The sequence below is a fragment of the Klenkia brasiliensis genome, assembly GCF_900100695.1.
Classification (GTDB): Bacteria; Actinomycetota; Actinomycetes; order Mycobacteriales; family Geodermatophilaceae; genus Klenkia; species Klenkia brasiliensis.
Genome location: NZ_FNCF01000004.1, coordinates 110867 through 168050, shown reverse-complemented (window position 1 = coordinate 168050; position 57184 = coordinate 110867). Strand labels below are relative to the sequence as shown.

General features: G+C 75.3%; 52 protein-coding genes, 1 tRNA gene and 1 pseudogene (1 of these 54 only partly in view). 12 read left to right on the top strand and 42 right to left on the bottom strand.

What is annotated here, in order from left to right; all coding sequences use genetic code 11:
* Window positions 1-324, bottom strand: partial view of a molecular chaperone DnaJ gene (dnaJ, locus tag BLT39_RS12630; RefSeq protein ID WP_091063553.1) — the start only. It extends 813 nt beyond the left edge of the window; only the first 324 of its 1137 coding nucleotides appear in the window; it begins with the start codon at window positions 322-324; its stop codon lies beyond the left edge, outside the window.
* A gap of 10 nt (window positions 325-334) precedes the next feature.
* The gene (hrcA, locus tag BLT39_RS12625; protein WP_091063550.1) at window positions 335-1381 is read right to left on the bottom strand and encodes a heat-inducible transcriptional repressor HrcA; all 1047 of its coding nucleotides are present in this window, start codon (window positions 1379-1381) and stop codon (window positions 335-337) included.
* 129 nt (window positions 1382-1510) lie between these two features.
* Between hrcA and BLT39_RS12620 the strand changes: the two genes are divergently transcribed.
* Window positions 1511-1867, top strand: coding sequence for a type II toxin-antitoxin system VapB family antitoxin (locus BLT39_RS12620; RefSeq protein ID WP_479723795.1), 357 nt, complete (start codon window positions 1511-1513; stop codon window positions 1865-1867).
* 19 nt (window positions 1868-1886) lie between these two features.
* On the opposite strand, the gene BLT39_RS12615 is transcribed toward BLT39_RS12620, so the two are convergent.
* Together BLT39_RS12615 and BLT39_RS12610 are read right to left on the bottom strand one after the other, a co-directional pair.
* The gene (locus BLT39_RS12615; protein WP_091063547.1) at window positions 1887-2492 is read right to left on the bottom strand and encodes a response regulator transcription factor; all 606 of its coding nucleotides are present in this window, start codon (window positions 2490-2492) and stop codon (window positions 1887-1889) included.
* A complete protein-coding gene (locus BLT39_RS12610) occupies window positions 2489-3655 on the bottom strand; it encodes a sensor histidine kinase (RefSeq protein WP_091063544.1) in 1167 nt (388 codons plus the stop codon). Before BLT39_RS12610 ends, BLT39_RS12615 begins: the two co-directional genes overlap by 4 nt.
* 96 nt (window positions 3656-3751) lie before the next feature.
* Between BLT39_RS12610 and recQ the strand changes: the two genes are divergently transcribed.
* Both recQ and BLT39_RS12600 read left to right on the top strand, forming a co-directional pair.
* The gene (recQ, locus tag BLT39_RS12605) at window positions 3752-5563 is read left to right on the top strand and encodes a DNA helicase RecQ (RefSeq protein ID WP_091063541.1); all 1812 of its coding nucleotides are present in this window, start codon (window positions 3752-3754) and stop codon (window positions 5561-5563) included.
* A gap of 47 nt (window positions 5564-5610) precedes the next feature.
* A complete protein-coding gene (locus tag BLT39_RS12600) occupies window positions 5611-6276 on the top strand; it encodes a maleylpyruvate isomerase N-terminal domain-containing protein (RefSeq protein WP_091063538.1) in 666 nt (221 codons plus the stop codon).
* Here BLT39_RS12600 and hemW read toward each other — a convergent pair whose 3' ends face one another.
* On the bottom strand, window positions 6277-7509 hold the full coding sequence (hemW, locus tag BLT39_RS12595; RefSeq protein WP_207507925.1) for a radical SAM family heme chaperone HemW: 1233 nt from the start codon (window positions 7507-7509) through the stop codon (window positions 6277-6279).
* Between the two features lie 40 nt (window positions 7510-7549).
* Here hemW and BLT39_RS12590 point away from each other — a divergent pair, with 40 nt between their 5' ends.
* Complete coding sequence (locus BLT39_RS12590; RefSeq protein ID WP_091063535.1) at window positions 7550-8311, top strand: enoyl-CoA hydratase-related protein; 762 nt, start codon at window positions 7550-7552, stop codon at window positions 8309-8311.
* A gap of 38 nt (window positions 8312-8349) precedes the next feature.
* Window positions 8350-8508, top strand: a complete 159-nt coding sequence (locus BLT39_RS22480) for a hypothetical protein (protein WP_165640263.1) — start codon at window positions 8350-8352, stop codon at window positions 8506-8508.
* On the opposite strand, the gene BLT39_RS12585 is transcribed toward BLT39_RS22480, so the two are convergent.
* From BLT39_RS12585 to BLT39_RS12570, 5 genes are all read right to left on the bottom strand, one after another.
* On the bottom strand, window positions 8484-8999 hold the full coding sequence (locus BLT39_RS12585) for a GNAT family N-acetyltransferase (RefSeq protein WP_091063532.1): 516 nt from the start codon (window positions 8997-8999) through the stop codon (window positions 8484-8486). The two genes, BLT39_RS22480 and BLT39_RS12585, sit on opposite strands and share 25 nt — an antisense overlap.
* Window positions 8996-10726, bottom strand: a complete 1731-nt coding sequence (gene selB, locus BLT39_RS12580; protein WP_091063528.1) for a selenocysteine-specific translation elongation factor — start codon at window positions 10724-10726, stop codon at window positions 8996-8998. Before selB ends, BLT39_RS12585 begins: the two co-directional genes overlap by 4 nt.
* A gap of 4 nt (window positions 10727-10730) precedes the next feature.
* On the bottom strand, window positions 10731-11984 hold the full coding sequence (selA, locus tag BLT39_RS12575) for an L-seryl-tRNA(Sec) selenium transferase (protein WP_242658366.1): 1254 nt from the start codon (window positions 11982-11984) through the stop codon (window positions 10731-10733).
* Window positions 11985-12040: 56 nt separating this feature from the next.
* Window positions 12041-12136: transfer RNA gene (locus BLT39_RS22475), tRNA-OTHER, on the bottom strand.
* Window positions 12137-12157: 21 nt separating this feature from the next.
* On the bottom strand, window positions 12158-13225 hold the full coding sequence (locus tag BLT39_RS12570) for a permease (RefSeq protein WP_091064976.1): 1068 nt from the start codon (window positions 13223-13225) through the stop codon (window positions 12158-12160).
* Window positions 13226-13315: 90 nt separating this feature from the next.
* Here BLT39_RS12570 and selD point away from each other — a divergent pair, with 90 nt between their 5' ends.
* Both selD and BLT39_RS12560 read left to right on the top strand, forming a co-directional pair.
* Window positions 13316-14311 (top strand): selenide, water dikinase SelD, encoded by a 996-nt coding sequence (selD, locus tag BLT39_RS12565; RefSeq protein WP_242658365.1) that lies wholly within the window; start codon window positions 13316-13318, stop codon window positions 14309-14311.
* A 34-nt stretch (window positions 14312-14345) separates the two neighbouring features.
* Window positions 14346-15314 carry a zinc-binding dehydrogenase gene (locus BLT39_RS12560; protein ID WP_091063521.1) on the top strand — a complete coding sequence of 323 codons (969 nt, stop codon included), beginning with the start codon at window positions 14346-14348 and terminating at the stop codon, window positions 15312-15314.
* Here the strand turns inward: BLT39_RS12560 and BLT39_RS12555 are convergent.
* The 4 genes from BLT39_RS12555 to lepA form a co-directional block, all read right to left on the bottom strand.
* A complete protein-coding gene (locus BLT39_RS12555) occupies window positions 15304-17031 on the bottom strand; it encodes an MFS transporter (RefSeq protein WP_091063517.1) in 1728 nt (575 codons plus the stop codon). The two genes, BLT39_RS12560 and BLT39_RS12555, sit on opposite strands and share 11 nt — an antisense overlap.
* Window positions 17000-17689, bottom strand: coding sequence for an LppX_LprAFG lipoprotein (locus tag BLT39_RS12550; protein ID WP_165640261.1), 690 nt, complete (start codon window positions 17687-17689; stop codon window positions 17000-17002). The genes BLT39_RS12555 and BLT39_RS12550 overlap by 32 nt, the downstream gene beginning before the upstream one ends.
* 62 nt (window positions 17690-17751) lie before the next feature.
* Window positions 17752-18399, bottom strand: coding sequence for an MOSC domain-containing protein (locus tag BLT39_RS12545; protein WP_091063511.1), 648 nt, complete (start codon window positions 18397-18399; stop codon window positions 17752-17754).
* A complete protein-coding gene (lepA, locus tag BLT39_RS12540; protein ID WP_091063507.1) occupies window positions 18396-20246 on the bottom strand; it encodes a translation elongation factor 4 in 1851 nt (616 codons plus the stop codon). Before lepA ends, BLT39_RS12545 begins: the two co-directional genes overlap by 4 nt.
* A gap of 192 nt (window positions 20247-20438) precedes the next feature.
* Between lepA and rpsT the strand changes: the two genes are divergently transcribed.
* A complete protein-coding gene (gene rpsT, locus BLT39_RS12535) occupies window positions 20439-20699 on the top strand; it encodes a 30S ribosomal protein S20 (RefSeq protein WP_091063504.1) in 261 nt (86 codons plus the stop codon).
* Between the two features lie 73 nt (window positions 20700-20772).
* Here rpsT and holA read toward each other — a convergent pair whose 3' ends face one another.
* The 4 genes and pseudogenes from holA to BLT39_RS12515 all read right to left on the bottom strand — a co-directional run bounded on the left by holA (window position 20773) and on the right by BLT39_RS12515 (window position 25968).
* A complete protein-coding gene (gene holA, locus BLT39_RS23525; protein WP_423221488.1) occupies window positions 20773-21684 on the bottom strand; it encodes a DNA polymerase III subunit delta in 912 nt (303 codons plus the stop codon).
* A 529-nt stretch (window positions 21685-22213) separates the two neighbouring features.
* Window positions 22214-23503, bottom strand: a pseudogene (locus BLT39_RS23520) (ComEC/Rec2 family competence protein); the annotation flags it as partial.
* An 810-nt stretch (window positions 23504-24313) separates the two neighbouring features.
* Window positions 24314-24946 carry a 5,6-dimethylbenzimidazole synthase gene (gene bluB, locus BLT39_RS12520; RefSeq protein ID WP_091063497.1) on the bottom strand — a complete coding sequence of 211 codons (633 nt, stop codon included), beginning with the start codon at window positions 24944-24946 and terminating at the stop codon, window positions 24314-24316.
* A 23-nt stretch (window positions 24947-24969) separates the two neighbouring features.
* Window positions 24970-25968 carry a helix-hairpin-helix domain-containing protein gene (locus tag BLT39_RS12515; RefSeq protein WP_091063494.1) on the bottom strand — a complete coding sequence of 333 codons (999 nt, stop codon included), beginning with the start codon at window positions 25966-25968 and terminating at the stop codon, window positions 24970-24972.
* Window positions 25969-26061: 93 nt separating this feature from the next.
* Here BLT39_RS12515 and BLT39_RS12510 point away from each other — a divergent pair, with 93 nt between their 5' ends.
* Window positions 26062-27645 carry a hypothetical protein gene (locus BLT39_RS12510; protein ID WP_091063491.1) on the top strand — a complete coding sequence of 528 codons (1584 nt, stop codon included), beginning with the start codon at window positions 26062-26064 and terminating at the stop codon, window positions 27643-27645.
* Between the two features lie 10 nt (window positions 27646-27655).
* Here BLT39_RS12510 and BLT39_RS12505 read toward each other — a convergent pair whose 3' ends face one another.
* The 7 genes from BLT39_RS12505 to BLT39_RS12475 form a co-directional block, all read right to left on the bottom strand.
* A complete protein-coding gene (locus BLT39_RS12505; protein WP_091063488.1) occupies window positions 27656-28525 on the bottom strand; it encodes a DegV family protein in 870 nt (289 codons plus the stop codon).
* An 85-nt stretch (window positions 28526-28610) separates the two neighbouring features.
* The gene (locus tag BLT39_RS12500) at window positions 28611-29435 is read right to left on the bottom strand and encodes a histidine phosphatase family protein (RefSeq protein ID WP_091063485.1); all 825 of its coding nucleotides are present in this window, start codon (window positions 29433-29435) and stop codon (window positions 28611-28613) included.
* On the bottom strand, window positions 29432-29869 hold the full coding sequence (gene rsfS, locus BLT39_RS12495) for a ribosome silencing factor (protein ID WP_091063483.1): 438 nt from the start codon (window positions 29867-29869) through the stop codon (window positions 29432-29434). Before rsfS ends, BLT39_RS12500 begins: the two co-directional genes overlap by 4 nt.
* Window positions 29866-30579, bottom strand: a complete 714-nt coding sequence (gene nadD / locus BLT39_RS12490; RefSeq protein WP_242658364.1) for a nicotinate-nucleotide adenylyltransferase — start codon at window positions 30577-30579, stop codon at window positions 29866-29868. The genes rsfS and nadD overlap by 4 nt, the downstream gene beginning before the upstream one ends.
* A gap of 282 nt (window positions 30580-30861) precedes the next feature.
* The gene (locus BLT39_RS12485) at window positions 30862-32253 is read right to left on the bottom strand and encodes a vWA domain-containing protein (protein ID WP_091063476.1); all 1392 of its coding nucleotides are present in this window, start codon (window positions 32251-32253) and stop codon (window positions 30862-30864) included.
* Window positions 32253-33137 (bottom strand): AAA family ATPase, encoded by an 885-nt coding sequence (locus BLT39_RS12480; RefSeq protein ID WP_091063473.1) that lies wholly within the window; start codon window positions 33135-33137, stop codon window positions 32253-32255. Before BLT39_RS12480 ends, BLT39_RS12485 begins: the two co-directional genes overlap by 1 nt.
* A gap of 7 nt (window positions 33138-33144) precedes the next feature.
* A complete protein-coding gene (locus tag BLT39_RS12475; protein ID WP_091063469.1) occupies window positions 33145-34395 on the bottom strand; it encodes a glutamate-5-semialdehyde dehydrogenase in 1251 nt (416 codons plus the stop codon).
* Between the two features lie 86 nt (window positions 34396-34481).
* Here BLT39_RS12475 and BLT39_RS12470 point away from each other — a divergent pair, with 86 nt between their 5' ends.
* Complete coding sequence (locus BLT39_RS12470; RefSeq protein WP_091063465.1) at window positions 34482-35051, top strand: GNAT family N-acetyltransferase; 570 nt, start codon at window positions 34482-34484, stop codon at window positions 35049-35051.
* Here BLT39_RS12470 and BLT39_RS12465 read toward each other — a convergent pair.
* Window positions 35009-35461, bottom strand: coding sequence for an Lrp/AsnC family transcriptional regulator (locus tag BLT39_RS12465; RefSeq protein ID WP_091063462.1), 453 nt, complete (start codon window positions 35459-35461; stop codon window positions 35009-35011). The genes BLT39_RS12470 and BLT39_RS12465 overlap by 43 nt on opposite strands.
* A gap of 93 nt (window positions 35462-35554) precedes the next feature.
* Between BLT39_RS12465 and BLT39_RS12460 the strand changes: the two genes are divergently transcribed.
* On the top strand, window positions 35555-35959 hold the full coding sequence (locus BLT39_RS12460; protein ID WP_091063459.1) for a rhodanese-like domain-containing protein: 405 nt from the start codon (window positions 35555-35557) through the stop codon (window positions 35957-35959).
* Window positions 35960-35962: 3 nt separating this feature from the next.
* Here the strand turns inward: BLT39_RS12460 and def are convergent, their stop codons facing one another.
* From def to folC, 12 genes are all read right to left on the bottom strand, one after another.
* Window positions 35963-36457: a peptide deformylase gene (def, locus tag BLT39_RS12455; RefSeq protein ID WP_091063456.1), complete on the bottom strand. Its 495-nt coding sequence runs from the start codon at window positions 36455-36457 to the stop codon at window positions 35963-35965.
* A 12-nt stretch (window positions 36458-36469) separates the two neighbouring features.
* The gene (proB, locus tag BLT39_RS12450) at window positions 36470-37588 is read right to left on the bottom strand and encodes a glutamate 5-kinase (RefSeq protein ID WP_242658363.1); all 1119 of its coding nucleotides are present in this window, start codon (window positions 37586-37588) and stop codon (window positions 36470-36472) included.
* Window positions 37585-39060 (bottom strand): GTPase ObgE, encoded by a 1476-nt coding sequence (obgE, locus tag BLT39_RS12445; RefSeq protein WP_091063450.1) that lies wholly within the window; start codon window positions 39058-39060, stop codon window positions 37585-37587. Before obgE ends, proB begins: the two co-directional genes overlap by 4 nt.
* Window positions 39061-39155: 95 nt before the next feature.
* Window positions 39156-39431, bottom strand: coding sequence for a 50S ribosomal protein L27 (rpmA, locus tag BLT39_RS12440; RefSeq protein WP_091063448.1), 276 nt, complete (start codon window positions 39429-39431; stop codon window positions 39156-39158).
* Between the two features lie 7 nt (window positions 39432-39438).
* A complete protein-coding gene (gene rplU / locus BLT39_RS12435; RefSeq protein WP_091063447.1) occupies window positions 39439-39759 on the bottom strand; it encodes a 50S ribosomal protein L21 in 321 nt (106 codons plus the stop codon).
* A gap of 239 nt (window positions 39760-39998) precedes the next feature.
* Complete coding sequence (locus BLT39_RS12430) at window positions 39999-43244, bottom strand: Rne/Rng family ribonuclease (RefSeq protein ID WP_091063446.1); 3246 nt, start codon at window positions 43242-43244, stop codon at window positions 39999-40001.
* Window positions 43245-43580: 336 nt separating this feature from the next.
* Window positions 43581-44348: a TIGR03936 family radical SAM-associated protein gene (locus tag BLT39_RS12425; RefSeq protein WP_091063444.1), complete on the bottom strand. Its 768-nt coding sequence runs from the start codon at window positions 44346-44348 to the stop codon at window positions 43581-43583.
* The gene (locus tag BLT39_RS12420) at window positions 44348-46303 is read right to left on the bottom strand and encodes a TIGR03960 family B12-binding radical SAM protein (protein WP_091063441.1); all 1956 of its coding nucleotides are present in this window, start codon (window positions 46301-46303) and stop codon (window positions 44348-44350) included. Before BLT39_RS12420 ends, BLT39_RS12425 begins: the two co-directional genes overlap by 1 nt.
* A 47-nt stretch (window positions 46304-46350) precedes the next feature.
* Window positions 46351-46758, bottom strand: coding sequence for a nucleoside-diphosphate kinase (gene ndk / locus BLT39_RS12415; protein ID WP_091063439.1), 408 nt, complete (start codon window positions 46756-46758; stop codon window positions 46351-46353).
* 11 nt (window positions 46759-46769) lie between these two features.
* On the bottom strand, window positions 46770-47840 hold the full coding sequence (locus tag BLT39_RS12410; protein ID WP_242658362.1) for a DUF3048 domain-containing protein: 1071 nt from the start codon (window positions 47838-47840) through the stop codon (window positions 46770-46772).
* A gap of 7 nt (window positions 47841-47847) precedes the next feature.
* On the bottom strand, window positions 47848-48240 hold the full coding sequence (locus tag BLT39_RS12405; RefSeq protein WP_091063436.1) for a DUF4233 domain-containing protein: 393 nt from the start codon (window positions 48238-48240) through the stop codon (window positions 47848-47850).
* On the bottom strand, window positions 48237-49619 hold the full coding sequence (gene folC / locus BLT39_RS12400; protein ID WP_207507921.1) for a bifunctional tetrahydrofolate synthase/dihydrofolate synthase: 1383 nt from the start codon (window positions 49617-49619) through the stop codon (window positions 48237-48239). The genes BLT39_RS12405 and folC overlap by 4 nt, the downstream gene beginning before the upstream one ends.
* A 42-nt stretch (window positions 49620-49661) precedes the next feature.
* Here folC and valS point away from each other — a divergent pair, with 42 nt between their 5' ends.
* Entirely contained in the window at window positions 49662-52235 is a 2574-nt protein-coding gene (gene valS / locus BLT39_RS12395; RefSeq protein WP_091063434.1) for a valine--tRNA ligase, read from the top strand.
* Between the two features lie 140 nt (window positions 52236-52375).
* On the opposite strand, the gene clpX is transcribed toward valS, so the two are convergent.
* The 4 genes from clpX to tig all read right to left on the bottom strand — a co-directional run bounded on the left by clpX (window position 52376) and on the right by tig (window position 57071).
* Window positions 52376-53650, bottom strand: a complete 1275-nt coding sequence (gene clpX / locus BLT39_RS12390) for an ATP-dependent Clp protease ATP-binding subunit ClpX (RefSeq protein WP_091063431.1) — start codon at window positions 53648-53650, stop codon at window positions 52376-52378.
* Between the two features lie 283 nt (window positions 53651-53933).
* Window positions 53934-54560, bottom strand: coding sequence for an ATP-dependent Clp protease proteolytic subunit (locus tag BLT39_RS12385; RefSeq protein WP_091063428.1), 627 nt, complete (start codon window positions 54558-54560; stop codon window positions 53934-53936).
* A 16-nt stretch (window positions 54561-54576) separates the two neighbouring features.
* Window positions 54577-55209, bottom strand: a complete 633-nt coding sequence (locus BLT39_RS12380; RefSeq protein WP_479723794.1) for an ATP-dependent Clp protease proteolytic subunit — start codon at window positions 55207-55209, stop codon at window positions 54577-54579.
* A gap of 263 nt (window positions 55210-55472) precedes the next feature.
* Window positions 55473-57071: a trigger factor gene (gene tig, locus BLT39_RS12375; protein WP_091063425.1), complete on the bottom strand. Its 1599-nt coding sequence runs from the start codon at window positions 57069-57071 to the stop codon at window positions 55473-55475.
* Window positions 57072-57184: the final 113 nt, after the last annotated feature.

Below are 57184 nucleotides of genomic sequence, written 5' to 3'. Positions count from 1 at the left end.
GCGCGGGCCGCGGGTCGCCGTCCCGCCGCCGAAGAAGGCGTCCATGATGTCGCCGAGGCCGCCGAAGCCCGCCCCGCCGAAGGGGTTGCCGCCGCCCCCGCCGCCGGTCTCGAACGGGTCGCCGCCGAGGTCGACGATGCGGCGCTTGTCCGGGTCGGTGAGCGCCTCGTAGGCCCGGCTGACCTTCTGGAACTCCTCCTTGGCCGCCGGGTCGGGGTTGACGTCGGGGTGCAGGTCGCGGGCCTTGCGGCGGTACGCGCTCTTGATCTCCCGGTCGGTCGCCCCCTGGGCAAGCCCGAGCACGCCGTAGTAGTCCGTTGCCACTTCTCGATCCTCAGCTCTCGGCCAGCAGCTGGCCGACGTAGCGGGCCACGGCTCGTACCGCGGCCATCGTCCCGGGGTAGTCCATCCGGGTGGGTCCGACGACGCCCAGGCCCCCGAGGGCCAGGTCGGCGGTGCCCCCGGCCGACCCGTAGCCCACGGAGACCACCGAGGCGCCGGTGAAGCTCTGGTGCTCGTTCTCCTCGCCGATGCTCACCAGCACCGCACCCGGGGCGACCTCGCCCATCAGGCGCAGCACGACGACCTGCTCCTCGAGGGCCTCCAGGAGCGGGCGGAGGGTGCCCGGGAAGTCCAGGGCGCCGCCGCGGGTGAGGTTGGCGGTGCCGCCGACGAGCAGCCGGTCCTCGCCGGGCTCGACGAGGGTCTCGACCAGGGTGGCGCTGACCGCGGCGACCAGCCCGCGCAGGTGCGCCGGCGCGGTGTCGAGCAGGTCGGCGACCTTGGTGGCCGCGTCGGCGAGCTTGGCGCCGACGAAGGCCGCGTTGAGCAGCGTGCGCAGCTCGGCGACCGGGTCGGAGCCGGCCGGCGCGTCGACGACCGGCGGGACCTCCACCACCCGCTGCTCGACCCGGCCGGTGTCGGTGATCAGCACGACGAGCAGCCGGGTGGTCGCCAGCTGCACGACCTCCAGGTGCCGGACGGCCGACCGGGACAGCGTCGGGTACTGGATCACCGCGACGTTGCGGGTCAGCTGGGCCAGCAGCCGCACGGTGCGGGCCAGCACGTCGTCCAGGTCGAGGGCCCCGTCGAGGAACCGCTCGATGGCCCGCCGCTCGGCGACCGACAGCGGCTTGATCGCCGACAGCCGGTCGACGAAGAAGCGGTAGCCCTTGTCGGTGGGCACCCGGCCGGCGCTGGTGTGCGGCTGGGTGATGTACCCCTCCTCCTCCAGCACGGCCATGTCGTTGCGGATGGTGGCCGGCGACACGCCCAGGTCGTGGCGGGCCGCGAGGGCCTTGGACCCGACCGGGTCGTTGGTGGAGACGTAGTCCTGGACGATCGCCCGCAGGACCTGCAACCGGCGTTCCTCGTGGGCCACCCGCCACCTCCCGTCCGCCTCGTGCTGGGCTCGCTGCTGGCACTCCGAACCGCTGAGTGCCAGCCGCCAGCATACGACCGGACGGGGTCGCCGTCCCGCACCGCGGAGGCCGTTAGGGTGGGGTCGTCCATGTGCTCCGGGGTACCGGGGTGCGGTCTGAGGGGAGCCGGGGCACTGATCTTCAAGGCGGTGCGCGACGGGCGGCCCTACCCCGACCACGGCTTCTCGACCCGCGACTGGGCGATGATCCCGCCCCGCCAGATCCGGCTGGACACCCTGGTCACCACCAAGCGCCAGCTCGAGCTGGACGCCCTGCTGGCCGACGACTCGACCTTCTACGGCGACCTCTTCCCGCACGCGGTGCAGTGGAGGGGCGAGCTGTTCCTGGAGGACGGCCTGCACCGGGCCCTGCGCGCGGCCCTGCAGCAGCGCAACGTCATCCACGTCCGCGTCCTGGACCTCGACTCCCTGATGCCCACCGCCTGACCGGCGCGTGCCCGGCCCGCTAGAGCCAGCCCTTGTCGGCGGCGACCCGGGCGGCCTCCACCCTCGTGCGGGCGCCGGTCTTGCCGATGGCGTTGGACAGGTAGTTGCGCACGGTGCCCTCGGACAGGAACAGCCGGCCGGAGATGTCGGCGACCGTGGCCCCGTCGGCGGCGGCCCGCAGCACGTCGGCCTCCCGCGCCGACAGCGGCGAGGAGCCCAGCGCCAGCGCGGCAGCGGCCAGGTCCCGGTCGATGACCCGCTGCCCCGCCACCACCGACCGGATCGCCGCGGCCAGCTCGGCGACCGGGGAGTCCTTGACCAGGAAGCCCTGCGCGCCGACCTCCATGGCCCGGCGCAGGAAGCCGGGCCGGCCGAACGTGGTGAGGATGACCGCCTTGACCGCGGGCAGCTCGGCGGCCAGCGCCCGGGCGGCCTCGATGCCGTCGCACCCGGGCATCTCGATGTCCATGACCGCGACGTCGGGGGCGTGCTCGCGCGCCGCCGGCAGCACCAGGTCGCCGCGGCCGACCTCGGCCACCACCACCAGGTCCTCCTCGAGCTCCAGCAGCGCCCGCAGCGCCCCGCGCACCAGCTGCTGGTCCTCGGCGAGCAGCACCCGGATCACGGGGCCACCCCGGTCGGGGAGACGGCCGGCACGACGGTCTGGACCAGGGGGACGACGGCCCGCAGCTGCCACCCGCCGCGGGGGCCCGCCCCGCCGGTGAGCTCGCCGTCGACGGCGGCGACCCGCTCGCGCAGCCCGGTGAGCCCGGAGCCCGGGGTGGTGCCCGGCGCGGCAGCGCCGGAGGGGCCGCGGCCGTCGTCGGTGACGGTCAGGGTCACCCAGACGCCGTCGTCGGCCAGCTCCACGGTCACCGCGGAGGCGCCGCTGTGCCGGAGCACGTTGGTGGTGGCCTCCCGGACCACCCAGCCCAGCGCCGCGTCGACGGTGCCGGGCAGCACGGGCACCCGGTCCGGGCCGCGGAGCGCGATGCCGGCGCCGGTGAGCGCGGCCCGGGCCTCGGCGACCGCCTGCGCGCAGCTGACCTGGCGGTAGCCGCTCACGGCCTCCCGGACCTCGGCCAGCGCGCGCCGGGCCGCGGACTCCACGTCGGCCATCTCCGCGGCCGCGCGGGCGCCGTCCACCGGGGCGAGCCGGCGGGCCAGCTCGCTCTTGAGCGCGATGAGCGACAGGGAGTGCCCGAGCAGGTCGTGCAGGTCGCGGGCGAAGCGCATCCGTTCCTCGGCGACGGCGTTGCGGGCCAGCTCGTCGCGGGCTGCGGTGAGCTCGGCGTTGACCGTGAGCAGGTGCCGGGTGCCCTGCAGGGTGGCCGCGGTCATCGGGCAGAGCACCGGCAGGAACAGCGTCGGCCAGTCCCGGTAGCCGATGACCACCGCCGCGCACACCACCGTGCCGGCGAGCACCACCGGCCAGACCAGCCGCGCCGGCAGGGTGGCCGCGGCCGCGGCGGCGACGTAGATCCACAGCCCGGCGTAGCTCGTGCCCAGCACGGTCGAGAGCCCCAGGGCCAGCGCGACGACGAGCACGAAGTCGGCGCGGAACCCACGGGCCCCGCTGAACCTGCTCATCACCGCCAGGTAGGCGACCGTGAAGACCACCAGCAGCGCGCCGATGACCACCCGGGTCGCGGCGGGCCGGGGCGTGGCGACCAGGTCCAGCACGGGGAAGACCTGGAAGACCAGCCAGGGCAGCGCCCAGGCGACGCCGCGCAGGCGGCCGCGGGTCCCGGTCGCGGCGTCGTCCACCACGGCAGTCTGCCCGGTCATGCCGCCAGCCTGGTCGGCACCGGGCCGCGGCGGGAGTGCCGGACGTCGTCCACAGCTGCTGACGGATGTCAGACGGGGCCGACCTACCCTCGGGGTGTGAGTGCGCAGACCCTGGAGGTGCTGAGCCGGGTCTTCGGCTACGACGCCTTCCGCGGCCCGCAGCAGCAGGTCGTGGACCACGTCGTGGCCGGCGGCGACGCGCTGGTGCTCATGCCGACCGGTGGCGGGAAGTCGCTGTGCTACCAGGTCCCGGCGCTGCTGCGCGAGGGCACCGGCGTCGTCGTCTCCCCGCTGATCGCCCTCATGCAGGACCAGGTCGACGCGCTGACCGCCCTCGGCGTGCGGGCCGGGTTCCTCAACTCCAGCCAGGACCCCGACGAGCGGCGCACCGTCGAGCAGGCGTTCCTGGCCGGCGAGCTGGACCTGCTCTACGTGGCGCCGGAGTCCCTGGGCGGCGGGGAGTCACGCACCGCGCGGCTGCTCGAGCGCGGCCGGATCGCGCTGTTCGCCATCGACGAGGCGCACTGCGTGGCGCAGTGGGGCCACGACTTCCGGCCGGACTACCTGGCGCTGTCGGTGCTGCACGAGCGCTGGCCCGACGTCCCCCGCATCGCGCTGACCGCCACCGCCACCCCGGCCACGCACGCCGAGATCAGCACCCGGCTGCAGCTGGACGACGCGCTGCACGTGGTCGCCGGGTTCGACCGGCCCAACATCCAGTACCGGATCGCGCCGAAGGCCGAGCCGCGCAAGCAGCTGCTGGAGCTGCTGCGCACCGAGCACCCCGGGGACGCCGGCATCGTCTACTGCCTGTCCCGGGCCTCGGTCGAGTCCACCGCGGAGTTCCTGGTCGCGAACGGCATCCCGGCCCTGCCCTACCACGCAGGGCTCGATGCCGGGACCCGCGCCCGGCACCAGTCTCGGTTCCTCCGCGAGGACGGGCTGGTGATGGTGGCGACCATCGCGTTCGGGATGGGCATCGACAAGCCCGACGTCCGGTTCGTCGCCCACCTGGACCTGCCCAAGTCGGTCGAGGGCTACTACCAGGAGACCGGCCGGGCCGGCCGCGACGGCCTGCCCTCGACGGCGTGGCTGGCCTACGGGCTGGCCGACGTCGTGCAGCAGCGCAAGATGATCGACGGCTCGGACGGCGACGCCGCGCACCGCCGGCAGCTGACCCGGCAGCTGGACGCGATGCTCGCCCTCTGCGAGACGGTGGAGTGCCGGCGGGTCCGGCTGCTGGCCCACTTCGGGCAGGAGTCGCAGCCCTGCGGCAACTGCGACACCTGCCTGGTGCCGCCGGAGACCTGGGACGCCACCATCCCGGCGCAGATGCTGCTGTCCACCGTGCTGCGGCTGCAGCGCGAGCGCGGCCAGTCCTTCGGTGCCGGGCAGTCGATCGACATCCTGCTCGGCAAGCGGACCGACAAGGTCGCCCAGCACCGGCACGACGAGCTGACCACCTTCGGCATCGGCACCGACCTGACCGAGACGCAGTGGCGCGGCGTCGTCCGGCAGCTGCTGGCCCAGGGCCTGCTGGCCGTGCAGGGCGAGTACGGGACGCTGGCGCTGTCGGAGGCCAGCGGACCGGTGCTGCGCCGGGAGCGCAGCGTGCCGATGCGCCGGGAGCCCGACCGGGTGGCCCGCGGCCGCACCGGCAAGGCGGCCAGGGCCGCCGTGGACCTGCCCGCGCAGGCGGCCCCGGCGTTCGAGCGGCTGCGGGCCTGGCGGGCGGCGACCGCGAAGGAGCAGGGCGTGCCGGCCTACGTCGTCTTCCACGACGCGACGCTGCGCCAGATCGCGACCGAGGAGCCCGCCGACACCGCGGCGCTGGGCAGCATCAGCGGGGTCGGCGCGGCCAAGCTCGAGCGCTACGGCGAGGGCATCCTCGCCGCCCTGCACGCCTGACCCCGGGGGCTTGCCCCGCCGGGGCCCGGGTCCCTACCGTCGGGTCGGTGCCGCTGACCTTCGCCGGGACCCTGGACCGCACCGCGCTGCACCGCGCTGCGCTGTCGATCGCCCCGCTGGTGGGGTCACCGGCCGTGGCCGAGGCGTGGACGCAGCACTCCGTGCTCCCCGGCATGACCGTCGGCGGGGTGGCCCGGCACCTGGTCAGCCAGGTGGAGACCGCGGTGGAGTTCCTGGGCATCCAGCCGCCGCCGCCCCACGCGCCCGTGGTCTCGCTGACCGAGCTCTACCGGCGCACCGACTGGTTCGCCGCCCCGGTCGACGCCCCCGAGAACACCTCGATCGCCGCGGACTTCGACGCCATGGCCGCCGGCGGCCCCACGGAGTCGGTCGCCCTGCTGGCCGCCGCCACCGCCGCACTGCCGGGCGCACTCACCGGCGCCGGGCCGACCACCTACGTGCCGTGGCAGGACTGCGTGCTGGCCACCGACGACTTCCTGGTCGTCCGGGCCATGGAGCTGCTGGTGCACACCGACGACCTCGCCGCCGGCGTGGACCTGCCGGTGCCCGAGCTCGACCCCGACGTCACCGAGCCGGCCCTGGCCCTCCTGGCGTTGCTGTCCGCGCAGCAGCACGGGACGGCGGCCGCGGTGCGGGCGCTCGCCCGGCCCGAGCGGGCGACCGGCCCCGCTGCGGCGTTCACCGTCGGGTGATCAGTCGGTCAGGTCGCGGACGAGGGCGTCGGCGAGCAGGCGGCCGGGGTCGGTGAGGACGGCGCGCCCGGCCGCGTGGGCCTCGGGGTCCAGCAGGCCCCGCGCGACGGCGTCGGCGGCGCGGGCCCGGCCGGCGTCCGACAGCGCGGTGAGGGCCAGCCCGTCGCGCAGCCGCAGGCCGAGCATCACGGTCTCCAGGGCGACGTCCTCGGGCGTCAGCCGCTCCGCCCCGGCGGCCGGGTGCGAGCCCTCGGCGAGCCGGGCGGCGTAGGCGGCCGGGTGCTTGACGTTCCACCAGCGCAGCCCGCCGACGTGGCTGTGCGCGCCCGGGCCGATGCCCCACCAGTGCGCGTTGGCCCAGTACAGCTCGTTGTGCCGGCAGCGGGCCGCGCGGTCGGTGGCCCAGTTGGACACCTCGTACCACTCCAGCCCGGCCCCGCGCAGCACCCGGTCGGCCTGCTCGTACCGGTCGGCGAGGACGTCGTCGTCGGGCATCGGCAGCTCGCCGCGGGCGACCCGGCGGGCCAGCTTCGTGCCCTGCTCGACGATGAGGGCGTAGGCGCTGACGTGGTCGACGGGTGCGTCGAGCACCGCCTGCAGCGACAGGTCCCAGTCGGCGTCGGTCTCCCCCGGGGCGCCGTAGATGAGGTCCAGGTTGACGTGCTCGAACCCGGCGGCGCGGGCCTCGCGGGCGGCCGCGGCGGCCCGGCCGGGGGTGTGCCGCCGGTCGAGGACGGCGAGCACGTGCGGCGCGGCGGACTGCATGCCCAGGCTGATCCGGGTGAAGCCGCCGGCGCGGAGCACGGCGAGGGACTCCGGGGTGACCGACTCCGGGTTGGCCTCGGTGGTGACCTCGACGTCGGGCGCCACCGGGAACAGCTGCCGGGCGCGGTCCAGCACGGCGACCAGGTCGGCCGCCGGCAGCAGGGTCGGGGTGCCGCCGCCGACGAACACCGTGCTGATCTCCGGCGGCTCGGGGCCCAGCACGCGGGCGGCCAGCTCCAGCTCGGCGATCGCGGTGGCGGCGTACTCGCTGCGGTTGGCGCCGGGCCCGAGCTCGTCGGAGGTGTAGGTGTTGAAGTCGCAGTAGCCGCAGCGGGTCGCGCAGAACGGCACGTGCACGTACAGCCCGAACGGCGTGGTGGGGACGGCGGCCCGGGCGGCGTCGTCGAGCATCGACGGGTCGGCCGGCAGGGTCGGGGTGTCGCCGAGGATCGGCAGGGTGGTGGTCATCGCTGCACCCAGTGTCCACGCGCCCGGCAGGATGGGGCGCGTGACCGACTCGGTGCTGCACGTCGAGGTGTCCCGCGGTGTCGCGACCCTGACGCTGGACTCCCCCGCCAACCGCAACGCGCTGTCCCGGGCGATGCGCGCCCAGCTGCGCGAGGCGCTGGCCTCCGCGCTGGCCGACGACGCCGTCCGGGTGGTGGTGCTCGACCACACCGGGCGGGTGTTCTGCTCCGGCATGGACCTGTCGGAGGCCGCCGGGGGCGCCGCGCAGGACCAGGGCGTGCACGAGTTCCCCGACCTGCTCGCCACGCTCTGGCACTCCCCCAAGCCGGTGCTGGCCGCCGTCCGTGGTCCGGCCCGGGCCGGCGGGGTGGGCCTGCTGGCCGCCTGCGACGTCGTCGTGGCGGGTGCCTCGGCCACGTTCGGGTTCGCCGAGGTGCGGATCGGCGTCGTCCCCGCGGTGATCTCGGCGGTCTGCCGGCCGCGGATGCACGCGAACGCGGTGCACCGGCTGATGCTCACCGGCGAGGTGTTCGACGCCGCGACCGCGCGGGACGCCGGGCTGGTCGACCTGGCCGTCGCCGACGACGAGGTGGACGCGACCGTGCAGGCCCAGGTGACCGCGCTCGCCGCCGGCGCCCCCGCGGCGCTCGCCGAGACCAAACGGCTGCTGCGCTCGGGCAGCGAGCTGGACTTCGCGCCGTTGCTGGAGACCTCGGCCCGCTTCTTCGCCTCGGCCGAGGGACAGGAGGGCATCGCCGCGTTCCGGGAGAAGCGGCCGGCGTCCTGGGTGCCGCAGGGCTGACGCTTGCGGGCGGGCGCGCCGGGCGGGACCCTGCGCCCATGAGCGAGCCCGACCGCAGCCGCTTCGCCGCCCTCCCCGAAGGCCCCCGGCCCGAGGAGTGGGTGGAGACCACCGACACCGCCCAGCGCCCGACCGCACCCGAGCGGGACGGCGACGCGGTGGCCCGCGCGGTCTACCTCGGCGGTCCGCTGCCCTGACCCAGGTCCCGGACCAGGTAGCGGACGTCGTCGGCCGCGTGGTGCTCGACGCCGTCGACGTCGGTCCAGTTGTAGTGGTCGGCGTAGGCGAGCCCGACGTCGGCGAAGCCCAGCCGGAGGTACAGCCGGGCCGCGTCCGGGTTGTCCTCGCCGACGCCGATGCCGACCCGGGTGCCGCCCCCGGCGGCGGCGAGGGCGCACGCCGCCTCGACCAGCGCGGTGCCGTGGCCCCGGCCCTGCTCGTCGGGGTGCACCTGCAGGTTGCTGATCTCCGGCATGCTCCCCAGCCGCTCCCGCACGACGGTGTCCCGCGGTTCCCGGCGCAGCATGCCGGTGCCGACGACCCGGCCGCCGACCTCGGCGACCAGCACGGTGCACCGGCCCTCGGCCTGCGCGGCGAGGTGCGAGGCGTAGACCCCGGCCGGCGCGTCCATCGCCCGGGTCAGCGCCGCTGCCTCCTGGGGCGCACCGACCCGGACGACGGCCCTCACCGCAGCCTCCGGGTGGCGTCGCCCAGCCGCACGGTGACGCCGCGCGCGTCCAGCCACTCGGCCAGCGGGACGGCGACCCGGCGCGACGTCCCCCAGGCCTGCCGGGCCTGGCTGAGGGTGAACGGCTGCGGCAACCCGGCCAGCGCCCGGCGGGCCCGTTCCTCCACCCCCGGGGCCAGCACGACGCCCTCCGCCACGCGCACGAGCTGGCCGTCGCGGACCGCGGCCGCGAGCTCGCGCGGGCCCAGCCCGGCGGCGGCCAGCTGCTCGGCGTCGGGCGCGGCGAACGGGTCGGCGGCCAACCGGGCCAGCACCTCGGTGACCGCCCGCTGCACCGGCTCGGGCAGGCCGCCGTCGGCGCTCACCACCCGGCCGTCGCGCAGCGCCAGGGGCGGGCGGACCAGCCCGGCCACCAGGTCGGCGTCGGGCAGGTCCAGCGCGCTGCGCAGCACCGCGGTCGGCGGGCCGGGCTCCAGCGGGCGCAGCTGCCGGTAGCGGGCGACCACGGCGGGCACCCGGGCGGCCAGCTCGTCGGCCAGGCCGGGGGCCAGCAGCCAGCGCCCGACCGTGGTCGCGCCCGCGGGGACCGGCCAGCCCATCGCGGTGAAGTCGGCGAGCGGCACCACCCGGCGGCGGGCCAGGTCGGCGGCCGCTCCCCCGCCGGCGGCGAGGTCGGCTGCGCGGGCCCGGGCGGCACCGCGGCGGCGCAGCTCCGGCGGGTCGACGTCGCGGACGTCGGCGCCGTGCACGGTGCGGCTGCCCGGGTCGCGCAGCAGCAGCCGGTCACCCACCCGCAGCGGGAGCGGGGCGGCCAGCCGCAGCCGGACCGCGGCGCCGTCCAGCGGCCGCACCCGGGCAGCGACCGTGGCCGAGCCGATGTGCACCACCAGCTCGGCGGGCAGCTTGTCCACCGTGCGGGTCAGCACGACGTCGGCCTCGGCGGTCTCCCGGAACGCCCCCGGGGTGAGCAGCGCGTCGCCGCGGGAGAGGTCCTCCACGGCCACCCCGCGCAGGTTCAGCGCCACCCGGGCGGTGGCCCCGGCGCGCTCCACCGGTGCGCCCAGGGACTGCAGGCCGCGGACGACGACGTCCTGGCCGCCGAGGGACAGCCGGTCTCCGGCGGTGACCGTGCCGGCGGCGAGGGTGCCGGTGACGACGGTGCCGGCGCCGCGGATGGTGAAGGCCCGGTCCACCCACAGCCGCACGGGCGCGGCGGGGTCGGGGGCGGGCAGGCCGGCCAGCACCTCGTCCAACGCGGCGGCGACCGCGGGGACGCCGTCCCCGGTGCGCGAGCTCGCCGCCACCCCGGGGATGCCGGCCAGCGAGGTGGCGGCCAGCCGCTCCCGCACGTCGGCGAGCACGGGGGCGGGGTCGGCCAGGTCGGACTTGGTCACCACCAGCAGCCCGTGCGCGACCCCGAGCGCGTCGAGCACCGCGACGTGCTCGGCGGTCTGCGCGGACCAGCCGTCGTCGGCGGCGACCACGATGAGCGCGGCGGGCACGGACCCGACCCCGGCGAGCATGTTGCCGACGAACCGCTCGTGCCCGGGGACGTCGACGACGGCGACCGTGCGGCCGCCGGGCAGCGTCGTCCAGGCGAAGCCGAGGTCGATGGTCAGGCCGCGGCGGCGCTCCTCCTCCCACCGGTCGGGCTGCATGCCGGTGAGCGCGGTGACCAGTGCAGACTTGCCGTGGTCGACGTGCCCGGCGGTGGCGATCACCTGCATGCGGTCACCTGCACGCGCGCACGGCGCCCACCAGCGCCTCGTCGTCGGCCGGGTCGAGGCTGCGCAGGTCCAGCAGCGTGCGCCCCTCGGCCAGGTAGCCGACCACCGGCGGCGTGCCGCGGCGCAGCGGCTCGGCGAGGTCGGCCGGGACCGACACCGCCACGCTGGGCAGCTCGAACTCGGGTGCGCCCCCGCCCCCGACCCGGGCACCGGCGTCGACCACCTGCGCGTCGCCGCCCAGCGCCGCGACCACCGCCTCGGCCCGGGTGCGCAGCTCCGCCACGGTCGCCTCGAGCATCCGGCGCACCGGGGGCACCGGGCCGCGCAGCGTGGCCTCCAGCGCGGCGAGGGTGGTCTTGTCCACCCGCAGCGCGCGGTAGAGCGGGTGCCGGCGCAGCCGCTGCACCAGGTCGGCCCGGCCGAGCACGAGCCCGGCCTGCGGGCCGCCGAGCAGCTTGTCCCCGCTGCACAGCACCAGGTCGGCGCCGGCGGCCAGCGTGGTCTGCAGGTCCGGCTCGTCGGGCAGCGCCGGGTGCGGGCGGAGCAGGCCAGAGCCGACGTCGGCCACTACGGGGACGCCGACCCCGGCCAGCTCGGCCACCTCGACGGAGCGGGTGAAGCCGCGGACCACGAAGTTCGACGGGTGGATCTTGAGCACCGCGCCGGTGCCGGGCCCGACGGCCGCGGTGTAGTCGGCGAGGGCCACCCGGTTCGTCGTCCCCACCTCGCGCAGCCGGGCGCCGGTGGACTCCAGCAGGTCGGGGATGCGGAACCCGTCGCCGATCTCGACCAGCTCCCCGCGGGCCACGACCAGCTCGCCGCCCAGGCAGGTGGCGACCAGGGCGAGCGCGGCCGCGCAGTTGTTCACCACGATCGCCGCCTCCGCGGCCGGGACCGCGGCCAGCAGCGCCTGGATCGCACCCTCGCCGCGCGGCCCGCGGCGGCCGGTGGCGAGGTCGAGCTCGACGTCGGTGGTGCCGCTGGCCGCGACCACCGCCTCGACCGCGGCGGCCGACCAGGGCGCGCGGCCCAGGTTGGTGTGCACCAGCACGCCGGTGGCGTTGAGCACCCGGTGCAGGCTCGCCGCCGACGTCGGCAGCGCGGCGACCACGGTGTCGGCGGCGTCCACGGGTGGCACCTCACCGGCCCGAACACGCTGCTGCACGGCGGTGACGACCGCCTTGACCAGCTCGCGGCCGAGCCGGTCGGCGGCCGCGGCGACGCGGGGGTCGGCGAGCAGCGCGTCGGTGCGGGGCACCTGCCGGCGGGGGTCGGTCGTCGGGTCTCCCAAGGTCTGGGGTGGCGGTGGAGCTGTGGCGGAGGCGGACGGGAATCGAACCCGCCTGACCCGGCTACCGGGTCACGTCGGCTTTAGAGGCCGCGGGGGCCACCAGACACCCTGACGCCTCCACCGACGACCCTACGTGCGGCTCACCCGGTCAGCACGGCCGTCACCCCGGCGCCGGCCAGCGCCACTGCGGCGACCACGGCCGTCGTCCCCGCGAGCAGCCGCCGCGGGAACGCGTGCCGGACCATCAGCAGCGACGGCAGGCTGAGCACCGGCAGCGTGACCAGCAGGACGGCGGCCGCCGGTGCGGCCAGGCCCGCGGCCAGCGCCGCGGCCACAACGGCCACCTCCCCGCCGGTGGGGACCGGCAGGGCGATCCCGGCGACCAGGAGGAGGAGCAGGACGGCGACCGCGGCGGCGCCGGTGCCCGCGTCGGCCGGGAACAGCACGCCGCGGAACACCCCCAGCACGAAGACGACCGCGAGGTACTCGGGCAGCAGCCGCACCGACAGCCCGGCCAGCACCGCGACGAACCGCACCGGCAGCGGGCGGGTGTCGACCGGCACCTGGGGCACCTGGACCGGCGCCGTCCCCCGGCGGCCGGCGAGGAACCCGGCCAGCGCCACGGCACCGACCACCACGGCCAGCCCGGCGCCGAACCGCAGCACCGCCCACGGCCACGGCAGCACCGCCAGGCAGAAGACCAGCACGACGGGGTTGAGCGCCGGGTTGCCCAGCCAGAACGCGAGCACCGCGCCGGTGCCGGCCCGGGCCCGCCGCAGGCCCACCGCCAGCGGCGCGGCGCAGCACGAGCACATCAGCGTCGGCACCGAGGCCAGCCCGCCCCGCAGCCCGCCGCGGGCCGTGCCCGCGTCGGGGCGGCCCAGCACCCGCTGCAGCCAGCTCACCGGCAGCAGCACCTGCACCGCGGCGGCCAGCACCAGCCCGACCACGAGGGCCTTCCAGATGGCCGCCGTGTAGGCGACGGTGAAGTCCCAGCCTGCGGCCAGCGAGACCGGCGGCGCAGCGGCGGCGCCCCCGGTGACGACGGAGGCACCGAGGTCGTGGCTGCCCAGCACGGCGGGGACCTTGCCGGCGTAGGGCCCGTACTTGGCCCACCACAGCCCGCCGACCAGGAGCGCGACGGCGACGCCGCCCAGGACCACCAGGCGGCGGCGGTCGGTGGCGGGCGGCTGCTCGGTGGTGGTCACGGGATCCCCTCGGCGGCGGTCGTCGGCGACCCCCTGCTCGGGCCGGGGCCCATCCTGCTCCGACCCGGGCGGTCCGGTTCACTGGGGCGGGTGACCGCGACCCGGCTGACCCAGTACGCGCACGGCGGCGGGTGCGCCTGCAAGATCCCGCCCGGCGAGCTCGAGGCGGTCGTCGCCGGGCTCACCCACACCGGCCCGCGTGACCCGGCCACCGAGCTGGTCGTCGGCCTGGACGACGGCGACGACGCCGCGGTGGTCCGCCTGCCCGGTGGTCAGGGGCTGGTGCTCACCGCCGACTTCTTCACCCCGGTCGTGGACGACGCGTACACCTTCGGCCGGATCGCCGCGGCCAACGCGCTGTCCGACGTCTACGCGATGGGCGGGCAGCCCGTCGTGGCGGTGAACCTGCTGGGCTGGCCGCGGGACGTGCTGCCCGCCGAGCTCGCCGCCGAGGTGCTGCGCGGCGGCCTGGAGGTGGCGCACGCGGCGGGCTGCCACGTCGGCGGTGGGCACTCCATCGACTCGCCCGAACCCACCTACGGCATGGCGGTCACCGGGCTGGTCGACCTGGACCGGCTGATCCGCAACGACCGCGCCGCCGCCGGCGACGCCATCTCCCTGACCAAGCCGCTGGGCGTGGGCACCCTGAACAACCGGATGAAGGCCACCGGTGAGCCGTCGCCGGAGGCCATCGAGTCCATGACCCGGCTCAACGCCGAGGCCTCGGTCGCCGCGGTCGCCGCCGGGATCCGGGCGGGCACCGACGTCACCGGGTTCGGCCTGCTCGGCCACCTCTACAAGATGGCCCGGGCCAGCGGGGTCACCGCGGTGGTGTCGGCCGCCGACGTCCCCTACCTGGCCGGCGCCCGGCAGTCGGTGGCCGACGGCTACGTCTCCGGCGGCACGCGGCGGAACCTGGACTGGGTGGCGCCGCACACCGACCTGTCCGCGGTCGGCGAGGACGACGCCCTGCTGCTGGCCGACGCGCAGACCTCCGGTGGCCTGCTGCTGGCCGGCGAGGTGCCGGGGTCGCCGGTGGTCGGGGAGTTCGTGCCCGCCGGGGAGCACGCCGTCGTCGTCCGGTGATGCCGGGCACGTGAGGCCCCGTTAACGTGCGGCCATGCTGGCTGCCTTCGTGTCGACCCCGTCCGCCGACGACCCGCTGTCCGTGCTCGAGGTGGGCGAGCGCCCCTCCCCCGAGGCCCGCGACGGGTGGGTGGTCGTCGACGTGAAGGCGGCCTCGCTCAACCACCACGACCTGTTCAGCCTGCGCGGGGTGGGCCTGCCGGCCGAGCGGATGCCGATGATCCTGGGCTGCGACGCCGCGGGCACCGACGCCGACGGCAACGAGGTCATCGTGCACGCGGTCATCACCGGCACCCCGGGGTGGTCGGGCGACGAGACCCTGGACCCCAAGCGCTCCCTGCTGTCCGAGGTGCACCAGGGCACGCTGGCCGAGCAGGTGCTCGTGCCGGCGCGCAACGTGCTGCCCAAGCCGGCCGACCTGACCTTCGCCGAGGCCGCCTGCCTGCCCACCGCCTGGCTGACCGCCTACCGGATGCTGTTCACCAAGGCCGGGTTGCAGCCGGGCCAGACCGTGCTGGTGCAGGGCGCCTCCGGTGGCGTGGCCACCGCGCTGGTCGCGCTGGGGCGCGCCGCCGGCTACCGGATGTGGGTGACCGGCCGGTCGGAGGAGAAGCGGGCCGCCGCCCTGCAGCTCGGCGCGGACCAGGCCTTCGAGAGCGGTGCCCGGCTCCCCGAGCGGGTCGACGCGGTCATGGAGACCGTCGGCAAGGCGACCTGGTCGCACAGCGTGAAGTCGCTCAAGCCCGGCGGCGTCATCGTCACCTCGGGCGCCACCACCGGCTACGACCCCGGCGCCGAGCTGAACCGGGTGTTCTTCACCCAGCTGTCGGTCATCGGCTCGACGATGGGCACCCGCACCGAGCTCGAGCAGCTGGTGCAGCTGTGCGCCACCACCGGGCTGCGCCCGCAGATCGACGTCGAGCTGCCGCTGGCCCAGGCCCGCGAGGGCTTCGAGCGCATGCACGAGGGCCGCACGAACGGGAAGATCGTCTTCACCGTCTGACGTCGACGGCCGCCGTCCGCAGCAGCAGGACGGCGGCCAGCGCGGCCAGCGCGGCGGCGACCGCGGCGCCGGCGAAGACGGTGTGCAGCTGGGTGAGCACCGCGGCGTCCACGGCCCGGTCGTAGGGCGCGCAGTCGGCCGGGGTGTCCGGGCAGGTGACCAGCGGGCTGGGAATCCCCCGGACCACCTCGGTGAACCGGCGCAGCGCGATCGCGGTCAACAGCGACAGCCCGACCAGCATGCCCACCGTGCGGGCCACGACGACCAGCGCGCTGGCGCTGCCGTGCACCCGCGACGGCGTCACCGCCAGCAGCACCGCGTTGACCGGCGCGACGGCCAGGCCGAAGCCGAGACCGGCGGCCAGCAGCGCGGCCGTGGAGGTCCAGCTGTCCAGGGAGGTGGCGTCCCACCGGGTCATCGCCACGAAGGCCAGGGCGGCCAGCCCCATGCCGACCGCGGCGACCCAGCGCGGCGCGGTGCGCCGGCACAGCCAGCCGCCGGCGACCGCACCGACGGGGACGGCGACGAGCAGCTCCACCAGCACCAGGGCCGCACCCAGCTGGTCGGTCTCGGTGGTGGCCCGGGCGAACAGCGGCACGTCGACCAGCGCGGCCACCAGGGCCACGCCGACCAGCAGGTTGACCACCAGCGCGCCCCAGGCACCGACCGGCCGCAGCTCGGTCAGCGGCAGCAGGGGTTCCGCCGTCCGGCGCTCGTGCAGCACGAACGCCCCCGCCGCGACCGCGGCCAGCGGCAGCAGCACGGGGCCGTGCGCGACGACCTGGGTGGCGGGGTCGGCGGCCGCGAAGGCCCAGACCAGGCTGCCCAGCGCCACCACGACTAGGACGGCGCCCAGGACGTCGACCTCCCGGGCCAGCGCCGGCAGCCCGCGCAGCGGCAGCACCGGGTGGGCCGCGGTGAGCGACCGCGCGACCAGCCCGGCCACCGCCACGACGGTGACCAGCACCAGCGGCGTCGTCCACGGCTGGGCAGCCACGACCGGCACCCAGCCCAACCCCAGCGTGACATCGGTGACCAGCGGCTCGGGCTCGGCGAGCTGCAGGGCCAGGGCCGCGGCGGCGACCACCGCGCACGCCACCCCGGCCAGGTCGCGCCCGGGCCGGCGGGGCCCGGACACCCGCAGCGCCACCGCCAGCCCGACGCCCAGGGCGAGGTTGAGCCAGAAGATGGCGCGCCAGTGGGAGACGGCCAGCACCGCGGCCCCGGCCAGCGGCCCGAGCACCGCACCGGCCTCCTGCACCGCGCCGACCACGCCGAGCGGGACGGCCCGGCGGTCCGGCGGCCACCGGTCGGCCACCAGCGCCAGGGTTGCCGGGACCAGCCCTCCGGCGCCGATGCCCTGCAGCCCCCGGCCGAGGACCGCGGGGCCCAGCGAGACGGCGGTGGCGGTCAGCAGCGAGCCCAGCGCGAAGAGCAGGAGGCACCCGACCAGCACCGGGACCCGGCCGCGCAGGTCCGCCAGGCGACCCAGCAGCGGCAGGGTGGCGGTGTAGCCCAGGAGGAAGCCCCCGATGATCGGGGTGGCCTCCTGCAGCTGGTCGAGCCCGACGCCGACCCCGGTGAGGATGTCGGGCAGGGCGAGGACGACGACGTAGGTGTCGGCCGCCGAGACCAGGACCGCCAGCGTCGCCAGGACGACGGCGGCCCGCCCCGGCGCCGCGACCTCAGCCGGTGGGCGGTGCGGTGATGGAGACATCGGCCCCGTAGTCCGACAGCACGATCGTGTAGCTGCCCTCGGCGTCGGCGGAGAAGAACGGCCCGGTCAGCTGCACCTGGCGCAGCTGACCGCTGTCGGAGGCGATCGAGTAGACGGCGTCGACGTCCTGCGCCGGGTCCTCGCTGGTGAGCAGGTCGGCGACCAGCTGGCCGGGCAGCGTGCCGCTGACCTGGCGGACCACCTCGCCGTCGACCCGGGACTCGTCGCCCAGCTGCGGGTCCTGCGTGGCGGTGAGCAGCTGGCTGATGCCCGACTCGGGGTCCAGCAGCGCGCCGGGGTCGCCCACGCCGATGGTGGCCGGGTCGACGACGGAGAAGCCGCTGGTCAGCGGGAGCTGGGCGTAGACCGTGCCGTCGACCGAGACCACCTGAACGTCGACCGAGCTGCCGAGTGCCTGCACCTGCAGGGTGCCGCGGAAGGAGGCCGGCCGGGCGATGTCGCCCTCGCCGCCGAGCAGGGACGAGCCGCCGCCGGTCGCGCCGTCGCTGGTGAGCACGAAGTGCGCGCTGGAGGCGTCGTCCAGCGTGGCCCTGGCCCGGGACAGCAGGTCGTCGGGGGACTCGTCGGAGCTGCCCCCGCCGCAGCCGGCCAGGGTCAGCGCGGTGAGCAGCACCGCCGCCGTCGCTCGCAGTCGCACGTGCCCTCCCCCGTCGGTCCCGGGCGGGACCCGGCCGGACAGTAGCGCGGCGCCCCGACGGTTCAGCCGACGAGCGCGGCGATCCGCCGGGCGAGCACGTCCCGGTCCTTGTGCGGGACGGCGTCCAGCGCGGGCTCGACCTCGGCCAGCCGGGACCTCTGGGTGGTCAGCGCCCGGAAGAGGGTGCCCGCGGTGACGCCGTGGTCGGGTCGGTGCACGACCTCGACGGCGTCGCCGGCGCCGACGTCGCCGGTCCGCAGGACTCGGAGGTAGGCGCCGCTGGCGCCGTGGGCGGTGAACCGCTTGACCAGGTCCGGGACGTCCCAGAAGCGGGCGAAGTTCGCGCACGGGATGCGCGGGGCGGTGACCTCGAGCAGCGCGCTGCCGACCGCCCAGTGCTCGCCCAGCACGGCGCCGGTCAGGTCGAGCCCCGCCGTCCGCAGGTTCTCCCCGAACGACCCGGCCGGCAGGTCGCGGCCGAGCTCGGCCTCCCACCAGGCGGCGTCCTCGGCGGCGTAGGCGTAGACGGCCTGGCCCTCGCCGCCGTGGTGCTTGCGGTTGACCTGCCGGTCGCCGTCCAGCGTCTCCGGGAGGACGGCGACCCGGCCGGTGACCGGTCGCTTGCGGATCCCGGTGGACGCCGGCCGCCTGCCCGGCAGGGGCAGCAGGTCGCTGCCCGAGACGCAGACGGCCTCGACCCGGCCGGTCACTTCTTGGTGGGCTCGGCGTTGGAGAGCGCGGCGACGAACGCCTCCTGGGGTACCTCGACGCGGCCGACCATCTTCATCCGCTTCTTGCCCTCCTTCTGCTTCTCCAGCAGCTTGCGCTTGCGCGAGATGTCACCGCCGTAGCACTTGGCGAGGACGTCCTTGCGGATCGCGCGGACCGTCTCGCGGGCAATCACCCGGGCGCCGACGGCGGCCTGGATGGGCACCTCGAACTGCTGGCGCGGGATCAGCTCGCGCAGCTTGCCGGCCATCATCACGCCGTAGCTGTAGGCCTTGTCCTTGTGCACGATCGAGGAGAAGGCGTCGACGGCCTCGCCCTGGAGCAGGATGTCGACCTTGACCAGGTCGGACTGCTGCTCGCCGGCCTCGGCGTAGTCCAGGCTGGCGTAGCCGCGGGTGCGGGACTTCAGCGCATCGAAGAAGTCGAAGATGATCTCGCCGAGGGGCAGCGTGTAGCGCAGCTCGACCCGGGACTCCGACAGGTAGTCCATGCCCGACAGCGACCCGCGCCGGCTCTGGCACAGCTCCATGATCGTGCCGGTGTAGTCGCTGGGGGCGATGACGGTGGCGTTCACGACCGGCTCGTAGATCGCGTTCATCTTGCCGTGCGGCCAGTCGCTGGGGTTGGTCACGACGTGCTCGCTGCCGTCCTCCATCTCCACCCGGTAGACCACGTTGGGCGCGGTGGAGATTAGGCTCAGGTTGCTCTCGCGCTCCAGCCGCTCCCGGACGATCTCCAGGTGCAGCAGGCCCAGGAAGCCGACCCGGAAGCCGAAGCCCAGCGCGGCCGAGGTCTCGGGCTCGTAGGTCAGCGCCGCGTCGTTGAGCAGCAGCTTGTCCAGCGCCTCGCGCAGCAGCTGGTAGTCGCTGCCGTCGACCGGGTAGAGGCCGGAGTAGACCATCGGCTTGGGGTCGGAGTAGCCGCCGATCGCCTCGGTGGCCGCGGCGTGCTGCAGGGTGACGGTGTCGCCGACCTTGGACTGGCGGACGTCCTTCACCCCGGTGATGAAGTAACCGACCTCGCCGACGCCGAGGCCCTCGACCGGCTTGGGCTCCGGTGAGATGACACCGATCTCCAGCAGCTCGTGGGTGGCGCCGGTGGACATCATCTTGATCCGGTCGCGGCTGTTGATCCGGCCGTCGACGACGCGGACGTAGGTGATGACGCCGCGGTAGATGTCGTAGACCGAGTCGAAGATCATCGCTCGGGCCGGGCCCTCGTCGACGCCGGTGGGGGCCGGGATCCGCTCGACGATGCGGTCGAGCAGCTCCGGCACGCCCTCGCCGGTCTTGCCGCTGACCCGCAGCACGTCGTCGGGGTCGCAGCCGATGATGTGCGCGATCTCCGCGGCGTACTTCTCCGGTTGGGCCGCCGGCAGGTCGATCTTGTTCAGCACCGGGATGATCGTGAGGTCGTTCTCGATCGCCAGGTACAGGTTCGCCAGCGTCTGCGCCTCGATGCCCTGGGCGGCGTCGACCAGCAGCACCGCGCCCTCGCAGGCGGCCAGCGAACGGGACACCTCGTAGGTGAAGTCGACGTGGCCAGGGGTGTCGATCATGTCCAGGACGTGCTCGACGCCGGCGTGCTCGCCCTCCCGCGGGGACCACGGCAGCCGCACGTTCTGCGACTTGATGGTGATGCCGCGTTCGCGCTCGATGTCCATGCGGTCGAGGTACTGGGCGCGCATCTGGCGCGCCTCGATGATCCCGGTGACCTCGAGCATCCGGTCGGCCAACGTCGACTTGCCGTGGTCGATGTGGGCGATGATGCAGAAGTTCCGGATGCGGGCCGGGTCGGTGCGGGCGGGAGCAGTCACAGTGCTGCCCATCGTCCCACGTCGCGGCGACGAGCTGGCGCACCGCCGGGGCCGGGGCGCCCGTCCCCGCGTGGCGCGCACCGCACCGGGCGCCGCTGGGCACGCCCCGGGAGGGCTGGTAACCTGGCGAACCGGTCCGCAGGACGCCTGATGCGCTGTGGACGCTCCAGCAGACTTTCCCCGAGAAGACCCAGAGGCTCACGCGTGGCGAACATCAAGTCCCAGATCAAGCGGATCAAGACCAACGAGAAGGCGCGCCAGCGCAACGTCGCGGTCAAGTCCGCCCTGAAGACGTCGGTCCGTCGGTTCCACACCGCGGCCGAGTCCGGGGACAAGGACGCCGCCACGACCGCCCTGCGCAACGCCACCAAGCTGCTGGACAAGGCCGTCAGCAAGGGCGTCATCCACAAGAACCAGGCCGCCAACCGCAAGTCGGCGCTGGCGAAGCAGGCCTCCTCCCTCTGAGGCCCCCCGCTCCCTCGACGAGCCCCCCTCCCCGGCCACCGGGGACGGGGGCTCGTCGCGTTCCGGGATCGGCTCAGCGCCGGCCGCCCCGGCCGGCACCCGACGTCGCCCGCAGCTCGACGATCCTGCGCACTGCCCGCTCCAGCGCGTAGTCCGCGCTCGCGGCCACGCCCTTGACGTCGGCGTTCAGCTCGGCGACCACGCCGACCGCCTGCTGCAGCGCCGGGATGCTCCACCCCCGGGCCTGCGCCTGGGCCTTCTTGACCTTCCACGGCGGCATCTTCAGCTGGCGGGCGAGGTCGCCGACGTTCGAGGTGCCCACCGACGCCACCCGGGCGGCGGTGCGCACGCCGTCGGCCAGGGCGTCGGCCACCAGGACGTGCGGCACGCCGCGGTCCAGCGCCCAGCGCAGCATCTCCACCGACCCGGCGCTGTCACCCACGAGCACCCGCTCGGCCACGGTGAAGCCGGTGACCTCGGCCTGTCCCCGGTGGAACCGGGCGACGGCGTCGGCGTCGATGGACCCGCCGAAGTCCGACACCAGCTGGCTGGCCGCTGCCGACAGCGCCCTCAGGTCGTTGCCGACGGCGTCGAGCAGCGCACCGGCCGCGTCGGCGGTGATGCGCCCGCCCACCCGACGGACCTCGTTGCGCACGAACCCCATCCGGTCGCCGGCGGAGGTCAGCTTGGCGCAGGTGTCCTCGGCCGCGCCGGCCTTGCGGAAGGCCTGCAGCAGGGCCTCGTTGCGCTTGCCGCCGGCGTGCACCAGCACCAGCGTCAGACCCGGGTCGGGGTCCGTGGCGTAGCTGAGCAGGGAGTCGACCAGGGCACCGGCCGCCTCGTGCACGCCGGTGACGACCACCAGGCGGTGCCCGCCGAACAGGGACGGCGCCAGCACGTCGGCCAGGTCGCCGACCGGCAGGCCGGCGGCGGCGAGCTCGTGCTCCTCGGAGTCGGGGTCGAGCTGGCGGACCGCGGCCCGCACCTCGGCGACGGCCCGGGCGCGCAGCAGCTCCTCCTCGCCGACGACCAGCCGCAGCCGGGACAGCGGGGGCGGCGCGGGGGCGGTCTGCGGCACACCGCCATCGTGTCACGGGGCACCGACGGTCCCGGGCCGCGCGGACGGCCACCGGGAACCCCTCGGCACGGGGTGCGGCGACGGCGCGCTGGACCTCGTCGACCCCGCGCGCGGTCACCCCCCACTCCCCCGCCTCGCCGACCACCGCGAGGTCGCCCTCGACGTCCGTGCGGTGCACCGGCACGCCGTCGGCGGCCAGCAGGTCGAGCAACCGCGCCGCTGGGTGGCCGTAGTCGTTGTCCGCACCGACCGAGACCAGGGCCACCCGCGCACCGACCGCGGCCAGGAAACCCGGGTCGACGTCGCCGCTGCCGTGGTGGGGCACCTTGAGGACGTCGGCCCGCAGGTCCAGCCCGCCGTCGGCGAGCCGGGCCTCCCGGTCGGCACCGAGGTCGCCGGTGAACAGGGTGGTGATGCCGTGCTGGGTGACCCGGGCCAGCACCGACAGCGCGTTGGCGTCGGCACCGGCCCGGGCATCGGCCGCGTCCGGCGCCAGGACCTCCAGCGTCGCGCTCCCGACGGTGCGCACCGCGCCCGCGGGCAGGACGACCAGCTCCGCGCCGGCGGCGGCGACCTCGGCGGCGACCGCCCCGATCCGCTCCTCGGTCGGCGCGAGCACCCCGGTGGCGACCTCCCCGACCTCCCGGCCGGCCAGCGCGCCCGGCAGCCCGGTGACGTGGTCGGCGTCCAGGTGGGACAGCAGCACCAACGGCAGCCGCTCGACCCCGAGGCGGGTCAGGCACCCGTCGACCAGCACGGGGTCCGGGCCGGCGTCCACGAGGACCGCGGCGGCCTCGGCGACGGGCAGGACGAGGGCGTCGCCCTGGCCCACGTCGCAGGCGACCAGCACGGTGCCCGGCACCGGCCAGCCGTCGGCCAGCTGCCGGGCCGGCCACCCGAGCGCGACGACCCCCACGAGGGCGGCGACCGCCAGCGGGCGGGCGCGCGGCCACCGGACCAGCACCGCGGCACCGGCGACCAGCAGCCCGACCAGCAGCAGGGCGCCGGCCGCCCCGCCGGGCCAGCCGAACGCGCCGTCGGGGACCGCCGCGGCCCGGTCGGCGACGAGCACCAGCCAGCGGGTCGGCCACCCGGCGGCCCACACGAGCAGGTCGGCAGGTGCTGCCGCCACCGGTGCGACGAGCACGGCGAGCAGGCCCAGCACGGTGGCCGGCGCCACGGCGGGTGCGGCGAGCAGGTTGGCCGGCAGCGAGACCAGGCTGATCACCCCCGACAGGCCGGCGACCAGCGGGGCGGTGACCAGGCCTGCGGCTGCGCTGACCGCGAGGGCGTCAGCCACCGGGCCCGGCACCCCGCGGCCCCGCCAGGCACGTGACCAGCCGGGCGCGAGCAGCACGATGCCCGCGGTCGCGACCACCGACAGCGCGAAGCCGCCGTCGCCGGCCAGCGCGGGGTCGACGAGCAGCAGCACGCAGACCGACGCCGCCAGGGCCGGCACGGCGACCCGGGCGCGGCCCGACGCCAGCGCCAGCAGGGTCACCACGCCCATCGCACCCGCCCGCAGGACACTGGGGCCGGGTCCGGCCAGCAGCACGAAACCGGCCACGCCCGCCAGGCCGGTCAGGGCCTGCCAGCGCCGGTCCACCGACCGCCGCCGCAGCGGCCACAGCAGCAGCGCCAGCACGATGGCCACGTTCGCGCCCGAGACGGCGGTCAGGTGGCCCAGCCCGGCGCGGCGGAAGTCCGCGGTCACCCCCGGCTGCATCCGACTGGTGTCGCCCACGACCAGGCCGGGCAGCAGGCCGGCCGGGTCGGGCGGCAGCACGCGCGCCGAGGCGTCGGTCAGGCCGGACCTCAGGTCGCCGGCGACCTGCTGGGCGGGGCCCGGTCCGCCGACGACCACCGGCGGTGAGCGGGCGCTGAGCACCGCGACCGCGTCGTCGCCGTCCTGCGGTGGCCGCACCGTCGCCCGCACCGTCGTGGTCGAGCCGGGCAGGACGCCGTCCCAGTCGGCGGCGGTGCCGAACAGGACCACGGTCGCCGGCCGGAGCGCCGGGCCGTCGGCGATCGCGACGACCGTCGCGGGGACGAGCACCCGCGACGGGCCCGGTCCACCGGCCAGCACGTGCGGTTCGCCGTCGACCTGGAGCCGCAGGGTGACCGTGCTGCCCTGCTCGGCCAGGGCCAGCAGCGGCGAGCCGGCCCGCTCCGCCCCGCGGACCGCTGCTGCCGCCGACGCCGCGAGCACCCCGGCCAGCGCCACCAGCACGACCCGGCGGAGGGCACCCCCGTGGCCGGCGCGGGCCACGACGACCGCGAGGACGACCGCGCCGGCCGCGAGCAGCAGGGCGCCGGTCGGCGTCAGGTGCGGCGCCAGCAGCGTCGTCGCCCACACCGCCAGGGCAGGCGGCACCAGCCGCAGGTCGGTCCAGGACCACCTGTCCACCACGCGTCGCCGCTGCACCCGCACGCGGCCGACGCTAGGGACGGTCCGCGCAGCGGGGAGGCCGACCGACCTGGCTGTGGACGCGGGCCCCGGGTGGGGACGACGGCCGGCGCACCGGCCGCGGACCTGCTACGGGCGCGCGCCCCAGCGGTCGGCGTGCACCGCGTCGGACAGCGGACGACGGGTGCGCCAGCCGTGCCGCTCCAGGTCGGGCACCTGCTGCAGCTGGGCGACCGGCCCCACGCACAACCAGGCCACCGGGCGGACGTGGTCGGGGATGCCGAGCAGGTCGCGGAGGAAGGGTTCGCGGTAGAAGGACACCCAGCCCACGCCCCAGCCCTCGGCGGTGGCGGCCAGCCACAGGTTCTCGATGGCCAGGCAGGTCGAGTACAGACCGGTGTCGGCGATGGCGTGCCGGCCGAGCACGGCGGGGGCGCCGCGGTCCTGGTCGTGGGTCACGACCACCCCCAGGCTCGCCTCGCGGATGCCCTCGATCGAGATGCGGGAGAACACCTCCGCGCGCGCGGCGTCCAGGGAGGCGTCGAACACGGCACGTTCGTCGGCGACGTGCGCCCGGAACCGGGCACGCAGCTCCTGGTCGCGGACGACGACGAAGTCCCAGGGCTGGGTCAGCCCGACGCTCGGCGCGGCGTGCGCGGCACCCAGCACCCGCTCGAGGACGGCGGGGTCGACCGGCGCGCCGGTGAACTCCCGGCGCACGTCCCGCCGTCGGTGGATGACGTCGTAGAGGCCAGCGTCCATGCGCCCATCCCACACGGCAGCGGTCAGACGCCGACCAGCGGGGAGATCTCGGCGAACAGGGCCGGCCCGATGCCGCTGACGTCGTCGAGCTCCTGCACGCTGGTGAAGGGGCCGTGCTGGGCGCGGTGGTCGAGGATCCGCTGGGCCAGGACCGGGCCGATCCCGGGCAGCCCGTCCAGGTCGGCCAGCGTCGCGGTGTTCAGGTCGACCGTCCCGCCCTCGGCAGCACCCGCGGTGGCGGTGGGCCCCTGCGCGCCGGGGACGCCGACCGCGATCTGCTGGCCGTCGGTGAGCAGGGCCGCGGCGTTGACCGCCGCCGGGTCGGCGCCCGGCACCAGGCCGCCGGCCGCGGCCAGGGCGTCGGCGACCCGGGACCCGGCCGGCAGGGTGACCAGGCCCGGGGACACGACCAGGCCGATCACGGAGACGACCACCACGTCGGCCGCGGGTGTCCCGGACGCTGCGGTGCCGTCGGGTGCGGTGCCGTCGGGTGGGGAGCCGTCGGGTGCGGAGCCGTCGGGTGCGGAGCCGTCGGGTGCGGCGGCCGGGCTCGGCGAGGCGGTGCTGGCCGCCGGCACCGCGGCACCCTCGGGGTCGACGGGCGCGACGTCGGGGCGACCGGCCCAGCTCCAGAGCGCGACGGCGAGGGCGGCGAGCACGGCGACCAGCCAGAGGGTCCGGGTGCCGTGCGGTCCCGGGTCCAGGCGGGTGCCCGCGCCGGCGGCCCGGTGCCGACCGGTCGCCGCCGGACCGTCCCGCCCGGGGCCGGGTTCGGGCGGTGGGGTCCCGGCAGGCGCCGGCGGCACGGACCAGACGTCCTCGTCGACCCCCTCGTCGTCCGGGTACCGGTCGTCGTCCGGGTACCGGTCGTCGTCCTGGCCCGCGGGGCCGGGGCGGGCGTGCCGGGCGGGCGGGTCGTCGTCGGGCAGCCACCCGGTGCGACCGGCGCCCTCGTCGAGCAGCGCCCGCAGCCGGGCGCGGATGACGTCGGCGTCGTCGGGCCGCCGGGAGGAGAACAGCACGGCGCGGACCGTAGGGCCCCGCGGACCGGCGCGGGCCGTCGCCGGCGCATCTGTGGACAGGCCACCCAGTTGTGGATGGCAGCATGCACCCCCATGTCGTCGGGGGTCAGCCTGGCGCGGTGTCCACGCCCCGCGACCCGTCCCGACGCCGCCCTGCTGGCGGCGCTCGTCGGGCTGCTGGGCGGCGTGCTGGTGGAGCTGGTCCCGGTCGGGGGTGGCGACCTGGTCGCGCAGCGCTGGTGGCAGTCCTGGGCCGCGTCCGGCGGTGGGCAGCCGGTGGACCTGGCCTGGTACGCCGGTTCGCCGGCCGTCTCCTACAGCCTGCTCGCCCCGTGGGTGCTGGCGGCGGCGGGCCCGGCGGTGGCGGGTGTGCTGAGCAGCGGGGCAGGCGCGTGGGCCACCACCCGGCTGCTGGTGCGGGCGGGGGCCACCCGGCCGCGGGTGGTGGCGGTGGCCAGCGCCCTGACGTTCCTGGCCGACCAGATCTCGGGCCGGACGACGTTCGCGATGGGCGCGGCGGTGGGTCTGCTGGCGCTGCTGGTGGCCGGCCGACCGGGGCCGGGGACGGCCGGCCGGTGGGTGGCGGCCGGGCTGCTGGCGGCGGTGGCGGGGGCGCTGAGCCCGGTGGCCGGGGTGTTCGTCGGCCTCGCTGCGGTGGCGTGGTGGGTGGCCGTCGCGCGGAGGTCACGGTGCGGATTGGCGGTCGCGGCGCTGCTGGTGGGGGCGGCCGCGCCCCTGGCGGCGATGCTGCTCCTCGGCGCGGCCGGCGGCCCGATGACGGGCAGCGCGCACCAGATGCTGGCCGCGGCCCTGGCCGGGGCAGTCGTCCTGGCGGTGGCGGGGCCGCGCCTGCCGGTGGTGCGGGCGGGCGCGGCGCTGACGGTGCTCGCGCTGCTGGCGGCCTGGCTGGTGCCCGACCCGATGGGCTCGAACACGACCCGGCTGGTCCTGCTGTTCGCGGTGCCGGTCCTGGTGGCGGTACCCGGCCGGCCGGCCCTGCTGGTGGGGCTGGCGGCGGCGCTGGTGACCTGGCTGCTCCCGCCGCTGGTGCCGCGGGACCTGGTCCCGCGGGACACGACCGCGGTGGAGCGGGCGGCGGCGCCGGTGCTGGCGGAGCTGGCCCACCGGGCCCCGGTGGGCCGGGTCGAGGTGGTCCCGCTGGCCGACCACTCGGACGCCGCGATGGGGAGTCAGGTGCCGCTGGCCCGGGGCTGGACCCGGCAGCTGGACGTCGCCCGGAACCCGCTGTTCTACGACGGCACCCTCGACGCCGGCAGCTACCTGGCCTGGTTGCGCGCGCGTGGCGTCTCCTACGTCGCGCTGGCCGAGCGGCGGCCGGACTGGGCCGGTCGCGCGGAGGCCGCACTCGTCCGCCGCGGCGTCCCCGGGCTGGACCGGGTGTGGTCCGACGGCACCTGGTCGCTCTACGCCGTGGACGGCCCGGGCGTGGTCCTCTCCGGCGAGGCCGAGGTGCGCCGCAGCGACCGGCAGGCGATGGAGGTCGCGGTCGGTGGCGCGGGCGACGTGGTGCTTGCGCTGTTCTGGGACGACCGGCTGACGCTGGTGGGTGACGGCTGCCTGGAGCCCGGCCCCGTCGAGGGCACCGTCCGCGTCCGCGCCGCCGGCGCGGGCCCGCTCACCGTCACCAGCGCCTGGCGACCGTCCGGCCACTGCTGACCCTTCGGGCTCAGCTGGCGACGGTGGCCGGGGTGGCCGTGGGGTCGACGACGACGCCGAGGGCCCCGGGTCCCACGTGGGCGCCGATGGCCGCACCCAGCTCGCTGACGTAGAGGTCCCGCAGGCCGGGCACCCGCTGCCGCAGCTGCTCGGCGAGCGCGTCGGCCCGGGTCTGGGCGGCGAGGTGGTGCACCGCCAGCGACACCGGCTGGTCACCGCAGAGGTCGGCGACGCGCTGCACCAGCTTGGCGACCGCACGCGAGGTGGTGCGCACCTTCTCCAGCGCGACGATCCGGCCGTCGCGCACGTGCAGCACCGGCCGCACGGCCAGGGCGGTGCCCAGCGCCGCGGCCGCCGGGCCGATCCGGCCTCCGCGGCGCAGGTGGTCCAGGGTGTCCAGGACGAACAGGGTGCTGCCGGCGTCCGCAGTCCGCTGCGCGGTGGCCGCCACCTCCGCGGCCCCGGCGCCGGCGGCGGCGGCGCGGGCGGCGGCGAGCACCGCGAAGCCGGTGCCCATGGCCGCGGTGCGGCTGTCGACGACCGACACCAGGTGCTCGCCGACCTGACCGGCGGCGGTGCGCGCGGCGTCCCAGGTGCCCGACAGCTCGCTGGACAGGTGCACCGAGACGACCCGGTCGGCGCCAGCGTCCAGCCGCCGGCGGTAGGCCGCGACGAAGTCACCCGGGGTGGGCCGGGAGGTCGTCACCTGCTGCCCCTTCACCGCGAGCGTGCGGGCGACCTCCGCCGGGCCCACGTCGATGCCCTCGCGACCCGAGCGCCCGGTCAGCACGACGTAGAGCGGGACGACCTCGACGTCGAGCTCGGCGACCAGCGCGTCGGGCAGGTAGGCCGTGGAGTCGGTGACCACGGCGACGGGCATGGGCGCGAGGCTAACCGGCTGCTCCCCCGCCCCCGCAGGGCAGTCGCCCTCGCGGGACCGCGGCCGGCGCCCGCGACCGGGCCGGTCAGGACAGCGCGTCGGCGTCCGTCGGGGCCGGGGGCGCCTCGTCCGGGCTGGCACCGGCAGGGACGGTCCCGGCGACCGCGGCGCCGCCACGGGCCGACCCACCGGCAGCGGAGGCCTCGGCGACACCGGCTGCCTCCGCGACGTCGGGGGCACCGTCGGCCCCGGACCGGCGCGGCACACCCGGTGCCCCGCCGGTGGCCGAGGCGTTGTGCCGCAGCACCCGCCAGCGGCTGCCGGAGTGGACCAGCTCGGTCCAGTGGCAGTTGCCGAGCGGGCCGAAGATGCGCCGGTGCTCCGGGCCCAGGCCCAGCAGCGCCTCGATCAGCCGTCCGCCCGTGCCGCCGTGGGTCACCAGCACCGCCACGGGCGCCGCGGGCAGGTCGGCAAGCGCGGCCAGCGCACGGCGGGCGACGTCGGCGGGGTCCTCCCCGCCCCGGCCGCGCACCGGCCGGCCGTGGGTCCAGTCGGCGTACTGCTCGGGGAGGTCGCGCGCGACGTCCTCGCGGGTCAGGCCCTCCCAGCTGCCCAGACCGTGCTCGCGCAGCCGCGGTTCGACCCGCAGCCGGGCACCCAGGGAGTCCGCGAGCGCCTGCGCGGTGTCCCGCGCGCGCACCAGGTCGCTGGTGACCACGAGGGCCCCCGCCGGGAGCTCGACGGCGAGGGCGTCGGCCGCCTGCCGCGCCTGCGCCCGGCCCGTGCTGTCCAGCGGCGGGTCCAGCTGGCCCTGGAAGCGCCCGCTGGCGTTCCACTCGGTGCGGCCGTGCCGCCACACCAGCACCCGCTCGACGGACGGCGCGACCTGCTCCCCCGTGCCGGCGCTCACCGGTCGGCGTCGGCCTGCGCGGACCCGGCGCCGTCGTCGTCGGCGGGCTGCGCACCCCCGGCTGCCGGGGGCAGCGCGCTGTCGGTGAACGGGATGACCGGGCAGTCCTTCCAGAGTCGCTCGAGGGAGTAGTAGGCCCGCTCCTCGGCGTGCTGGACGTGCACGACGACGTCGACGAAGTCCAGCAGCACCCAGCGGGACTCGGCCACGCCCTCGCGGCGCACCGCCTTGATCCCGTGCTGGCGCAGCCGGTCCTCGACCTCGTCGACGATGGACTGCACCTGGCGCTCGTTGGGGGCCGATGCGAGGACGAAGGCGTCGGTGATGGCCAGCCGGTCGCTGACGTCGACGATCGACACGTCGGTGGCGAGCTTGTCGGCGGCGGCCTGCGCGGCCACCAGCGCGGTCTCGCGGGCCTCGGTCGAGGCGGTCATCGGGGGATCTCCTGGAGCTCGGGGGTGCCGGGGTCGGGGTCGACCGTCGGCGGGGGAACGGGGGCGTCGGCGTGCCGGACGCCGGTGCCGGGCAGCAGCTGCCCGGGCGGGGTGGCCGGGACGCCGTCGCGGTAGAGGCCGCGCTTCTCGATGTACTGCACCACGCCGTCGGGGACGAGGTACCAGACCGGCATCCCGCGCCGGACCCGGTCGCGGCAGTCGGTCGAGCTGATGGCCAGGGCCGGGATCTCGACCAGGCTCACCCGGTCGGCCGGCAGGTCGGCGCTGGCCAGCTGGTACCCGGGCCGGGTGACGCCGACGAAGTGGGCCAGGTCGAACAACCGCTCGGTGTCCCGCCAGCCGACGATCTGGGCCAGCGCGTCGGCGCCGGTGATGAAGAACAGCTGCGCGTCGGGCCGCTGCCGGTGCAGGTCGGTGAGGGTGTCGATGGTGTAGGTGGTGGTGCCGCGGTCGACGTCGACCCGGCTGACCGAGAACCGCGGGTTGGACGCGGTGGCGATGACGGTCATGAGGTAGCGGTCCTCGGCGTGGCTGACCTGCCGGTCGGCCTTCTGCCAGGGCTCGCCGGTGGGCACGAAGACCACCTCGTCGAGCTCGAACAGGCTCGCCACCTCGCTGGCGGCGACGAGGTGGCCGTGGTGCACCGGGTCGAAGGTGCCACCCATCACGCCCAGTCGACTGCCCGCCACCTGAGCAGCGTAGCCCGGTCGGCAGGTGGCCAGCGGGGCGATCGTGCAGGTGGAGGGGCGCGCGTGCGGGCCGACCCGCCCCCGCCTGCTCGGCGTGGGGCCGACCGGCCCGCCCGGCCGGCGCCCCCGTGTCGCCGGCCGGCCGACCGGTTCCCCGGTCGGCGCGCGGAGGCGTCGTGCTGCCTCCGCGCGGACCAACGGGTCCGGAACCTCCGGGTTACGGCCCGGGACGAAGAAAATCTGTGACGCGCGGTGGGATCGTGCCCATCGGGTGCTGCCGGGTCAGAGCGTGGTGACGAACTCCGCGAGCTGGGCCGCGTTGCGCACCTCGACCATCGGGATCACCCGGGCGTACCGGTCGGCCGCGGAGTCCCCGGTCCCCCACAGCCGGGCCGGCTCGGGGTTCAGCCAGTAGGCCGAGCGCGACCGCCGGACCAGGTCGGCCAGCACGGGCAACCCGGGCTGGCGGTAGTTCGTCCGGCCGTCGCCGAGCACCAGCAGCGACGTCTTCGGCCCCACCGCGGTCGCCCACTTCTCGGCGAACACCCCGAAGGCGTTGCCGTAGTCGCTGTGCCCGTCGAAGGTCACCACCTCGGCCTCCCGACCGATCCGCTGCACCGCGTCGGCGACATCCGCGCCGGGGGCGAAGAACCGGGTCACCTCGTCGGTGGAGTCCACGAACGCGAACGCCCGCACGCCGGAGAAGTGCTCGCGCAGCGCCTGGGTGAGCATCAGGGTGAAGTGGCTGAACCCGGCCACCGACCCGCTGATGTCGCACAGCACCACCAGCTCCGGCTTGTGCACCGTGCGCGGCTTGTGGTGGGTGACCACCGGCACCCCGCCGGTGGCCAGCGACGCCCGCACGGTGCGCCGGAAGTCCAGCCGGCCCTCCCGGCCCATCCGGCGCTTGGCCGACAGCCGAGCGGCCAGCCGCCGGGCCAGCGGTGCCACCGACCGGCGCAGCTCGGCGAGGTCGGCGGACTGCGCCCGCAGGAAGTCCACCTGGTCGGCCAGCGGCTTGACCGCCGTCCGGGCGACCCGGTCGCGGCCCCGCTCGGCCGCCGAGCGTCGCCGGACCTCGGCCTCGACCGCGGCGCGGAAGGCGGCCAGCCGCTCGCGGACGGTCTGCCGGGCCACCTGCTCGGCCAGCCCGCCGCGGTCGGCGCCGCCCAGCAGGCCGTCCAGCAGCTGGGAGACCAGCGTGTCCGGGGACAGCGCGCGCAGCACCCGGTAGGAGAAGAAGGACTGGCCGGACGGCGAGGGCTGCCCCTGCCCGAGCTGGTCCACCGCCAGCCGGGCGAAGCGGCGCAGCGCCTCCTCGTCGCCGTCCAGCAGCCGGCGCAGCAGCTCCTCGCGCAGCTGCGCGGCCAGGGCGGCCTGCCGCTGGGCGTCGGTGCTGCCGTCGTCGGGCGCGGGCTCGGTGTCGGCGTCGTCCTCGGGACGGTCCGAGAGCGGCCACCACAGGTCGAACAGCACGTCGTAGGTCTGCCGCTGGGCGGCTCGCTGCAGCAGGACGGCGGCCAGCCCGTGGCGCAGCTGCTCGCGGTCGAGCAGGTCGACGGCGGTGAGCACCTGGGCGGCGTCGACGGCGGCCGAGATGCCCACCGGGATGCCGGCCTCGCGCACCGCCCGCACGAAGCCGTCGAGGTGGGCCGGGAGGCCGCCGTCGGCCATCAGTTGAGCCGCAGCTCGGCGGCGGCCCGCGTCTGGTCGCTGGCGTGCTTGAGCACCACGCCGAGGGTCGCCCGGACCTCGTCGTCGCCGAGGGTGTCCAGGCCGAGGGCGAGCAGGGTCTGCGCCCAGTCCAGCGTCTCGGAGATCGACGGGGACTTCTTCAGCTCCATCGCCCGCAGCGCCCGCACGGTGCGCACCAGCTGCTCGGCCAGCGCCGGCGCGAGCTCGGGCACCCGCGACAGCACGATCTCCCGCTCCCGCTCCGCGCTGGGGTAGTCCAGCGCGAGGTAGAGGCAGCGGCGCTTGAGCGCCTCGGACAGCTCCCGGGTGGCGTTGGAGGTCAGCACCACCATCGGACGGCGGGTGGCCACGATGGTGCCGATCTCGGGGATGGTCACCTGGAAGTCGCTGAGCACCTCCAGCAGCAGGCCCTCGACCTCGACGTCGGCCTTGTCGGTCTCGTCGACGAGCAGGACGGTCGGGTCCTCGCGCCGGATCGCGGTCAGCAGCGGCCGCGACAGCAGGAACTCCTCGCCGAACACGTCGTCGTGCAGGTCGCCCCAGTCGGCGCCGTCGGTGCCCTGCGAGGCCTGGATGCGCAGCAGCTGCTTCTTGTAGTTCCACTCGTACAGCGCCCGGGCCTCGTCCAGGCCCTCGTAGCACTGCAGCCGGATCAGGTCCGAGGACGTGGCGGTGGCCAGCGCCTTCGCCAGCTCGGTCTTGCCGGTGCCGGCCGGGCCCTCCACCAGCAGCGGCTTGCCCAGCCGGTCGGCGAGGAACACCGTGGTCGCGATCTGGGCGTCCGGGAGGTACCCGGCCGCGGCCAGCCGCGCGGACACGTCCGCGACGTCGGCGAACCGGGCTGCCTGCTGCGCGTGCGTCACGGGGCTCCTATCGGGTGTGGCCGGAACCGGTCACGACGTAGGTGGTGGAGGTCAGCTCGGGCAGGCCGAGCGGGCCGCGGGCGTGCAGCTTCTGGGTGGAGATGCCGATCTCGGCGCCGAACCCGAACTCGCCCCCGTCGGTGAACCGGGTGGAGGCGTTGACCAGCACGGCGGCGGCGTCCACGCCCGCGACGAAGGCCGAGATCGCGGTGGCCGAGTCGGCGAGGATCGCCTCGGAGTGCCCGCTCCCCCACGCGGCGATGTGGTCCAGCGCGGCGTCGACGTCGTCGACCACCCGCACGGCCATGTCCATCGACAGGTACTCCGTGGCCCAGTCCTCGTCGGTGGCCGGGACCACGGCGTCGTGCGCGGCCCGGCTGGCGTCGTCACCGTGCAGGGTCACCCCGGCCTCGACCAGCGCGGCCAGCAGCCGCTCGCGCTGCGGGTAGTCGCGGTGCACCAGCAGGGTCTCGGCGGAGTTGCACACGCTGACCCGGTGGGTCTTGGCGTTGAGGACGACGGCCTCGGCGGTCGCCGGGTCGGCGGAGGCGTCGACGTAGACGTGGCAGTTGCCGACGCCGGTCTCGATGACCGGCACCGTGGACTCGCGGACCACCCGCTGGATCAGCTCGGCGCCACCGCGCGGGATGACGACGTCGACCAGGCCACGCGCGTTGAGCAGCTCGCCGACGCTGGCCCGCTCGGCGGGCAGCAGCTGCACGCTGTCGACCGGCAGCCCGGCCTTGGCGGCGGCCTCGGCGAGCACCTGCACCAGGGCGGTGTTGGTCCGGTACGCCGAGGCCGACCCGCGCAGCAGTGCGGCGTTGCCGCTCTTCAGGCACAGCCCGGCGGCGTCGACGGTCACGTTGGGCCGGGCCTCGTAGACGATGCCGACGACGCCGAGCGGGACCCGGACCTGGCGCAGCTGCAGCCCGTTCTCCAGGGTCGACCCGCGGACGACGTCGCCCACCGGGTCGGGCAGGGCGACGAGCTGGCGCAGCGCCTCGGCCACCCCGGCGACGCGGTCGGCGTCCAGCCGCAGCCGGTCGAGCATCGCGTCGGGGGTGCCCCCCGCCCGGGCGGCCTCGACGTCGGCGGCGTTGGCGGCCAGCACGTCGTCGGTGTGCGCGACCAGCGCGTCGGCCATGGCCAGCAGGGCGCCGTCCTTGGTGGCGGTGGGCAGCGTGCGCAGCACCCGGGCGGCGGCGCGGGCGCGACGGGCGGCGTCGCCGATCAGGGGCAGCTCGACCTCGGGCACGCGGCCGAGCTTACGCAACCGTCAGCGTTGACCGTCGGCGGAAACCGGGGTGACCGTCCCCGGTCCGCCGCCTAGCGTCCCCGGGCATGACCGAGGTGCCCGAGCTCCGCGACGGTGACGTGCTGCTGCGGGCGCACACCGAGGCGGACCTGCCCGGCGTCGTCGAGCAGTGCCAGGACCCCAGCATGCAGCGGTTCACCACGATCCCGGTGCCCTACGGCCCGGAGCTCGCCCCGCAGTTCCTCGAACGGGTCCGCGCCGGGTGGACCGGGGGCAGCGCCGCGTCCTGGGCGATCGACGTCGGCGGCAGGTTCGCCGGCACCGTCGACATCGAGCTGGGCGAGGGATGGGGTGGGATCGGCTACGGCCTCCACCCCTGGGCCCGCGGGCGCGGGGTCATGACGACGGCCGCTCGGCTGGCCCTGGAGTGGGCGTTCACCGAGCAGCAGCTGATCGGCGTCCGGTGGGAGGCGTTCGTCGGCAACGAGCCGTCCCGTCGGGTGGCGGAGAAGTGCGGCTTCCTGATGGAGGGCACGGCCCGCGGGCACACCGTGGCCCGCGGGGTCCGGTACGACGCCTGGCTCGGCAGCCTGCTGGCCGACGAGTGGCGGGCTCAGGCCGGCGCGAGCGGCCGACGCGGCACCGGGCTGGAGTAGACGACGCTGGTGGTGATGCCGCCCAGCGTCGCCAGCCGGCCGGTAATCCGCTCCAGGTCGCGCATCGACCGAGCCACCACCCGCACCACGAAGCAGTCGTCGCCGGTGACGTGGTGGGCCTCGACGATCTCGGGTGTGGTGTCGACCAGGTCGTGGAAGGGCTTGTAGTTCCCCGACGGGTAGGCCAGCCGGACGAAGGCACCCACCGCGTAGCCCAGCGCCTCGGGGTCGACCACGGCCGAGTAGCCGGTGATCACTCCGGTGTCGGTGAGCCGCCGGACCCGGTCGGCGGTGGCACTGGCCGACAGGCTCACCTCGCGCCCGAGCTCGGCGGTGGTCAACCGGCCGTCGCGCTGCAGGGCCGCGACGATGCGGCGGTCGGTGTCGTCGAGCCGTGGGACCGGGGGCACACGGCGCAACCTACCGGGGATCCCACGGCCCGAGACGCTGAACGCCCTCGATGTCCCCTGTCCGGAGGCCCGCCGCCAGGGTGGGATGGGTCCGTGCTCACCGCCGCCGCGTTCTTCGCCGCCAAGCTCGCCCACGAGACCGACCCCGCCGACCTCGCCGCGGCCCGCGCCGCCGGCACCGGGCCGGTGGTGGTCGACGTCCGCTCGCAGGCCGCCTGGGACCAGGGCCACCTGCCCGGCGCGGTGCACCTGCCCGACGTCACCCGGGCCGCCGACGTGCTCCCCGACCGGGACGCCGACGTCGTCGTGCACTGCTGGGGCCCGGGCTGCAACGGCGCCACCAAGGCCGCCCTGGCGCTCGCCGAGCAGGGCTGGACCCGGGTGCGGGAGCTGGTCGGCGGCTACGAGTACTGGGTCCGCGAGGGCTTCGCGGTGGTGACGCCGGCGGGCCGTCAGCGCCGCACGCCGGACCCGCTCACCGCCCCGGCGGCCGGTTGACCATCAACTGCCGGAGCTGGCAGCCCGGAGCGCACGGAACGCGGCCTTCCTCGCGTCGCCCTGCAGGCGGTCGAGGAAGACCTTGCCGTCGAGGTGGTCGACCTCGTGCTGCAGGCAGCGGGCCATCAGGCCCTCGCCCTCCAGCCGCAGCGGCTTCCCCTCGACGTCGAAGCCCTCGGCCGCGCACCACATCGCCCGCACCGTGGGGGCGTAGAGGCCGGGCACCGACAGGCAACCCTCGTCGCCGTCCTGGGTCTCCTCGGACCGCTCGACGATCACCGGGTTGACGAGGTGGCCGATCTCGTCGTCGACGTTGTAGGAGAAGACCCGCAGCGAGACGCCGATCTGGTTGGCCGCCAGACCCGCCCGGCCGGGGTGGTCGACGGTCTCCTCCAGGTCGCGGACCAGCGCCGCCAGGGAGGCGTCGAAGGCGCGCACCGGGTCGCAGGGGGTGCGCAGCACCGGGTCACCGAGCTCACGGAGGGGACGGACGGCCACGCGGGGATCCTCTCAGGCGCCGGCGCGGGTGCGGACGAGCACCATCTCGTCGCGGTGCACCACCTCGCGCCGGTGCTCGGGGTCCAGCTCACCGGTCTTGCGGCCCAGCAGCGCGGGGAGCTCGCGGGCGTCGTAGGAGACCAGCCCGCGGGCGACCACCACGCCGTCCGGCCCGACCAGCTCGACCGGGTCGTCGGCCAGGAACTCCCCCACCACGCCCGTGATGCCGGCGGCCAGCAGGGAGGCGCCGCGCTCGCGCACCGCGGCGACCGCGCCGGCGTCCAGCAGCACCTGGCCGCGGGGGCGGGAGGCGTAGCGCAGCCAGAACTGCCGGGCCGAGGGGCGGCGGCCGTGGGCGGGGAACAGCGTGCCGACGGGCTCGCCGGCCAGCGCGGCAGCGGCCTGCGCGGTCGAGGTGACGACGACGGGGACACCGGCGCGGGCGGCGATGAACGCGGCCTCCACCTTGGTCGCCATCCCGCCGGTGCCCACCCCGTTGCGCGACGCGGACCCGAGCACCACCGAGGCCAGGTCGGCGGGGTCGGCCACGGTGTCGATGCGCGAGGCCGCCCCCTCGCGGGGGTCGCCGTCGTAGACAGCATCGATGTCGGACAGCAGCACCAGCGCGTCGGCGACCGCGAGGTGGGCGACCAGCGCGGCCAGCCGGTCGTTGTCGCCGAAGCGGATCTCCTCGGTGGCCACCGTGTCGTTCTCGTTGACCACGGGGACGACGCCGAGGGCCAGCAGCCGGTCGACCGTCTGCCGGGCGTTGCGGTAGTGCCCGCGGCGGGTCAGGTCGTCGGCGGTCAGCAGCACCTGGCCGACGGCGGCGCCGTGTTCGGCGAAGGCCTCGGCGTAGGCGGCCATCAGCCGCAGCTGGCCGACGCTGGCCGCGGCCTGCGCGGTCGCCAGGTCCCGCGGCCGGCCGGTGATGCCCAGCGGCGCCAGCCCCGTGCCGATGGCGCCGGAGGACACCAGCACGACCTCGCGGCCGGCGGCCCGCAGCCCGGCCAGGACATCGACCAGGGCGCGCAGCCGCGCGGTGTCCAGGCCGTCCTGCAGCGAGGTCAGGCTGGAGGAGCCCACCTTGACGACCACCCGGTGCGCGCCGGCGACCGCCGCGCGGCTCACGGCTCGTCGTCCCAGCTGGGGTCGTCGTCCTCGGGCTCAAGCAGCTCGTACGGGGTGCGGCGGCGCCGCTTGGCGGCCAGTCGCTCCTCGGCCCGGGGCCGGTGGTTGCTCTCCAGCCGCGCGTCGGTACCGCGACCGCCGAGCCCGGCGGTCTCCTCCACCGTGAGGGTGCCGGCCGGCAGGGTCGGCTCCCAGTCGAAGGTGACGTCGCCGACGGTGATCGCGTCGCCGGGGACGGCGCCGGCCTTGGCCAGCTCGATCTCCACGCCCAGCCGGTTGAGCCGGTCGGCGAGGTAGCCGACGGCCTCGTCGTTGGAGAAGTCGGTCTGCCGGACCCAGCGCTCGGGCTTGACGCCGAGCACCACCCAGCCGCCGGTGCGGGCGTCGGGCTGCACGGTGAACCCGCCGTCGTCGACCGCGCGCGGGGTGAGGGTGATCCGGACGCTGTCGGGCGCGGGCAGCGAGGCGCGGTAGGCCTCGACCTCGCGGGCCAGCGCGTAGCCGAACTCGGGCAGGCCCTCGCCGGTGACCGCGCTGATCGGGAAGACCTCGAGCCCGCGGGCCTCCAGGGTGCCCCGCACGAGGTCGACCAGCTCGCGGCCGTCGGGGACGTCGACCTTGTTGAGCACGGCGATGCGCAGCCGGCCGACCAGGTCGAGCTCCTCGTCGTAGGCGCGCAGCTCGTGCTCGAGGGCCTCGATGTCGGTCTCGGGGTCGCGCCCGGGCTCCATCGTCGCCATGTCGACGACGTGCACCAGCACTGCGCAGCGCTCGACGTGCCGCAGGAACTGCAGGCCCAGGCCCTTGCCGGTGGAGGCACCGGGGATGAGGCCGGGGACGTCGGCCATCGTGTAGGTGACGTCGCCGGAGCGGATCACCCCGAGGTTGGGCACCAGGGTGGTGAACGGGTAGTCGGCGATCTTCGGCTTGGCCGCGCTCATCGCGGCGACCAGGGAGGACTTGCCGGCCGAGGGGAACCCGACCAGGCCGACGTCGGCCACGCTCTTGAGCTCGAGGACGGCGTCGACCTCCTCGCCGGGCTCGCCGAGCAGCGCGAAGCCGGGAGCCTTGCGGCGGGCGTTGGCCAGCGCCGCGTTGCCCAGCCCGCCCTTGCCGCCGGCGGCCAGCACCAGCCGGGTGCCCACGCCCATCAGGTCGGCGACGACCTCGCCGCCGATGCTGACGACGGTGCCCTCGGGGACGCGCAGCACGGCGTCCTCACCGCGGGCGCCGTTGCGGTTGCGGCCCTCACCGGGCTTGCCGTTGGGCGCCTTCTGGTGCGGGTGGTGGTGGAAGTCCAGCAGCGTGTGCACGCTGGCGTCGACCTCGAGGACCACGTCGCCGCCGTCGCCGCCGTTGCCGCCGTCCGGGCCGCCGAGGGGCTTGAACTTCTCGCGGTGCACGGAGCTCACGCCGTGGCCGCCGTTGCCCGCGGTGACGTGCACGGTCACGCGGTCGACGAACGCGGCCACGGTGGGTACCTCTCAGACATTCGGTGGTGCGGACGCAGCAGGGGCCCGGCGGGTGTTCATCCGCCGGGCCCCTGCTGGTGGAACGGGTGCTGGTGTCAGCTGGCCGGCTCGAGGGCCGGCTCGACGAGCTGGACGTTCACCACGCGACGGCCACCGCGGCGGCCGAACTCGACGGCACCGGCGGTGAGGGCGAACAGGGTGTCGTCCTTGCCGCGGCCGACGCCGAGACCGGGGTGGAAGTGGGTGCCGCGCTGGCGGACGATGATCTCGCCGGCCTTGACGACCTGCCCGCCGAAGCGCTTCACGCCCAGGCGCTGGGCGTTGGAGTCACGACCGTTGCGGGACGACGATGCGCCCTTCTTGTGAGCCATGGCGTGCTCAGCCCTTCTTCTCGGAACCGATGGCGGTGACCACGACCTCGCTCAGCGGCTGACGGTGCCCCTGGCGCTTGTGGTAGCCGGTCTTGTTCTTGAACTTGTGGATGCGGATCTTCGGGCCCTTGCCGTGCTCGACGATCTCGCCGGTGGCGGTGACCTTCGCCAGCGCCTCGGCGTCGCTGGTGACGGTGTCGCCGTCGACCAGGAGCACCACGGGGAGCGTGACGGTGTCGCCGGCCGCACCCTCGAGACGGTTGACGGTGAACCGGTCACCGACAGCAACCTTGTGCTGCTTGCCACCGGCCTTGACGACTGCGTACACCACTGACTCCTCGATAGGTCTCTCGTTGTCCTGGGCGCACCCCGGTGCGGACCGGTGTGCGGGACGGGCCGCTCACGCCCCCGGGGCCCACCACCGTCTGCGCGCGGGGCGCAGGGCAGCAGCCACTCCGGACGGAGCAACCCGGCTAGCGTACCCGAGGCCGGCGGTCGGGGTCGAACCCCTGTGCCGGACATCGCGTCCGCGCTCCGGCCCGGGGGGTCACCCCGGGCCGGAGCAGGTCACTCGGCGGGCGGACCGGCCGGGCGGCTGGCCGCCCGGCGACGCCGCGGACGGGCCACGGGCGCCTCGCTCACCGGGGCCTCCGCCACCGGCTCGGCAGCCACCGGCTCGACAGCCACCGGCTCGGTAGCCACCGGCTCGGCGGCCGGGGTCTGCTCCGACGGCTCGGGCGTCGTGGCCTCGACGGCCGTGGGCTCGGGGGCGGCGTCGCCCTCGGTGCTGGTGGCCGGGGACTGCTCGGTCACCGCGTCCGCGGGCTCGGGCAGCTCCGGCCTGGTCCCGTCCCTAGCAGGGGCGTCCTCGGCGGAGGCGTCCCCGGCCGGGGCGTCCTCGGCAGGGGCGTCGGCGGGCGCTGCGGCCTCGACCGCGTCGGCCACCTCGTCGGGCTCGACGACGCCGGCCTTCTCCCCCGCGGCGTCCTCGGCGTGCCCGGTGTCGGGGACACCGGCCGCCGGGGCCACCTCGGCGGCACCGGTGTCGGGGACACCGGCCTCGGGGTCCACCGCGTCGGGGGCGGCGTCGTCGCCACGGCTGGCGGCCAGCACGGCGGCGTCCTCGGCCACCTGCTCGTCGCCGTTGCGGCCGCGGTTGCGGCGCCCGCGGTTGCGGCGCCCCGACCGACCCGTCGGCTCCTGGCCGCCTTCGGCGTCCGGCCCGGTCGCGGGCGCGTCGTCGGGGGCCTCGGCCGGCTTGTCGGCCGCCCGCTCCTCGCCCCGGGACCGGCCGCCGTTGCTGCCGTTCCCGTTGCCGCCGTTCCCGTTGCCGCCGTTCCCGTTGCCGCCGCCGTTCCCGCCGTGGCCGTTGCCCCCGTTGCCGTTCCCGCCGTTGCCGGCGGAGCGCTTCTCGGTGGGGTCCAGGTGGACGACGACGCCGCGCCCGCGGCAGTGCTCGCAGGTGTCGCTGAAGACCTCGAGCAGGCCCTGGCCCACCCGCTTGCGGGTCATTTGCACCAGGCCCAGCGAGGTGACCTCGGCGACCTGGTGCTTGGTGCGGTCGCGGCCCAGGCACTCGGTGAGCCGGCGCAGCACCAGGTCCCGGTTGCTCTCCAGCACCATGTCGATGAAGTCGATGACGATCATGCCGCCGATGTCGCGCAGCCGGAGCTGGCGGACGATCTCCTCGGCGGCCTCGATGTTGTTCCGGGTGACCGTCTGCTCCAGGTTGCCGCCGGAGCCGGTGAACTTGCCGGTGTTGACGTCGACGACGGTCATCGCCTCGGTGCGGTCGATGACCAGCGACCCGCCCGAGGGCAGCCAGACCTTGCGGTCCAGCGCCTTGAGCAGCTGCTCGTCCACGCGCAGGTCGCGGAAGACGTCACCGTTGCCGATGTAGCGCTCCAGCCGCTCCGACAGCTCCGGGGAGACGTGCGCGACGTAGGCCTCGACGGTGTCCCACGCGTCGTCGCCCTGCACGACCAGCCGCTTGAAGTCCTCGTTGAACACGTCGCGGATGACCCGGATGGCGAGGTCGGGCTCGCCGTAGAGCAGCGACGGGGCGTTCGACGTCGAGGCGGCCTTGGTCTGGATGACCTCCCACTGCGCCTGCAGCCGGGCCACGTCGCGGGTGAGCTCCTCCTCCGAGGCGCCCTCCGCGGCGGTCCGGATGATGACGCCGGCGTCCTCGGGGACGATCTTCTTGAGGATGTCCTTGAGGCGCTGACGCTCGGTGTCGGGCAGCTTGCGGCTGATGCCGGTCATCGAGCCGCCGGGCACGTACACCAGGAACCGGCCGGGCAGGTTGATCTGCTGGGTCAGCCGGGCGCCCTTGTGGCCGATCGGGTCCTTGGTGACCTGCACCAGCACCTTGTCGCCGGACTTCAGCGCCTGCTCGATGGAGCGCGACTTGCCCGACAGGCCCGCGGTCTCCCAGTTGACCTCGCCGGCGTAGAGCACCGCGTTGCGGCCCTTGCCGATGTCGACGAACGCCGCCTCCATGGAGGGCAGCACGTTCTGCACGCGGCCGAGGTAGACGTTGCCGGCGAAGGACGTGGACTGTGCCTGGGTCACGTAGTGCTCGACCAGGACGTCGTCCTCCAGAACGGCGATCTGGGTGCGCTCGCCCTGCTGGCGGATGACCATCGCGCGGTCCACGGCCTCGCGGCGGGCCAGGAACTCCGACTCCGACAGGATCGGGGCGCGGCGGCGGCCGGTGTCGCGGCCGTCCCGGCGGCGCTGCCGCTTCGCCTCCAGCCGGGTGGACCCGGCCACGCCGCGGACGGCGTCGTCGCTGGAGTCCTTGCCGTTGCGGCCGGCGCGCTCGGGCCGGTCGTCGTCGGCCGGGGTCTCGGCGGCATCACCCGCGGACTCGCCGCGGCGGCGGCGCCGGCGACGCCGGCGGGTGGTGGAGCGGCCGCCGTCGGCGGAGTCGTCGGCGCCGTCCTCGTCGCCCTCGGCGTCGCCGGGCTCGTCGTCGCCGTCGTCCTCGGCGGTCTCGCCCTCGGCGGTGCCGGTCTGCTCGTCGTCGTCCTCGCCGGAGCGGCCCCGACCGCGGCCACGCCGGCCACGGCGGCGCCGGCGGCTGCCCGACCCGCTGTCGCGGTCGTCGTCCTCGTCGCCGTCGGTGGCGTCGTCCTCGGCCTCGCGGGTGTCCTCGTCCTCACCCGCGGCGGTCAGGACGACGGTCTCCTCGGCCGTGTCGCCGGCGGCGGGCTCGGCGGCCGGCTCGGTGGCGCGGCGGCGGGAGCGGCTGCGCCGCGGCTTGGCGTCCTCCTCGGCCGGCGCCTCGACGGGCGCGGTCGGCTCCTCCGGCTCGGCGGGGGTCTCGGCCTGGGTGCGGCGGCTGCGCCGGCGGGGCGCCGGCGGGGCGACCTCCTGCGGGGCGGCCACGAAGCTGACGAAGGCCGGCGCGGGCGGGGCGGCCGCGGCGGGCTCGACGGAGCCGGGGTCGGCCGACAGCGCGGGGCGGGTGGCCCGGCGGCGCGGGCGGGCGGTCACGGTGGTGGGCTCCGGGGAGCTGAACTGGGCACCGAAGCGGGGGGCCTCGGGGTCCTCGGCCAGCGCCCGGGTGGGCGGGATGGCCGCGGCCTCGAGGGTGGCGGCGTCGGCACGCAGCTCGGCGACCGGCGCCTGCTCCTCCGCCGGTGCCTGCTCCGCGGCCGGCTCCCCGGCGGCCTCGTCGGCCGGTTCCTCGACGGTCTCCTCGTCGGGGGCGGGCTCGCCGGCGGGGATGTCCGGCGGGGTGGTGTCCTGCGGTTCGGCGACCTGCTGGTCGGTGGTCCCGCTGCTGGTGTCGTCGGTGTCGGCCACGAGGGGCTCGCCTCCTGGTGCACCCCCGGGCGCCGATCGCCGGGTGGCGACTGGCGGCCGCGCAGGGGCGCGGGTCGGGCGGGTCGGTGCGCCGTGCGGCGCGCCGGGGCCCGCGTGAAGTCTGTGCGCGGGACCCGGCCGGGTGACCGGGGTCCCGGGTGGTGCTGGTGCGCAGTGCTGGCTCGCGGGGTGGAGCGGTGCTGCTGGTGGTGCGTGAGCGGTGTGCTCGAAGGCTGTGCTCGATGGAGCGGGTGCTGCAGAAGGCTGGGTGCGCCACGGCTGGCAGTTCGCGGTGCGGGTGACGGGCGTCGACCCGGGTGCCCGGCTCCGTCCGGGTCAGACCGGCTGGGGCTCCCCCTGGCAGCGGGAGCCGGCCTCGCGGTCGGGCTCGAGCGGGTCGGTCACCTCACCGGTGCCGTCGAGCCGGCCCTGCGCCTCACGCACGGCCCGGGGGGGCACCGGCGGGTGCAGGTCGGCGACGGCAGCCAGTGCGGCCAACACGTCGTCCGGTCGTACGGTCGGCGTCACCTGCCGTACCACCACGTGCAGTATGGCACGACCTGCCTCCCCGGCCACCGATGCGGAGACCAGGGCGGCCCGGACGTCCACGTCCTTGGTGCCGTTCTTGGTGCGCTTGGCCACCATCGCCACCTTGGCGGCGAGCAGCTGGTCGACCGCGGCGGACAGCTCCGCGGGGTCGACGTCGGCCAGGTCGACCCGCCAGCGGGTGCCGTCCAGCCGCTCGGCGAGACCGCCGGTGCCCTCGGCGGCCTCCACGCACTCCAGGACGTCGATGCCCGGCGGCAGGGAGGCGTCCAGGGCCACCCGCACGGCCTCGGGGTCGCAACGGACCGCCAGCCCGATCTCGACGTACTCCGCCTCCGACGCCGCACCCGTCGGCGCCGCACCCATGTAGCTGATCTTGGGGTGCGGGCTGAAGCCGGCGGAGAACGCCATCGGCACCTGCGCCCGGCGCAGCGCCCGCTCGAGGGCGCGCGCCAGGTCGCGGTGCGAGGCGAACCGCAGCGGACCGCGCTTGGTGTAGCGCAGCCGCAGCTTCTGCACGGTCGGCGGCGGCGGGGGGCCGTCGGGCTGGCGGGCCATCAGTGCGCGTGCGCCGCGGGCCGCGGTCCGGCGCCGACCGGGGTGAGCGGGATCAGCGACCGGCCGGTGGGGCCGATCTGGATCTCGGTGCCCATGGTCGGGCAGACGCCGCAGTCGTAGCAGGGGGTCCACCGGCAGTCGGCGACCTCCTCCTCGCTGATGGCGTCCTGCCAGTCGTCCCAGAGCCACTCCTTGTCCAGGCCGGACTCCAGGTGGTCCCAGGGCAGCACCTCGTGCTGGCCGCGCTCGCGGGTGGTGTACCAGTCGAGGTCGACGCCGAAGGGCGCCAGCTCGTCAGCGGCCGCGGCCACCCAGCGGTCGTAGGAGAAGTGCTCGCTCCAGCCGTCGAAGTGACCGCCGTCGCGCCACACCCGCTCGATGACCCGGCCGACGCGGCGGTCCCCGCGGGACAGCAGGCCCTCGATGATGCCGGGCTTGCCGTCGTGGTAGCGGATGCCGATCGAGCGGCCCAGCCGCCGGTCGGCGTTGATCGCCTCGCGCAGCACCCGCAGCCGGTGGTCGATGGTCTCCGCCGAGGCCTGCGACGCCCACTGGAACGGGGTGTGCGGCTTGGGCACGAACCCGCCGATCGAGACGGTGCAGCGGATGTCCTTGGACCCGCTGGCCTCCCGGCCGGCCCGGATGACCTCGGTGGCGAGCTCGGCGATCTCGAGCACGTCCTCGTCGGTCTCGGTCGGCAGACCGCACATGAAGTAGAGCTTCACCTGCCGCCAGCCGTTGGCGTAGGCGGTGGTGACGGTGCGGACCAGGTCGTCCTTGGACACGGTCTTGTTGATGACCCGGCGGATCCGCTCGCTGCCGCCCTCGGGGGCGAAGGTGAGCCCCGAGCGGCGCCCGTTGCGCGACAGCTCGTTGGCCAGCGTCACGTTGAACGCGTCGACCCGGGTGCTGGGCAGCGACAGGCCGGTGTTGGTGCCCTCGTACCGGTCGGCCAGCTCCTTGGCCAGCTGCCCGATCTCGGAGTGGTCGGCGCTGCTCAGGGAGAGCAGGCCCACCTCCTGGTAGCCGGTGGCCTTCAGGCCGGTGTCGACCATGGAGCCGATGCCGGTGATCGTCCGCTCCCGCACGGGGCGGGTGATCATGCCGGCCTGGCAGAACCGGCAGCCGCGGGTGCAGCCGCGGAAGATCTCCACGCTCATCCGCTCGTGCACGCTCTCGGCGAGCGGGACCAGCGGCTGCTTGGGGTAGGGCCACTCGTCGAGGTCCATGACGGTGCGCTTGGCCACCTGCGCGGGGACGTCGTCCCGGGTGCGGGTGAAGGCCCCGATGGTGCCGTCGGGCAGGTAGCTGACCGCGTAGAACTGCGGGACGTAGACGCCCTCGACGCGGGCCAGCCGCGCCAGCAGCTCGGTGCGCCCGCCGGGGCGGCCGGCGTCCTTCCAGGCGGCGACGACGTCGGTGATGTCGCCGACGACCTGCTCGCCGTCGCCGAGCACCGCGCAGTCGACGAAGTCGGCGACCGGCTCGGGGTTGAACGCCGCGTGCCCGCCGGCGACGACGACCGGGTGCGTCTCGTCGCGGTCCACCGCGTGCAGCGGTACCCCGGCGAGGTCCAGCGCCTCGAGCAGGTTGGTGTAGCCGAGCTCGGTGGCGAAGCTGACGCCCAGGACGTCGAAGTCGCGCACCGGCCGGTGGTTCTCCAGCGTGAACTGGCCGACGCCGTGCTCGCGCATCAGCGCGGCGAGGTCGGGCCAGACGGCGTAGGTGCGCTCGGCCAGGGCGTCGGGGCGCTCGTTGAGCACCTCGTACAGGATCATCAGGCCCTGGTTGGGCAGGCCGACCTCGTAGGCGTCGGGGTACATCAGCGCCCAGTGGACGGCGACGTCGTCCCACGGCTTGGTCTGCGCGTTCAGCTCGCCGCCGACGTACTGGATGGGCTTCTGCACCTGGGCCAGCAGCGGCTCGAGGCGGGGGTACAGGCTCTCGACAGTCATGGCGTCCCCCAGGGTAGCCGGGCCCGCGGGCCCGGCCCCCGGGTTCGTCAGAGCGAGGGGAAGAACAGACCGATCTCGCGCTGGGCCGACTCCGGGGAGTCCGAGCCGTGGACGATGTTGTTCTGCACCTCGAGGGCGAAGTCGCCGCGGATGGTGCCCGGGGCGGCCCTCACCGGGTCGGTGGCGCCGGCCAGCGCGCGGAAGGCCTCGATGGCCCGCGGGCCCTCGGCGACCAGCGCCAGCAGCGGGCCACCGGTGATGAAGTCGACCAGCGAGCCGAAGAACGGCTTCTCGGCGTGCTCGGCGTAGTGCTGCTCGGCGGTCTCGCGGGGCAGGGTGCGCAGCTCGGCGGCCACCAGCCGCAGGCCCTTGGCCTCCAGCCGCGACACGACCTCGCCGACCAGGCCGCGGGCGACGCCGTCGGGCTTGACCAGGATCAGGGTGCGCTCAGTCACGAGGCCGCAGCCTACGGAACCGCCGCGACCGACCCGCTGCCGGTGGGCACCAGCTCGACCCAGGTCGTGCCCGGGGCCAGCAGCACCGGGCTGCCGTCGGCGGCGGTGAGGACGACGGGGTCGGCGTCGCCGCCCTTGGACCAGGTGACCGTGGCGGTGCGGCCCCCGGTCGCGACGACGGCCTCTCCCCCGCGCCCGGACAGCAGCGTCTCGGGCACGTGGTTGCCGGCCGGGTCCAGCGCCCCGGTCTCCACCACCTCCACCCGCAGGACGACGACGTTGGTGGCGGCGACCCGGACGCCGTCGGCGGCGTAGGCGGGGTCGGCGCCCTCGGCCCGCTCCCACACCCGGGCGACCGGGTTCCAGGTCCACGACGGCACGGCCTCGGGCGACAGGCGCAGGTCCAGCCGGCCGGTGGGTGCACCGGCGACCACGGTGGTCTGGGTGCCGGCGGTGGGCGCGTAGCCGAACTGCGCGGCGGGCGGTGCCTGGTGGGCGGGGTCGGCCGCGGCGTAGAGCGGGGCGGGGTCGAGGTAGACGTTGTGCGGCGCCGACCGCGGCCCCCGGCGGGCGAAGCCGGCGTCCCCGGCGTCGAAGCTGAACAGCTGCAGCCCGGCGGCGGTGACCGCCTGCAGGTAGGGCAGCTGCCCACCGGAGGTGGCGAACAGCCCGTGCAGCGGCGCGGTGATGGCCGGGTCCATCGGCCGGGTGGAGCGGACCGGGCCGATGCTGGCCGGGACCCGCGACTGGTAGACCGCGACCAGCCGGCTGGTGCCGCCCTCGACGAGCTGCTCCCAGACCATGTCGGCCTCGGTCAGCCCGGCCTGCGGGCGGGCGACCGGCGGGTTCTCGATCTTCACAGCCAACGCCGGGCGGGGGTCGACGGCGGCGACCGGCAGGCCGGTGAGCGGGGCCACCGGCTGCGGCGCGGGCGGGGTGGTGGGCGCGGCGGTCGTCGTCGGCGCGGCCACCGTCGTCGAGGGGGCCGCGGCGGGTGCGGGCTCGTCGGCCCCGCAGCCGACCAGCGGCAGGGCCACCGCCAGCAGCACCAGCAGGGCCCGGGCCCGGCGCGTTCGGGTCACCCCTCCCCTATCGGCCGGTGGCCGGCGGGTCGGGCACCGGCCCGAAGGGGGAGCCGACGAGGTCCTTGCGGGTCTGCAGCAGGTACAGCCAGATCAGCAGGAAGACGCCGCCGACGAACCACATGGCGCTGGACGCCAGCCCGGTGAGGAGCAGCGGGACCTGCAGGACGGTGCCCATCAGCAGGCCCTGCGGGCGGCGCTGCACCCCGCTGGCGAGCACGAGCACCACCGCGAGCACCACCAGGACGGTGAGCACCCCGCCGCCCAGGCCGTCGGTCTGCGCGATCGCCCGGGGCACGAACAGCACGGCCAGGCCCTCGAGGAACAGGGTGGCCGCCGCCGCACCGGACAGCGCCTTGGCCGCCCGCGCCGGGTCCGCCGCCCGCGGGGTACCGCTCATGCGTCCTTCCGGCCCATCAGGGTGCGCGCCTCGCCGGCGGTGACGACGCTGCCGGTGACCAGCACCCCCGACCCGCCGAGGGCGTGGTCGCTGCCGGCCTCGGCCAGCTCGATCGCCGACTCCAGCGCCTCGGGGAGGCGGGGGTGCACGCTGACCCGGTCGGCACCGAAGACGTCGACGGCCAGGGCGCCCAGCTCGTCGGCCGGCATGGCCCGGGGCGAGCTGTTCTGGGTGACCACGAGCTCGGCGCACAGCGGCTCGAGCTCGGCGAGCATGCCGGCGACGTCCTTGCCGCGCACGCAGCCCACCACGCCGACCAGCCGGGTGAAGTCGAAGGACTCCCGTACGGCCTCGACGGTGGCCCGCATCCCGGCCGGGTTGTGCGCGGCGTCCACCAGCACCGACGGCGAGCTGCGCACCCGCTCCAGCCGGCCCGGGGAACGGACGGCGGCGAAGGCCGCGCGCACCACCTCGGGGTCGACGGGCCCGCTGGCCGCGCCGGCGCCCAGGAAGGCCTCGACCGCGGCGAGCGCGACGGTGGCGTTCTGCGCCTGGTGGGCGCCGAACAGCGGCAGGTAGACCTCGGGGTACTCCCCGCCCAGGCCCTGGATGCGCAGCTGCTGCCCGCCGACGGCGACCTTCCGCTCGAGCAGGCCGAACTCGGTGCCCTCCCGGGCCACGGTGGCCTCGACCTCCACGGCGCGGCGGACCAGCGCCTCCAGGGCGCCGGGGGGCTGGTGGGCGAGCACCGCGACGACGTCCGGGCCGGGCACGCCCTCCTCGGTGGGCGGCGCGGGCTTGATGATCCCGGCCTTCTCGGCGGCGATGCTGGCGACGTCGGGGCCGAGGTACTCGGCGTGGTCCAGCGAGACCGGCGTGATGACGGCGACCCGGCCGTCCACGACGTTGGTGGCGTCCCAGGTGCCGCCCATGCCCACCTCGACCACGGCGACGTCGACGGGCGTCTCGGCGAAGGCGGCGTAGGCCATGGCCACCATGACCTCGAAGAAGGACATCGGGACGTCGGAGGAGCCGTCGACCATCCGCACGTAGGGGGCGATGTCGTCGTGGACCTCGACGAACCGCTCGGCGCTGATCGGCCGGCCGTCGACCACGATGCGCTCGCGCACCGACTCCAGGTGCGGGCTGGTGAACCGGCCGACCCGCAGGCCGAACCCGCGCAGCAGCTCGTCGACCATCCGCGCGGTCGAGGTCTTCCCGTTGGTGCCGGTCACGTGGACGACGGGGAAGGCGCGGTGCGGGGAGCCCAGCAGGTCCAGCACCGCGGAGATGCGGGTGAGGCTGGGTTCCAGGCGGCTCTCGGGCCACCGGGCCAGGAGCTCGGCCTCGACCCGGGCCTCGTCGCGGGAGGTGGTCACTCCGTCAAGAATGCCAGTCGCGGGCCTTCCTAGGATGGGCGCATGCCAGCAGACGCCACTCCCCCGGGCACGGTGCCCGACAAGCCCACCCTGGAGGGCCTCGAGGCCAAGTGGGTGGCCGCCTGGGCGCAGGACGACGTCTACGGCTTCGACCGGGCCGCCGCGCTCGCGGCGCCGCGGTCGCAGACCTTCGCCATCGACACCCCGCCGCCGACGGCGAGCGGGTCGCTGCACGTCGGGCACGTGTTCAGCTACACGCACACCGACATCGTCGCCCGCTACCACCGGATGACCGGCAAGCACGTCTTCTACCCGATGGGCTGGGACGACAACGGGCTGCCGACCGAGCGCCGGGTGCAGAACTACTACGGCGTCCGCTGCGACCCCTCGCTGCCCTACGACGCCGACTTCACCCCGCCGGAGAAGCCGGGCAAGGACCAGCTGCCGATCAGCCGGCGCAACTTCGTCGAGCTGTGCGAGCAGCTGACCGCCGTCGACGAGGCCGAGTTCGAGAAGCTGTGGCGCCAGGTCGGCCTGTCGGTCGACTGGGGCAACGTCTACCGGACCATCTCCGAGACCTCCCGCGCCACCGCGCAGCGGGCCTTCCTGCACAACCTGGCCCGCGGCGAGGCCTACGCGCAGGAGGCGCCGACCCTCTGGGACGTCACCTTCCGCACCGCCGTCGCCCAGGCCGAGCTCGAGGACCGCGAGCGCCCCGGGGCCTACCACCGGGTCGCCTTCGCCGGCCCGTCCGGCCCGGTGCAGATCGAGACCACCCGGCCCGAGCTGCTGCCGGCCTGCGTCGCGCTGGTCGCCCACCCCGACGACGAGCGCTACCAGCCGCTGTTCGGGCAGACGGTCCGCACGCCGCTGTTCGACGTCGAGGTCCCGGTCGTCGCCCACCGCCTGGCCGAGAAGGACAAGGGCTCGGGCATCGCGATGATCTGCACCTTCGGTGACCTGACCGACGTCACCTGGTGGCGCGAGCTGCAGCTGCCCACCCGCGCGATCATCGGCTGGGACGGTCGGTTGCTGCCCGACGCCCCCGACGGCGTCCCCGCCGAGGTCTACGCCGAGCTGGCCGGCAAGACGGTCTTCAGCGCGCAGCAGCGGATCGTGGAGCTGCTGCGGGAGTCCGGCGACCTCGAGGGCGACCCGAGGCCGATCACGCACCCGGTGAAGTTCTTCGAGAAGGGCGAGCGCCCGCTGGAGATCGTCACCACCCGCCAGTGGTACATCCGCAACGGCGGGCGGGACGCCGACCTGCGCGCCGCCCTGGTCGCCCGCGGGCGCGAGATCCAGTGGGTCCCCGAGCACATGCGGCACCGCTACGAGAACTGGGTCGAGGGCCTCAACGGTGACTGGCTGATCAGCCGGCAGCGGTTCTTCGGTGTCCCCTTCCCGGTCTGGTACCGGCTCGACGACGCCGGTGAGCCGGTGTACGACGAGCCGATCCTGGCGCCGGAGTCCGCGCTGCCGGTCGACCCGTCATCCGACGTCCCCGAGGGCTACCGCGAGGACCAGCGCGGGGTGCCGGGCGGGTTCGCCGCCGACCCCGACGTCATGGACACCTGGGCGACGTCGTCGCTGTCCCCGCAGGTCGCCTCGGGGTGGGACACCGACCCGGAGCTGTTCGCGCACGTCTTCCCGATGGACCTGCGGCCGCAGGCGCACGACATCATCCGCACCTGGCTGTTCTCCACCGTGGTCCGGGCGCACTACGAGCAGGGCCAGGTGCCGTGGACGCACGCGGCCATCTCCGGCTTCGTGGTCGACCCCGACCGCAAGAAGATGAGCAAGTCCAAGGGCAACGCCACCACCCCGATCGACGTGCTGGAGAAGTACGGCACCGACGCCGTCCGGTGGCGGGCAGCCGGTGCCCGGCCGGGTGCCGACTCGCCCTTCGACGAGGTGCAGATGAAGGTCGGCCGCCGGCTGGCCATCAAGCTGCTCAACGTCGGCAAGTTCGTGCTCGGCAGCCTGGGCGCCACGGCCGACCTGGTGGGCACGGAGGTCACCGAGCCGGTCGACGCCGCCCTGCTCGCCCGGCTGCGCACGGTCGTGGCCGAGGCCACCGCGGCGATGGAGGCCTACAACTACACCCGGGCGCTGGAGGTCACCGAGACCTTCTTCTGGCAGTTCTGCGACGACCACGTGGAGCTGGTGAAGACCCGCGCCTACGGCGAGGACGGCGGCCCGGCCGAGGGCGCGACGTCGGCCAAGGCCGGCCTGGCGACCACGCTGTCGGTGCTCAACCGACTGCTGGCGCCGGTGCTGCCCTTCGCCGCCGAGGAGGTCTGGTCCTGGTGGCAGACCGGCTCGGTGCACCGGGCGGCGTGGCCCACGGTCGAGGAGCTGCCGGCCGGCGGGGACGCCGCACTGGTGGGCGTGGCCGCCGAGGCGCTCGCCGCGGTCCGCAAGGCCAAGAGCGAGGCCAAGGTGTCGATGCGCGCGCCGGTCGAGTCGGCCGTGGTGCACGCACCCGCCGACCAGGTCGCGCTGGTCGAGGCCGTGCGCCGCGACCTGGTGGCCGCCGGCATCATCACCGCGCTCACCGTGGAGCCCGGCGAGGGCCCGCTGTCGGTCGACGTCGTCCTGGCACCCGCCCCGGAGTGACCCCGGGCTGCATCCGGTCACCGCACAGCCACCCGGTCGGGCCGTGCGGTGACCGGATGCCTGCCGGGTGACCGGCGGCGCCCCCGAACGCCGAGAGGCCCAGGACCCCGCGGGGTCCTGGGCCTCTCGGCGTCAGCGGGTCAGGCGGACTTCTCGCGGCGCTCGCGGGTGGGCTTGCGCGGCACGATGGTCGGGTTCACGTGCTCCAGCACGACCTCGCCGGTGATGACCACGGTCGCCACGTCGTCCCGGCTGGGGATGTCGTACATGACCGACTGCAGCACCTCCTCGAGGATCGCCCGCAGGCCACGGGCACCGGTGCCGCGCAGCAGCGCCTGGTCGGCGACCGCCTCGAGGGCGTCGTCGGTGAACTCCAGGTCGACGCCGTCGAGCTCGAAGAGCTTGCGGTACTGCCGCACCAGGGCGTTCTTCGGCTCGGTGAGGATGTTGATCAGCGCGGTGCGGTCGAGCTTCTGCACCGTGGTGATGACCGGCAGACGACCGATGAACTCGGGGATCATGCCGAACTTCAGCAGGTCCTCGGGGAGCACCTGCGTGATCGCGTTGGCCTCCTCGATCTCGGCCTTGCCGCGCACCTGGGCGCCGAAGCCGATGCCCTGCTTGCCGGTGCGCGCCTCGATGACCTCCTCGAGGCCGGCGAAGGCGCCACCCACGATGAACAGCACGTTCGTCGTGTCGATCTGGATGAACTCCTGGTGCGGGTGCTTGCGACCGCCCTGCGGCGGGACCGACGCGGTGGTGCCCTCGAGGATCTTCAGCAGCGCCTGCTGCACGCCCTCGCCGGACACGTCGCGGGTGATCGACGGGTTCTCGCTCTTGCGGGCGATCTTGTCGACCTCGTCGATGTAGATGATCCCGGTCTCGGCGCGCTTGACGTCGTAGTCGGCGGCCTGGATCAGCTTGAGCAGGATGTTCTCGACGTCCTCGCCGACGTAGCCGGCCTCGGTGAGCGCGGTGGCGTCCGCGATCGCGAAGGGCACGTTGAGCATCCGGGCCAGCGTCTGCGCCAGGTGGGTCTTGCCGCACCCGGTGGGGCCCATCAGCAGGATGTTGGACTTGGCCAGCTCGACGCTCTCGTCGCGCGAGCCGCGCTCCCCGCCGGCCTGGATCCGCTTGTAGTGGTTGTAGACGGCGACCGCGAGCGTGCGCTTGGCCTTGTCCTGGCCGATCACGTACTGCTCGAGGAAGGCGTGGATCTCCTTGGGCTTGGGGAGCTCGTCGAACTTGAGGTCCGAGGACTCGCTGAGCTCCTCCTCGATGATCTCGTTGCAGAGCTCGATGCACTCGTCGCAGATGTAGACCCCGGGGCCAGCGATGAGCTTCTTGACCTGCTTCTGGCTCTTCCCGCAGAACGAGCACTTGAGCAGGTCGCCGCTCTCACCGATACGTGCCACCTGGCTGACCTCCGTGTCACAACGGGCCTGCTGGGAAGTGCAGGACCCTCGATCGTCGTCCCTGACCACCCCGCCGGCGGCGGGACTCGTGCACGAGCCGGCGAGGTGCCGGGGATCGGGTGTCCGCCGACCGTACCGGCCCTCTCCGACGTTCCCGGGCAGTGACGCACCCGGGTGTCAGCTGTCGTCCACCCCGACTCACACGCGCCCCGGGGACCCCCGGCGCACGTCTGTGACCGTAGGGCTCCGGAGCCTCAGGAGCGAGGCCCCGGAGCCCGTGCGGTCAGGCCGGGAGGGCGTTGAGCTTGCGGCTCTGGATGACCTCGTCGACGATCCCGTACTCCTTGGCCTCGGTGGCCGTGAGGATCTTGTCGCGGTCGATGTCCTTGCGGACCTGCTCCTGGGACCGGCCGGTGTGCCGGGCCAGAATCTGCTCCATCTGGGTGCGCACGCGCTCGATCTCGGCGGCGTGGATCTCCAGGTCGGTGACCTGGCCGCCGGCCTCGCCCGAGGGCTGGTGGATGAGCACCCGCGAGTAGGGCAGCGCCAGCCGCTTGCCCTTGGTCCCGGCCGCGAGCAGGACGGCGGCCGCGGAGGCGGCCTGGCCCATACAGACGGTCTGGATGTCGGGGCGGACGAACTGCATCGTGTCGTAGATGGCCATCAGCGCGGTGAACGAGCCACCGGGGGAGTTGATGTACATCGTGATGTCGCGGTCGGGGTCGGTGGACTCCAGCGTGATCAGCTGGGCCATGACGTCGTTGGCGCTGGCGTCGTCGACCTGCACGCCGAGGAAGATGATGCGTTCCTCGAAGAGCTTGTTGTAGGGGTTGGACTCCTTCATCCCGTAGCTGGTGCGCTCGGTGAAGGAGGGCAGGATGTAGCGGCTGCTCGGCAGCTGGAAGCTCATGTCGGGTCCTCCGGCGTCAGTTCTCGGTGACCGGGTTGTCGGTCTCGGTGGTCGCGGAGGCCTTGCTCACGACGTGGTCGACGAAGCCGTACTCCAGCGCCTCCTGGGCGGTGAACCAGCGGTCGCGGTCGGAGTCCTCGTTGATGCGCTCGACGGTCTGCCCGGTGTGCAGCGACTGGAGCTCGTTGAGCTCCTTCTTCGTGCGCCGGAACAGGTCGGCCTGGATCGCGATGTCGGCCGCGGTGCCGCCGACGCCGGCGGAGGGCTGGTGCATCATGATCCGCGCGTGCGGCAGGGCGTAGCGCTTGCCCTTGGTGCCGGCGGTGAGCAGGAACTGGCCCATCGAGGCCGCCAGGCCCATGCCGTAGGTGGCCACGTCGCAGTCGATGAACTGCATCGTGTCGTAGATCGCCATGCCGGCGCTGACCGAGCCACCGGGCGAGTTGATGTAGAGGTGGATGTCGCGCTTGGGGTCCTCGGCGGACAGCAGCAGCATCTGGGCGGCCAGCTGGTTGGCGATCGTGTCGTCGACCTGGGTGCCCAGGAAGATGATGCGCTCGCGCAGGAGGCGCTCGTAGACCGAGTCGCCGAGGTTCATCATGGTCCCGGCGCCGCGCATCACCGGCGCGGTCGGGTGTGTGGTGCTCACGTGTGCGGTGACCTCCGTAGGACTGTCGAGCAGGCGGTCTCTGGGTGGTGGTGCGGTGGAGCTGTGGGCCGCCGGGGGCGGGCCTGACCCGCTGCCGGGGGTGGCCCTTCTCGGTGTCACGTCGACCCTAACGCGCACGTCCGACAGGCCACTCCCGCTGTGGCCGGTGTTCGCCGAGGGCGCACACCGACCCGGGGTACGACGACGCCCGCCCCACCGCGGGGTGCGCGGCGGGACGGGCGTCGTGGGTGGGACGGTGAGGATCAGGCCTCGTCCGTGGCCTCGTCCGTGGCCTCCGCGACGGCGGCCTTCTTCGCCGGGGCCTTCTTGGCCGGGGCCTTCTTGGCGGCGGCCTTCTTCTTCGGCTTCTCCTCGGCCGGGGCCTCGGCGTCGGCAGCGGCGTCGTCGGTGGCCTCCGTGGCCTCCGCGGCGGCGGCCTTCTTCGCCGGGGCCTTCTTGGCCGGCGCCTTCTTGGCGGCGGCCTTCTTCGCCGGCTTCTCCTCGGCGTCCTCGGCCTCGTCGGAGCCCTCGGCCCGCTCGGTCCGCGGGCGCAGCGCCTCGAGGTCGACCTCGTTGCCCGACGCGTCGGTGATCGTGGTCTGCTCGAGCAGCTGGGCCAGCGCCTTGGTGCGGCGGACGTCGGCGACGAAGTCGGCGATGCCGTTGCCCTGCTGCAGCTGCTGGGCGTACTGCTCCGGGCTCATCCGGTTGCGCTGGGCCTGGGCCATGATCTGCGCCGACAGGTCGTCGTTGTCGACGGTGACCTCGCGGGCGTCGGCGATCGCGTCGAGCACGAACTGGGTGCGCACCGCGTTCTCGACGTTGCCGCGCATGTCGGCGTCGTAGGCCTCGCGGCCGTCGATGCCGGCCATCTCGAAGTAGGCGTCCCAGTCCATGCCGGCCTGCTGCAGCTCGCGCTCCATGGCCTGGGTGCGCCACTGCAGCTCGCGCTCGACGAGGTTCTCGGGGACCGGGACCTCGACGACCTCGAGCAGGTGCTCGACCAGCTTGTCGCGGGCCTGGCTCCCCTGCTGCATGACCTTGACCCGGCCCAGGCGGGCGCGGACGTCGTCGCGCAGCTCGGCGAGGGTGTCGAACTCACTGGCGGTCGAGGCGAAGTCGTCGTCGAGCTCGGGCAGGTCCTTGGCCTTGACCGAGCGGACGGTGACGGTGACCTCGGCGTCGCGGCCGGCGTTCTCGCCCGACAGCAGCGCGGTGGTGAAGGTGGCCGACTCGTCGGCGGACAGGCCGCGCACGGCCTCGTCCAGGCCCTCCATGAGGGTGCCGGTGCCGACCTCGTAGGACATGCCGGAGGTGGTGCCGTCCTCGAGCACCTCGCCGTCGAGGGTGGCCTGCAGGTCGATGGAGACGAAGTCGCCGTCGGCGGCGGCCCGGTCGACACCGGTCAGCACGGCGAACCGCTCGCGCATGACGTCGACCTGGCTGTCGATCTCCTCGTCGGCGACCTCGACGTCGTCGACGGTCACCGCCAGGGAGTCCAGCTCGGGCAGCTCCAGGGTGGGGGCGACGTCGACCTCGGCGGTGAAGGCGAGGGTGTCGCCGTCGTCGATGCGGGTGACCTCGACGTCGGGCTGGGACAGCACGCGCACCTGGTGCTCGCGCACGACCTCGGAGTAGACCTCGGGGACGGCGTGCTGGACGACCTGCTCCAGGACGACGGGCCGGCCGATGCGCTGGTCGAGGATGCGGTTGGGGACCTTGCCCGGACGGAAGCCGGGGACGCGGACCTGCCGGCCCAGCTCCTTGTAGACCTCGCCGAAGGCGTGGTCCAGGTCGCCCCACGGCACCTCGATCGCGAGCCGGACCCGGGTCGGGCCCAGGTTCTCGATGGTGCTCTTCACAGTGCAGCGCTCCTCGGTGCAGACGGTCAGGATGGGGGGCGCGCCCTGCCTGGCTCAGGCCACGGCGCGCCCAGATGCCCGCCAGTCTCCCAAGAGACCGGGTGGGCGTCGTG

Excerpts from the sequence above, each read along its gene's own strand:
- BLT39_RS12620 (WP_479723795.1), top strand. The coding sequence starts at position 1,511 with ATGTGCTCCGGGGTACCGGGGTGCGGTCTGAGGGGAGCCGGGGCACTG.
- BLT39_RS12610 (WP_091063544.1), bottom strand. The coding sequence starts at position 3,655 with ATGACCGGGCAGACTGCCGTGGTGGACGACGCCGCGACCGGGACCCGC.
- hemW (WP_207507925.1), bottom strand. The coding sequence starts at position 7,509 with ATGACCACCACCCTGCCGATCCTCGGCGACACCCCGACCCTGCCGGCC.
- BLT39_RS22480 (WP_165640263.1), top strand. The coding sequence starts at position 8,350 with ATGAGCGAGCCCGACCGCAGCCGCTTCGCCGCCCTCCCCGAAGGCCCC.
- selB (WP_091063528.1), bottom strand. The coding sequence starts at position 10,726 with ATGCAGGTGATCGCCACCGCCGGGCACGTCGACCACGGCAAGTCTGCA.
- BLT39_RS12560 (WP_091063521.1), top strand. The coding sequence starts at position 14,346 with ATGCTGGCTGCCTTCGTGTCGACCCCGTCCGCCGACGACCCGCTGTCC.
- BLT39_RS12555 (WP_091063517.1), bottom strand. The coding sequence starts at position 17,031 with ATGTCTCCATCACCGCACCGCCCACCGGCTGAGGTCGCGGCGCCGGGG.
- lepA (WP_091063507.1), bottom strand. The coding sequence starts at position 20,246 with ATGGGCAGCACTGTGACTGCTCCCGCCCGCACCGACCCGGCCCGCATC.
- bluB (WP_091063497.1), bottom strand. The coding sequence starts at position 24,946 with ATGGACGCTGGCCTCTACGACGTCATCCACCGACGGCGGGACGTGCGC.
- BLT39_RS12510 (WP_091063491.1), top strand. The coding sequence starts at position 26,062 with ATGTCGTCGGGGGTCAGCCTGGCGCGGTGTCCACGCCCCGCGACCCGT.
- BLT39_RS12505 (WP_091063488.1), bottom strand. The coding sequence starts at position 28,525 with ATGCCCGTCGCCGTGGTCACCGACTCCACGGCCTACCTGCCCGACGCG.
- rsfS (WP_091063483.1), bottom strand. The coding sequence starts at position 29,869 with ATGACCGCCTCGACCGAGGCCCGCGAGACCGCGCTGGTGGCCGCGCAG.
- BLT39_RS12485 (WP_091063476.1), bottom strand. The coding sequence starts at position 32,253 with ATGGCCGACGGCGGCCTCCCGGCCCACCTCGACGGCTTCGTGCGGGCG.
- BLT39_RS12470 (WP_091063465.1), top strand. The coding sequence starts at position 34,482 with ATGACCGAGGTGCCCGAGCTCCGCGACGGTGACGTGCTGCTGCGGGCG.
- rpmA (WP_091063448.1), bottom strand. The coding sequence starts at position 39,431 with ATGGCTCACAAGAAGGGCGCATCGTCGTCCCGCAACGGTCGTGACTCC.
- BLT39_RS12425 (WP_091063444.1), bottom strand. The coding sequence starts at position 44,348 with ATGGCCCGCCAGCCCGACGGCCCCCCGCCGCCGCCGACCGTGCAGAAG.
- BLT39_RS12420 (WP_091063441.1), bottom strand. The coding sequence starts at position 46,303 with ATGACTGTCGAGAGCCTGTACCCCCGCCTCGAGCCGCTGCTGGCCCAG.
- BLT39_RS12405 (WP_091063436.1), bottom strand. The coding sequence starts at position 48,240 with ATGAGCGGTACCCCGCGGGCGGCGGACCCGGCGCGGGCGGCCAAGGCG.
- valS (WP_091063434.1), top strand. The coding sequence starts at position 49,662 with ATGCCAGCAGACGCCACTCCCCCGGGCACGGTGCCCGACAAGCCCACC.
- BLT39_RS12385 (WP_091063428.1), bottom strand. The coding sequence starts at position 54,560 with ATGAGCTTCCAGCTGCCGAGCAGCCGCTACATCCTGCCCTCCTTCACC.